Source organism: Lichenihabitans sp. Uapishka_5 (assembly GCF_033947565.1).
Classification (GTDB): Bacteria; Pseudomonadota; Alphaproteobacteria; order Rhizobiales; family Beijerinckiaceae; genus Lichenihabitans.
In genome coordinates, this window is record NZ_JARPVX010000016.1 from 1 (window position 1) to 56393 (window position 56393).

Here is a 56393-nt window from a genome sequence, read left to right on the forward strand (position 1 = left end):
AACCGGGGCCGGACGGGGGCGGCGCGTAACTGCAGCGTTTCGAGGTGCGCAGGCCGGCGGCCACGAGCCCTTCGGCCATCTTGAGCCCGGCCAGCACGCCGTCGATCACCGGCACCCCGAGCGCCGCCTCGAGCGGGGCGACGAGTTCGGTCATCCCGGCGCAGCCCAGGATGAGAGCCTCGGCACCGTCCTCAACGAGCGCCAGCCGCGCTTCCGCCAAGACGGCCGGAAGTACGGCCACAGCTTCTTCGGCAAGGTCTTGAACCGCGACATCGATGGCGCGCACGGTGCAGCGATGCGTGAGGCCAGTCTCGTGCACGACACGAAGGGCGTGAACGCGGGTGCGTCGCGGCAGGGTGATAATCGCGAAGCTCGGCGCCAGCATGGCAGCAGTGTAGAGTGCCGCCTCCGTTATGCCGACCACAGGGCCGCGCGCCACTTCGCGCGCCGCATGGACGCCCGTGTCGCCGAAACAGGCTACCACATAGGCGTCGACATCCTCCCGCTCGCCTTCCGCTATCGCTTGGACCACCCCGACCGCCGCTCTGGCCTCCTCGCCGTGGCTCTCGACCGAGGCGGGTCCGATCCGGGGCTGCGTGGCCGTCACCCGCGTGCCCGGGGCCGCAACAGCCGCGCCGGCGGCCTGGAGCCGTGCGGTGAAGGCCGCGGTCGTGTTAGGATTGATGATGCGGATGTGCATGGCTTAAGCCGAGCCGTTCGAGAGAGGACGGGGCCGCTGCTTCGGCCCGTCGATGCAGCCAGCAAGCCGCCGTCTGACCCGCATCGACGTGAAGCAGCGCGGGATCATCCGTCCGACACACCGGCATGACGAGAGGGCAGCGCGGGTGGAAGCGGCAACCAGCAGGCGGCGCGGCGGGCGACGGCAGCTCTCCCGGTAAGCGTGCTACGACTCGAGCACGTTCCCGAGCGGGATCGGGCGTCGGCACGGCGCCGAGCAGGGCCTGCGTATAGGGATGCGCAGGCCGCATGAAGAGAGTCTCGGCCTCGGCCAGTTCGACGATGCGGCCGAGGTACATCACTGCGACCCGATCGGCCACGTGCCGCACCACGGCGAGATCATGGCTCACGAAAAGATAGGTGAGCGCAAAACGCGCCTTGAGGTCGGCAAAAAGGTCCAGGATCTGGGCCTGCACCGAGATGTCGAGCGCGGAAAGCGGCTCATCCGCCACGACGAAGCGCGGGCGACCGATGACGGCTCGCGCGATGGCAATGCGCTGGCGCTGCCCTCCTGAGAACTCGTGCGGATAGCGCGCCACCACCGCAGGGTCGAGCCCTACCACCTCCAGGATCTCGGCCACGGCATGACGCGCAGCGCGGCCAGTTGCGAGACCATGCACGCGAAGGGGCTCGGCCAAGGCCTCTCCGATCCGCATGCGCGGATTGAGGGAAGCATAGGGGTCCTGGAACACCATGCGCATGCCGGCGCGCTGCCGACGCAGCAATTCGGGCGAGAGCCCGGTCAGGTCGTGCCCTTCAAAGCGCACAACCCCTGCCGAGGGCTCTTCCAAGCGCAGCAGCGCGCGGCCGAGCGTGGACTTGCCGCAGCCCGACTCTCCCACGAGCGCCACCGTTTCGCCAGCCTCAATGGTGAGATCGATCCCGTCGACGGCGCGGATCACCGGCCCGGAACGGCGGTTCCAGCCGCCCTGGGAAAGCCGGAAGTGCACCTTGAGGCCGAGCGCTTCCGAAACCGTGCTCATGCGCCGGCCTCGACAAGCCAGCAGGCGGCGGCTGCATTCGCGCTGGTGGGAAGTAGCGGGGGCGCCTCGACGCATCGGGCGAACCGTCGGGAGCATCGCGGCGCGAAGGCGCAGCCGATGATCGGCTGGTCAAGGCGCGGCGGCCCGCCCGGGATCGCACGCGCCCGCTCACCGCGCGGCTGATCGAGGCGCGCCACCGAGGACAGGAGCCCGACAGTATAAGGGTGGCGCGGCGCAGCGTAGAGTTCCGCCGCCGGCGCCGCCTCGACGACCTGCCCGGCATACATGACGAGAACCCTGTCGGCCACACGGGCCAGGAGTGCGAGGTCATGCGTCACCCAGACGAGCCCAAGATCGTTGCGGGCCTGCACGTCGCGGATCAGTTCGACGATCTCGGCCTGAACGGTGACGTCGAGAGCGGTCGTAGGCTCGTCGGCGATGAGAAGGCGCGGCTCGCCCGCGAGCGCTGCCGCGATCATGACGCGCTGGCGCATGCCACCCGAGAACTGGTGCGGGTATTGGGTCGCGCGCCGCCTGGGGTCGGGCACGCCGACGTGGGACAGCATCTCGACAGCCGCCGTCGAGGCAGCGCGCCGTGACAGGCCACGGTGCCGACGCAGCACCTCGCCGATCTGGAACCCTGCCGTGTAGAGCGGGTTGAGCGCCGTCAAGGGATCTTGGAAGACCATGGCGACCGTGCCGCCGCGGAGGTCGCGCAGCCGCGTCTCGGGTGCGTGGCGGAGGTCCTCGCCCGCGAGGCTGACCGCAGCGGCCGAGACCTTGGCGGCCCGATGATCGTGGAGCCCTATGACGGCCAGCATGGTGGCGCTTTTGCCGGAGCCCGACTCGCCTACGACGCCGAGGCTGTCGCCCGCGCCGAGCTCGAACGACACGCCCCGGACCGCATGGGTGGCGCCGAAGCGCACGTGCAGGTCGCGAACTTCGAGAAGCGCCGTCACGCGACGCTCCGCGGATCGAGCCAATCGCGCAGCCAGTCGCCCAGCAGGTTGGCTCCCAGGACAGTCAACGCGATGGCGAGCCCGGGAAACACCGCGATCCACCAGGCGGATTGCAGGTAGGCGCGCCCTTCATTCAGCATGGCTCCCCAGGATGGGACGCTCGGGTCGATGCCGACGCCGAGGAAGCTCAGCGCCGCCTGGGTCAGGATCGCCTGAGCGGTCGAGAAGCTCGCGACTACCACGATGGGTCCTGCCACATTGGGCAGGATGTACCGAAGAAGCGTACGGCCCGTCGGCACCCCGACGGCGCGAGCCGCCAGCACGTAGTCTCGCGAGCGGATGGCCAGCACCTCGCCGCGCACAATGCGGGCGTAGTTGACCCAGGTCGCGAGCGCCAAGACTACCACAACCGCCCCGAAGCCACCGCCGACGGTGCCGAGCAGGAAGATAGCCAGCAGCGTGAACGGGAACGCGAGCTGCACATTGATGAGCCACGATATGACGGCATCGACCCACTGCCCGAAATAACCGGCCAGCAGACCCATCGTGCTGCCGATCAGCATGCCGAGCACGGCCGCGGCCGCCCCGACGCTCAGCGAAATGCGGCTGCCGTAGATGACCCGGCTCAGCACGTCGCGGCCGACGTTGTCGGTGCCGAGCAGGTGGCCGGGCTTGGCGCCCACGACCCAGGCGGGTGGCGACAGGCGAGCCCGGAGATCAAGCCGGGTCGGTGTCGTCGGTGCCACGACGGGGGCCAGCACCGCCGTCGCGACCGCCAGGGTGATGAGGCCGGCGCCGAGAAGGCCGAATGGAGGCATGCGCTTCATCGCAGCACCACCCGGGGATCAATGCGCGTGTAGAGCCAGTCGACCACGAGGTTGACGGTGATGAAGCACACCGCCGCAACCAGCACGCTTCCCTGCAACAGCGGGAAGTCGCGCTGCTCGACGGCGCCGATCGCGAGCCGGCCGATTCCCGGCCAAGCAAAGATCGCCTCGATGACGACCGCGCTTGAGATAAGGTCGCCAAGTTCCAGGCCCGCCATGGTGACGAGGGGAATAAGAGCATTGCGGAAGCCATGGACCCACAGCACGCGGGAGCGCAGGAGCCCCATGGCGCGCGCCGTGCGCATATAATCGGCCTGTAGCACCTCGATCATGGCCGAGCGCAGCAGGCGTGCAATCCGAGCGGTACTCTGCAGGCTCAAGGTCACGGCAGGCAGCACCACGGAAAGGGCGGTATCGGCGCCCGACACTGGGAAGAGTTGCAGTCGCACGGCGAACACGATGACGAGGATGAGGCCGAGCCAGAACGGCGGCACTGCGAGCCCCACCATGGTGAAAGCCGTGACGCAGGCGTCAACGGCGGTGCCGCGCTTCAGCGCCGCCAACATTCCGAGCCCAACGCCGAGCACGAGGGCGATCGCGAAGGCGACGAAAGCGAGCTCGAAGGTGGCTCCGAGCCGGTTCAGCACGAGGTCGAGCACGGGCTGCCGGTAGACGAAAGACGTGCCGAGGTCGCCGCCGAGCGCATGCAGGATGAAGAGGCCGTACTGCACCGGCCAGGACTGGTCGAGGCCGAAATGCGCCCGCAGCGCCGCGCGCGCCGCCTCGGTGGCGTTCGCGGGCACCAGCAGCGTCACCGGGTCGCCCGTGGTATGGGCCACGAGAAAGGTCGCGAGGCTGACGCCGAGAAGCACAAGTGCGGCGCCAGCCAGACGTCGGACCAGGAATATGACAAGCGTCATGCCTCGGATCGGTCGCGATCAGCCGGTCAGCTTGGCCCGGTAGATCTCGATATAGTCATCCGGGCGAACCTGATAGTCGAGCCGGTTGCTGAGGCCGAAGATGGCCGGCAGGTACCATAGATAGATCCAGGGACACTCGTCCCAGATGAAGTCCTCGGCCTGCTTCAGCAGCGCAGCACGCTTCGGCTCGTCGAGCGTCACTGATGCCGTCTTCACCAGCTTGTCATAGTCCGGGTTGTTGTAGCCGGCCGAGTTGTCGACCGCGTCGCTGGTCAAGATGACGAGTTCGACCGACGGATTGATGAGTGACGCCCAGCCATAATAGTAGATACCCTTGAAGGCTTTCTGCTTCAGCATCTCCTCGAAGCGCCCCGTCTCGTAGGCTTCGAGCTTCGGCTTGAGGCCTACGGCTTCGAGATAGGATGCGACGGCTTCGGACACCTCCTTGGCACCGGGATAGCGGCCGTAGGCGACGGGCAGCTCAAAGCCTTCGTGGCCAGCCTCCTTCAGCAAGGCTTTGGCCTTGTCGGGATCGTAGACGAAGGGCTTCAGCCCGGGATCATTGTTGGGCGGGTTGACGAGCGAGGCGAGCGGCTTCGTCATGCCGCCCTGCAGCGTCTCGATCATGGTCGGCACGTCGACCGCATGATTTAGCGCTTGGCGGACGCGCTTGTCCTTGAGCACATCGAGGCCCGTAAAGGAGATGCCCATGTGCATCTTCCTGAGCCCGTTGGTACTCACCACCCGCGAGTTGTTCGATTTGGCCTCGGCGGCCGTATCGGGCGTGACCCCGACCACGATATCGACGCTGCCGGCTTTCAGCTCATTCAACCGCGACGAGAGTTCTGGAATGTCACGGAACACCACATCCTTGATGGGCGGCGCGCCGTTCCAATAATTCGGGTTGGCCGTCAGGGTAACGCGATCGCCTTGCTTCCAGGACACGAACCCGTAGGGACCCGAACCGATCGGATGAGCGCCCACGACGTCCGGCGCCGTGTCGGCCATGTATTTCGGCGCGCCAATGAAAGCTTCTTCGAGCCAATACAGCATGTTGATGGTCGGCTCGCTCGTCACGAGGTCGACCGTCATCGGATCGACCGCGACCACCTTGGTCAGGTTTGTGCCGGGCCAGAGCTGGCTCTCGGCATTGTAGGGCGACACATTCATACGGTTGAAGTTGAACACGACCGCGTCGGCGTTGAACGCTTCGCCGTTCTGGAATTTGACGTTGGGGCGGAGCTTGAAGCGCCAGCGGGTCGGCTCGGCCTGTTCCCAACTCAGTGCTAACCGCGGCTCATGCGTGCCGTCTGGATTCCGGCGCACGAGGCTGTCGAACACCGACCAGATCACCGAGCCGATCGGGTGATTGTTTCGGATCAGATGAGGATCGAGGGTCGAAACGTCCTCCTCCGACGCGATCACGACCGGTTTGCCATCGGCAGCCGCGGCGCCGCGCGGCAGGGCCATGAGGGCGGCCAGCGCCGCTGCGCCCTGGCTGAATCGGCGGCGGTCGAGCCTGGGAGCTTCAATCATATCGCGCAATCCTCAAAGGAGCGGTGGTATCGGCGAAAGCGATGCTGGCGCGCTTTCTCAGCTTGAACAATAGAAATTCTTCGAAAGGGAGCGGACCCGACATGCACGCGTCATGCGCAGTGCCGTTCACGCCAGCACGATGCGCGGTCCCCGCTCCTCCAGGGCCCGCACCGCCTCGGCGCTGAGGCCCGAATCGCTGACCAGCATGTCGACGCGCGCGATTGGCGCGATGCGTGCGGTGCCGACATGGCCGAACTTGCCGTGATCGGCCAGGACGACGCTCCGGCCAGCGGCCGCCAGCATAGCGTGCTTCACCTCGGCTTCTTCCCAGTTGCTTTGCGTAAACCCCTTCTCGGGATGAAAGCCGGCGCAGGACAAGAAGGCCACGTCAGCGTTGATCTGCGACAGAAGCTGCGTCGCGAAGGGCGCCACGAGAGAGCGCTGGCGCCCCCGCATTGTGCCCCCCGTTACCGCAACCCGCACACCCGGGTGTTCCTCAAGTTCCAAGGCGACATCGAGGGCATTGGTGACGACCGCCACGTCGTTCAGCGTGCGTGGCAGGGCGCGTGCCAGCGCCACCATGGTGCTGCCAGCATCGATGATGACGGTCTCGCCATCACGGATGAGGCTTGCCGCCACGGCGGAAATCCGCGCTTTCTCGGCCGAGAAGCTTTCGGCCGCGAGGTGGCTCGGCCGCTCGAAGCGCGCCGTACGAACCATCACGGCACCGCCACGGATACGGCGCAGCACGCCTTGGCGCTCCAGCGCCTCAAGGTCGTTGCGCACCGTCACCACCGACACCCGGAGGGTTGCCGCCAGATCGCTCACGGAGATCCGCCCTTCCTTCCGCAGGACGGCCGAGATGTGCTCGTGTCGACCGCTCGCCCCGAAGCCACTCATCGGGACGGCGATCCTGCATCTGAATCGTCCATGACGATTACAGGGCCTGCCCTTAATTTCATCGTGGCTTTCCCGATTACGTCTTCCAGAAGACTTTCGAAAAAATTCCTTGCCGGTGCAAGCCGCAAACTCCAGGCTTCGACGCCATGAACTCGCAAGCCTCCACCACCCCGCAACCCGCCATGCTGGCCGACATCCGTCGGCAGGCAGATGTACTCCAACATGTCATGGCTCGTGCGCCCGAGTTCCGGCGCCTCGGCGCCGAACGGCTCCGTCCTGATGACGGCGGACGCCTGTTCGCCTTTGGGTGCGGTGACGGGTGGTTCGCGGCTCGCGCCGTTGCGGGCGTGGCGTTCGATGCCTTCGGGCTCGACCTCGCGGCTGAGACGAGCCTCGCCATGTTGCTCCGCGAGGCACCGCGCGCCTCGGCGGCGGACCGCGCCGTCGCGATCTCGATGTCGGGCACAGTGGACCGCACCAATGCAGCCGGAGGCGCGCTTACGGCGGCCGGCCCGGGCTATGTCGCGCTCAGCAACACGGACGGCGCCGCACTCGGGGCCGGTGCGACGGCCATAGCCTCCTTGCAGGTTCCGGATGTTGCCGCCTTCCTGACAGGAACGGCGCGCTACAGCGCTACCGTGCTCGGGCTGATGATGTTGGTTGAAGGTGCGGCGGGCCGGACGGAGGCTTCGCTCACGACGGGGCCGGAGGCGCGGGCCCTCGTGACACGCCTGCCCGAGGTGCTGGACGCGGCGGATGCGGTCTTCGGACCCATGGCGCACGCGTTGGTGGATCAGGGCTTCGGCGGCATCCGGGTGCTGGGCGCAGGATCGGATTGGGCCGCAGCCGACTATGGCGCTGCCAAGCTCGTCAAGGTCGTGGCGTCGCCGGTGTGGTCGGGCGAGATCGAGGAATATGCGCACAGCCAGTTCTGGTCCAGTCGGGCCGATGAGCTTGTAGTACTGCTCGCCTCGACCCCGGCCGTAGCGAGACTGGCCGAGAACACGGCTGCGGCCCTGACGGCGGCGGGCCAGCGGGTGCTGGCGATCGAGACGGCCGGTGTGCCGGTGTCTTCGGCGAGCTGGAGGCTGAGCCTGCCCGCCACGCCCGCTTGGCTGTCGCCGTTGCTCATGCCGGCGCCCCTGCAGATGCTTGCCTATGCCATGGCGCTCGCGACCGGCCATGATCCGAACCGCTCTCAGGACGAGGCCGACCCGCAGCGCTTCCTTGCCGCCCAGCTTCTCAGCCGCCGCTGCGAGCTACCCGCCTGAGCGCAACCCCGTAGGACACCACCATGCCTTCCGACCTCACGCCACTGCTGGCGGTTGACTCGCCGCTCGACGACGCACGGCGCGCCCTCGTCAATGATCTCTTCGCTCGCGAGCAGCGCCTTATGGATGCGTTGCCGACAGATGACCCGCGCGACGCCAAGCGCCGCAAGCGGGTGGAACTGACCCGCACCGAGATCGCCGGCCAACCCCAGGCAGTGCGCGACACGCTTGCGGCGGGGCGGGAGCCGTCGCGCCGAGCCGCGAAGGAGCTTGCGACCGCGGGGCTGAAGCGCATCGTCATGACAGGCTGCGGCGACAGCCTGGCCGTGATGATCGCGGCGCGCCAGCTCTTTGAAGACCTAATCGGCATTCCGTGCGAGCCGATCCAGGCGCTCGACTTCGCTTATTACGCGAGCGCGACGCTTGGGCCCGACGCGCTCGTCATCACGCTTTCGTCGAGCGGCACCACGACCCGCACGGTCGAAGCGGCGCTGATTGCTAAAGCGCAGGGCGCCCGCACGCTTGCGCTATCAAACACGCCGGGGTCTGCCCTGATGGTCGAATCCGATCATGGCCTTCCGGTGCTGGCGGAGCGCAAGGGCTGGCCCACCCAGGCCAGCACCGCGGCCTTGGCGATGCTGCTCCAATTCGGGCTTGACCTCGCGGCAACGATGGGGCGGCACCCGGAGCGCGTGGAGCGGTTGCAGGCAGACCTCGATGCCATGCCGGACCGGATGGCTGCGTTGACGGAGGCGTGCGAGGGTACCGTCGCAGACCTTGCGCGCAGGGCCGCGTCCCGCTCCATCTTCCTGTTCGCAGGCGGTGGACCGAGCTTCGCGACGGCGCTGTTCGGCGCCGCTAAGGTGAAGGAATGCTCGCCCGACCACGCGATCGCAATCCCGCTCGAGGAATTCCATCACTACAATTCGCAGAAATCCGGCGACCCCCTTTGGCTCATCGCGCCGGACGGGCCCTCGGTCGCGCGTGCGCGTGACACGGCGTTCGAAGGCACTCGCTGGGGTGGCGAGGTGATTGCGGTCGTGACCGAGGGCGAGGTGGCGCTCGACGCCCATGCCGGGACGGTGCTGCGCCTGCCAGCCGTGCCCGAGCCCCTCAGCGTGCTTCTCACCAGCGTGCCGGTGCAACTTTTCGCTTACCATCTCGCGATGGCCAAATTCGCTGCGGCCGACGCTGCCGAGGCGTGATGGTGCCGTCTCCCCGCCTTGTCTGCCTCGGGAACTTGACGATCGACGATCTTGTGCTGCCGGACGGTCGCGAGGTGCCGGGCTGCATTGGCGGGGACGCACTCTATGCGGCACTCGCCGCACGGATGTGGGAGCCGACGACCGAGATGGTGGCGCCCGTCGGCCGGGATTTCCCACCCTCGATCCTGGCCGAGATGAGCGCGGCGGGGCTTTCTGACAGAGGTCTGCCGCGACGGGACCTCCCGACCCTTCACAACCGGGTTGCCTATTGTGATAACGGCGATCGCACCTGGACGCTGTTCTCCTCCGACGCGGATTTTGACGCACTGTCCCCCATACCGGAGGACATTCCCGAGGCATATCGGGCAGCCGAGGCCTTCCTGGTGCTGGCTATGACGCTGCCGGCGCAGGAACGCCTCGTCGCGCACCTCAAGGCGACCACGCGCGCTCTCGTGGCTCTCGATCCGCAGGAGGACTACATCGCCGGCAACGAGGCTGCGCTGCGCCGCCTCATTGCCAAAGTCGATCTCTTCATGCCTAGCGCCGAAGAGGTGCGTCGCCTCCTCGGTCATGAGGACTGGGCGGTTGCTGCCGCGACGTTCGCGGCGCTCGGGCCCGAAACCGTGGTGATCAAGCTCGGGGCGGAAGGCTGCCTGGTTCATCACAGGGGTAAGACGTTCCACGAACCGGCCACGCCTGCCGCGGTGCGTGATACGACCGGCGCCGGCGACTGTTTCTGCGGCGCGTTTGCAGCCTCGCTCGTGAGCAATGGCTTCGATCTTACACGAGCGGCCCGACACGGGACGCAGGGTGCCTCTCTCGCCATCACGGACTACGGTGTTGCCAACATGCTCCGGACCGCTGTCGCAATGAATCGCGGCGGGTGATTGATCCTGGCGACCACCATCGTGGTCGGAGGAGCGCTCTAATCCGAGCACCAAAGGCATGCTTGGTGCCGTTTCCGTAAGCCTCGCGATTACCTCGTCGCGCTAGACCGTGGATCCGAGGTCCGCTTCGGAGCACAACCACTTACCTTTGGAACAGCTCATCAGGGCGCAGAGCCGTCCGGCTGCTCTACGGCGCGTTCTGGCCGGAAGGAGAACGGCTGCTTTCGATGTGTCGACGGTGAATTGCCGACATATCAACGATAACAGCTGTCTAGAGCGGTTCTTGTTTATGCCCGCCTCTTGGCAGGATTGATCCTGGGGCGAAATCTGACAGGCGCACCGCAACATCAGAACACAAGCTCCAAACGGCTAGCCAATCTAACGTCGTTGCCGCATTCAGAGCGAGGATTGTTCTCTTAGTCATTTGAAGGGACATGTCCCTCGCCAGCCTGTCATGACGATAGTACGGTTGTAGGCGATTAAAGAGGAAGCTTGCTTTGGATCTCGCCATACGCGGCGGCCATGTCGGGACGGCTGAGGGGCTGACGAGGGCCGATCTCGGAATCGCGAACGGCACGATCGTGCAGATCGGCGAGGTCGGGGCCGCGGCCCGGGAGATCGACGCGCGGGGCCTGCTGGTCCTGCCCGGCGGGGTCGATACGCACTGCCACCTCGCCCAGGTCGAGCCCGGCATGGGATGCGGGCCGGACGACTTCTACACGGGCGGACGCTCGGCGCTCCTCGGCGGCACCACGACCGCAATCTCGTTCATCTCGCAGTTCAAGGGCGAGACGCTGGATTCTGTCGTGCGGGAGTCGTTCCGGCGCGGCGAACGCGCGGTGATCGACTATAGCTTCCACCAGATCATCACCGATCCGAGCGAGGCCGTCCTGGCTGAGATCCCCGGGCTGGTCGAACGCGGCGTGCGCAGCCTCAAGGTCTTTCTGACCTACGATGCGGCCCGGCTCGACGATGGGCAGTTCCTGAAGGTCCTGGCCGCCGCCCGGCGGTCCGGGGCTTTCGTGACGGTGCATTGCGAGAACTACGACGCCATCGGCTGGCTCACCGAGCGATTGCTCGCCGCGGGCTTGCGCGCCCCCAAGTACCATGCCTGGTCGCGCCCGAAGGTGGTCGAACGCGAGGCGACCTATCGGGCGATCGCGCTGGCCGAGCTCGTCGACCAGCCCCTGCAGATCTTCCATGTGTCCTGCGCCGAGGTGGCCGAGGAGATCGGCCGGGCGCAGCGGCGCGGCTTAAAGGTCTGGGCCGAGACCTGCCCACAATATCTTACGCTTACGGCCGCCGACATGGACCGGCCGGGGTTCGAGGGCGCCAAGTACATGTGCTCGCCGTCTCCGCGCGACGAAGCCGACCACGCCGGGATGTGGGAGATGATCCGCCAGGGCGTGATCGGCATCGTCTCGTCCGACCACAGCGCCTTCAACATCACCGGCAGCGCCGACGCGAAAGACCGGCACGGCCGCGACGCGCCGTTCCGCGACATCCCGAACGGCGTGCCGGGCGTCGGCTCGCGGTTGCCCGTGCTGTTTTCCGAAGGCGTCTCGGCCGGCCGCCTCGACCTCGAAACCTTCGTGGCCATCACGGCCACCAACCCGGCCAAGCTGTTTGGCCTGTTCCCCAAAAAGGGGACGATCGCAGTTGGGTCGGATGCCGACCTCTCGCTGTGGGACCCGAAGAAGCGCGTGACCATCACGAACGCGCTGCTGCAGCACAACGTCGACCACACGCCCTGGGAGGGCCGTGAGGTCATTGGCTGGCCCGTGATGACGCTGCTACGCGGCGAGGTGGCGGCCCGGGACGGCGCCATGCTGCTGCAGGAAGGCGCCGGCCGCTACCTGCCGCGCGCGCCCTATGGTCTCATCCAGCCGCGCGGCGTTCTGGCCAACGGCTTCGACGCGGCTCGGATCGCCTGAGCCGCCGCTCCACCTTCAACTCTGCCGAGACGATCCCATGGCCCTGCCGGACATCAGACGCACCCCCAACCCGGACATGCCGACAAAATCCAGCGTGGCGATCTACCGCCTTCCGGGCGGGGGCGGCTTTCTGTGGGGCGTCGCCACTTCGCGCGACCTCAGCCTCGATCTGCCGGGCCAGACCACCGACGCGCTGGCGGTGATCGACGGCTATCTGACCGCGCACGGGCTCGACCGGACCCGCATCGTCAAGGCCGAGGTAGTGGTGACCGACCACAACCGGAAGCCGGAGTTCGACGCCGTCTGGGCGCAATGGATGCCTGACGGCTGCGGCCCGGTGCGCTCCTTCGTGCAATCCATCATGCCGGACGGCGACCTCGTCGAGATCATTGTCACGGCGGCGCTGCCGACCGGCCCGCAGGGCTGACTCGATGCATCCGCAGCACCTGACCATGCCGCCGGGCCATATCAGGCCCGGCGCCTTCGGCCACAACCGCGGCGTGGTGAAAGGCAACTACGCGATCATGCCACCGGAAGGTGTCATGGACAGCTACCTGCCGACCTACGAGCGGACGGTCGTGCGATTCCTCGCCGCGCCTGCCCTTGGGGCGAAGTTCGCCCAAGCCATCTTGGAGATGGCGGCTGGTGGAGGTACCCGGAACGCCTTCGCGGATGCGGTGCAGCGCGTGTTCTACGTGCTCGAAGGGCGCGTCACCCTTCAGATCGAGGATCAAGCGCCCGTCGAGCTCGGACCGGACGGCTATTGCTACCTGCCGCCACAGACGCGCTTCGCCTTGCGCACCCTGGGCGAGGCTCCAGCCCGCGTACTGGGGCTCAAGAAGCCCTATCGAGCGGTCGAGGGCTACGACGTTCCGGAGGCCATCGTGTCGTCGCGCTCCGCCCTGGAGAAGGTCAATCACAATGGCACGGAAGGCCGCACCTGGGAGCACCTGCTGCCCTACGGCGACTTCCGATTCGACATTGAGATGAACATCCTGAGCTTCGCGCCCGGCTCCCATTTCCCGGACGTCGAGACCCACATCATGGAGCATGGGCTCTACATGCTGGAGGGCCAGGGCATGTACCTGCTCGGCAGCGACTGGCACGAGACCTGGGCTGGCGACTTCATCTGGATGGGGCCTTATTGCCCGCAGTTGTTCTATCCGACCGGCTGGTCGCGCTCGGCCTACCTGCTCTACAAGGACGTCAACCGTGACGTGGAGTTCTGAGCGGGGTGACAACGGCTCGGAGATCGCCGGTATTATCGAACGCCTGGACCGGCTCGCGGGCTACACCGACGAGCCGGGCCGCATCACACGGTTACCCCTGACGCCGGCCCACCGGGATGCAATTCTGGCTACCCTGGGCTGGATGGAAGAGGCCGGGATGATTGCCGGGGTCGACGCCGCCGCCAACGTGGTGGGCCGCTACGAGGGCCGAGTGCCCGGCGCGCCTGCGCTGGTGCTCGGCTCCCACCTCGACACGGTGCGGGACGGCGGTCGCTTCGACGGCGCGCTCGGCGTCGTCCTGGCGGTGGCGACCGTCGAGCGCCTGCACCGGCGGGGCCTGCGGCTCCCGTTCGCGATCGAGGTCGTCGGCTTCGGCGACGAGGAAGGCGTGCGTTTCGGCACGGGCCTGCTCGGCAGCCGCTTCACGGCCGGGCTGACGCGGCCAGGCGACCTCGAACGGCGCGACCAGGACGGGATCACGGTCGGCGCGGCGCTCGACGGTTTCGCTTTGCACGATCTGCCGGGCGGCGGGGCGGCACGCCTCTCGCCCGCGCCCCTGGCCTATGTCGAGGTTCATATCGAGCAGGGGCCGGTGCTGGAACGGCTCGGCGCCCCGCTCGGCTGCGTGACGGCCATCAGCGGGCAGACGCGGCTGGCCGTTCGCCTCGACGGGGCTGCGGGCCATGCCGGAACCGTGCCGATGGCCGGACGTCGCGATGCGCTGGCGGGCGCGGCCGAATGCGTCCTGGCCGTGGAGCGGATCTGCGCCGGCGACAACGTGGTCGGGACCGTCGGGTCCATCCGGGTCGAGCCGGATGCCGGCAACGTCATTCCGGGCGCGGCAAGGGTCTCGCTCGATGTCCGGGCGGCCGAGAACGCCTACCGCGAGGCGGCCGTGGCCGAGATCGAGGCCGCCTTCATTGAAACTACCGCGCGGCGCGGCCTCGGTCTCACGATCACAAAACTCAGCGACGTCGCGGCGACTCCCTGCGCGCCATGGCTGGTTGAAGCGCTGGCGCGCGCCGCCGAGACAGCGATGGGCGGTCCCGCGCCTTTGTTGCCGAGCGGGGCCGGTCATGACGGCATCGCCATGAGCGCCATCGCGCCGGTCGGCATGCTTTTCGTCCGCTGCCGCGCGGGCCTCAGCCATCATCCCGACGAGTTCGCCGAGACGTCGGACATCGCGGCTGCGCTGGCGGCGCTCGAAGCCTTCGTTCTGACGTTCGATCCCTCCGCGGCGCGGTCCGGGACGACCCCGCGACGGGCGGCGTCACCGCAGTCGAGCTTCTAAAAGCTCGACGCCTTCGCCTGCCGTGTCGTGACCCAACCCGCGGATCTCAGGCCGGCGTTTGAGACAGGTCGAGGCGGAAGCGGTAGCGGTCGGCGCGGTAGACCACGACGACGTGCTCGACCGGCGCCAAGCCGGCCCCGCGCGACAGCCGGGTGGCGACAAGTGTCGCCGATCCCGGCTCGACCCCGAGATGGCCGGCGAGCGCGGGCGTCACAATCCGGGCCTCGATGGTCTCGTGCCCACCCGCGAGGCGCAGTCCGCACCGCAGTTCAAGCCACTGGTAGAGCGAGCCCTGGTCGAGGTCGCGCCGGCTCGGCGGCGGCTGGCCGTTGAAGGCCGCGGGCGCGATCCAGGAGGTGGACAGGCCCATTGGGGTGCCGTCGGCCAGGAGCAAGCGGACCACCTGGAACGCCGGAACGGCAGTCATCTCCAAGGCGTCGCGTACTTCGGCCGGCGCCATTGCATATTTCGCCGCAAGGGTTTTGTAGGACGGCGCGAGGCCGCGGCGTTTCATATCTTCCGCGAAGCCGCCGAGCAGGTTGACCGGCTGCTCGACGCGTCGGTCGAGCACCGTCGAGCCACGGCCCGAGGCGCGCGCGATCAATCCTTCCTGTTCGAGCTTGTCGAGGGCGGCCCGCGCGGTTGTACGGCTGATCGCAAAAGCGCGGTTGAGCTCGGCTTCGGACGGCAGCCGCTCGCCTGGCTTGAACTCGCCGGACGCGATAGAGCTCCTGAGAAGGTTCGCGATCTGGAACCAGAGCGGGACGGGCCCGGGGTCCAGGGAGGTGTCGTGCCACGCCATGCCGTTCCGGTAGCAACGACATGGCGGTCCGTCCAGCGGCGGGAGGCTACATGCAGTCGGCCTTGTACTCGTATTTCTCGGCATCGGCCGTGTTGCCGGCCTCGATGGCTTTCAGTTCCGTCAAAGTCGTCTTCGGCAGTGTCTTGCCGGCGATCAGGTCGGCCGCGGCCTGCATGGCGGCCTCGCCCTCCTGCTTCGGGTTCTGGGCGATCAGCGCCTGGATGGCACCGTTCTTGAAGGCGTTCACCTCAGCGGTCGCGGCGTCATAGGCCACAACCTTCACGCGGCCGATCGCGCCCGCTTGGCGCAGGCCCGTGATGGCCCCGATGGCGCCCTGGTCGTTGCTGGAGAAGATGGCCGCGAGGTCGGGATGGGCCGACAAGCTCGAAGTCACGATCTCGGCCGCCTTCTGCGGGTCATCGCTCTGGTATTGCGGCCCAAGGTAAGTGAGTCCAGGATATGCCTTGATGGCCTTTTCGAAACCGGTGACGCGGGCGTCCTGGGCGGCCGAGCCGGGCGGCTGGGTGATGACCAGCACCTTGCCCTTGCCGCCCGTCAATGTATTCACCGCTTCCGCCGCGAGCTTGCCGCCGGCCTCGTTATCGGTGAGCACCTCGGTCTTAACGAAGGACGGGTCGTTGATGGTCTGGTCGACCGTGATGACCTGCGTACCCATTTGGCTCAACTGCTTCATCGGCGCGACCAGCGCCTGAGTGTCGGTCGGCACGATGGCCGCGACCGCAGGCTTCGTCGCCGCGACGGCATTCACGACCGGGATCTGGCTGTCGGCCGCGAACTGGTCGGGGGCCGAGACCGTGAGGCTGAGGCCGAGATCCTTGGCCTTGGCCTGCGCGCCGCATTGAAGCGCCTGGTAGAAGGGACTGCCTTTGACGCCGAGCACGAGCGCCACTGTCTTGTCGGCCGCGGCGGCCGGCAAGGCCGACGCCCCGGAGAGGAGGACGGTGAGAAGAACGGTGGCACGCATGGTCATCAGCTTCCCCTTGGACTTGGTTTGAACGTCAGCGCTGTTCGCGGGCTTTCCGCTTCAGCTGGTCGATCCACACCGCCAGGATCAGCACGGCGCCCATGGCGACCGTCTGCCAGAACGGTGGGATTCCGAGGATCACGAAGCCGTTCAGCAGCACGATCGGGATGAACACCCCGACCACCGTGCCGACGACGCTGCCGAGGCCGCCGAACAGGCTCGTGCCGCCCAGCACCACGGCCGAGATGGTGGACAGGTTGTCCATGGCGTGGCCGCCGATGGTCGTGGTGGAGAAGCGCGCGTTCGACATCACGGCCGCGAGGCCCGCGAGCGCGCCCGACAGCATGTAGATCGTCGTCAGCCGGCGCGGCACGTCGATGCCCGAGCGGCGCGCGGCCTCGGCGTTGGAGCCGACCGCGAAGACGTGCAGGCCGAAGCGCGTCCCGTGCAGGGCGAGCGAGGCCACGACCGTGGCAGCGACCGCAATCACGACGAGGCTCGGCACGCCGAAGAGCGTGCCGCTGCCGATCGTGTCGACCAGCCGCTCCGGCAGGGCGCGGACGTCGACGCCGCCGGTGAGGATCTGCGCGAAGCCGAGCGCCATCCCGAAGGTGCCGAGCGTGACGATGAGGGCCGGGATGCGGGCGCGGGCGATGAGGAGGCCGTTGAGCGCGCCCCAGGCGGCCCCGCAGCCGATCGCCACGAGCGTGCCGAGCGCGATCACGCCCCATCCCGCATCCGTGGTGCCGAAGGTGGTCCCCGCGGCGCCGGTCAGCTTCAGCATGGTCTGGGCGGAGGCGACGGAACAGAACACCAGCACGGCGCCGACCGAGAGGTCGATGCCGGCCGCGATAATCACGAAGGTCTGGCCGATCGACAGCACCAGCAGGATGGCGGCGTTGATGGCGAGTTGCGACAGGTTGTAGGCCGAGCCGAACTGCGCCGGCCGCAGCGTGGCGAAGACCGCCACGAGCGCGATCAGCAGGATGACGATCCAGCCGCCGCCGAGCGCGGCGCCGAGCCGTTCGCGCAGGGTCTGCGCCTCGGGCGCGACGGCGCCGCTGCCTGCCGCTTCGGCGCTCATCAGGCGGCCTCCTTCCGGGTGCCGCTCGTCATGGCGGCCACGAGGCCGTCGACGCTGGTGTCGGCCGGCCGGAGCTCGGCGACGTTGCGGCCGAGGCGCAGCACCACGATGCGGTCGGCGACTTCGAGTACCTGGGGGATGTTGTGGCTGATGAGCACGACCGAGATGCCGGCATCGCGCACCTGGCGCACGAGTTCGAGCACCCGCGCTGTCTGCACCACGCCGAGCGCGGCGGTCGGCTCGTCCATGAAGATCACCTTGTCGGCCCATAGGGCGGCGCGGGCGATGGCGACCGACTGGCGCTGGCCGCCCGAGAGCGAGGAGATTGGCACCCGCGCCGAGCGCAGCCGCACGCCGAGCCGGGCGAACTGCTCGGCGGCGCGCCGGCGCATGGCCGGCCGGTCGATGAAGCCGAGCCGGCCGAGGAGGCCGGGGCGCATGAGTTCCCGGCCGAGAAACAAGTTCTCGGCCGGGGGGAGCTCAGGGGCCAGCGCGAGGTCCTGGTAGACGGTCGCGATGCCGTGCCCCTGAGCCTCCGCGGGCGACCCCAATGCGATGGGCACTCCCCCGACCCGGAGCGTTCCGGAGGTCGGCTTATCGGCACCGGACAGGATCTTGACCAGTGTCGACTTGCCGGCCCCGTTGTCTCCGATGAGGGCGCAGATCTCGTTGGGGTGAACCGCGAAGTCCACGCCGTCCAGCGCCTGGACATGTCCGAAGCGCCGGGTGATGCCGCGCGCTTCGAGAAGAGGCGCGGTCACGGCAGGGGGGTGTCGAGCGAGAGCCCGACGTTGTTGGAGAAGGCATACCACTCGTTGTAGGCAGCGGCCGTCAGCCGCGCCCAATGGTCAAAGGCCGCCTCGGGACTGGCGAAGCGCCAGATCTCCACCGTTTCGAAGTCGTGCTGGCCGCGGATGTGGTAGCGGCCGAGGCAGGTGGCGCCCGCCTGCTTGGAAGCCTCGGCCACGGCGGCCCAGTCCTTCGTCTTGGCGGCCTTCGCGGCCTTGTCGAGGCGATACCAATGGGGCCGCGGGCGGGCGTAGTGAATCCAGATCGAGTCGGCCATGGCGGGTCAGGAAGGCTGGAGAAGGTCGCGGAGCGGGCGCACCGGCCCGATCAGGTGGCGGGAGGTGGTGAACATGAAGTCGGCGGCGTGCTCGTGCCCCGTGATGGCGGCGTCGATGGCTTCGGCCGAGGGCGCCTCCCAGGCGCCGAGATGGTGCCAGCCGTGCGCCCAGTCGAAGCGGTGCCGTCCCGCGATGTTGACGCGATGTGCGAGGTCGCCCTTGAAGGCGACATCACATTCGGCGTCGTATTCGACGCGGGTGGCGGCATCGGCCTCCGCCCAGGCGTCGTTCCACTCCCAGAGGGCCAGGAAGGCCCAAGGGCGCGGGATGTCGCCGCCGGCGCCCTTCACGGTCGCGAATTCACGTGGGCCAATCAGCCATTCGGTGGTGAAGAGCCGCGCCCAGCCCGCCTTCTCCAGCCGAATCGTGCCGGCGAGCGCGGCCGAGAGGCTCGGCGCCTCGAACACGCCCGCGATATCGACCGTGTGGGCGAAGCCGGTGTCGAGCGCCATCGGCTCGTTCGGGCCGTCCGGCTCGAACATGGCCCGAATGGATAGGAGCCAGCCTTCCGCCTTTAAGGCGCCGAGCACGGCCGCGATGGCGTCGCGCTCGGCGCCGCGGGCGGCCTTGTCCTCGGCCTGCCACTTCGCCATGAACATCACGGCGCAGGTGTCGGCCTTCGAGGCGGCCGAGAAGACGTCCGTCTCGCCGGTGAGGAGCGTCATCGGCCCCTCGTCTTGGCGACGGCGGTCATCAGCTGCTCGACGCGGCGCGGGTCGACCGGGTTCCACCAGCGCCCGTCCACCTTCAACCATTGGCCGATGATGGCGCCATCGGCGACGTCGAACAGGGCCGGCACCTGCTCAGGCGCGAGGCCCGAGCCGACGATCACCGGAAGGTTCGTGCCGCGCCGCACCTCGTCGACCTCGCGCGGCTCGGTCGGCGAGCCGGTGCGGGTGCCGGTGGCGATGAGCACGTCGGCGTCGAACCACTCGGCATCGGTCGCCTGCTCGGTGATGCTGCGGTCGGCCGTGATGGCATGGGCGCCGAACTTGACGTGCACGTCGGCGAAGATGGCAACGTCCTTGGCTCCGATCGCGGCGCGGTAGCGCATGGCCTTCGGCGCAGGGCCGTCGAGGAAGCCTTCGTTGGCCACATAGGCGTTGACCCACTGGTTGACCCGCACCCAGCGTGCGCCGACGGCCTTGGCGACCGCGAGGGCTGGGATGGCGCCGTTGGCCACGCAGGTAATGCCGATCGGGGTGTCGACCGCGGCCCGCACGGCAAGGCAGGCCGCCGTGAGGCCGGCCACGGTCTCGGGCCCGATGTCGTCGGGGCGGCAGAACGGCAGGTCGCTCGCGTTCTCAACGATGATGCCGTCGATTCCACCCGCAGCCAGCGTCCGCGCATCCGCGACCGCGGCCTCGTAGACGTCGTTGAGCGACCCGCCCTCATAGCGCGGCGCGCCGGGCAGCGGTTTCAGGTGAATGACCCCGATAACGGGCTTGTCGACGGGGAAGAACGTCTTCAGCGCGTTCGTTTTCTGCGGCAGGACTTGGGGGGCGCTCATGGGGTCTCGCGACTGAATGAAGGAGCGGCGTCGGCCAGGAGGCGGTCGACATCCGACAGGGTGGGATAGGAGCTCTGGGCTCCGGACGCCTGGCAGCTCAGCGTGGCTGCCGTGACGGCGGCGCGAAGGGCCGTGGCCATCGGCTGGCCCGCCACATGGGCACCGATGAACCAGCCTGCGAGGCAATCGCCCGCACCGGTGGTGTCCACCACGGGGCCGAGCCGCGGCGCCGCGAGGGTGGTCGTACCCGATGTCGTCACCAGATCCGCACCCGCGGAGCCGCGGGTGCGGATCACGGCGGCAGCTCCGAGGGCCAACAGGCGCATCTCGCTCTCGGAACCGATCGCGGCGGCAGCCCGGTCGTTGCAGAAGACCACGGCGCCCGGGATGAGGGCTGCCAGCGTATCGATGCCGTCCGGAAAGGTCGCGGGTTCAAGGTCGAGCGACCATGGGATGCCGGCGACGCGGCAGCGCTCGATGAGGGAAAATGCCGAGCTCCCATAGACCGCCGTGTGCACCCAGGCTGCCCCTGACAGGTCAAGGCCGGCCATGGTGGCCTCGCCGGGATAAAGCGACACGCCCGGATGGAGCAGCAGGCGCTTCTCCCCATGAGGCTCGATCAGGATCACGACCCTGGCGGTGCGCCCTTCGACGACGGCGGTTTCGACGGCGACGCCCTGCTGCTGCAGACCATCGACGGCTGGCCCCGCGCCGCCGTCATTGCCGACCTGGACCATGAGCCGCGCTGCGCCGCCGCTTCGGGAACACGCCACGGCGGCATTGGCAATCACGCCGCCCAAAGCCTCGCGGGCGTCCGTGACATGCACCTTCTCGTCCGGCGCCGGCACGTGATCGATCAGCAGAGTCAGATCGAGCGTCAGATCCCCGACGAACAGCGCGTGAGGCATCGCCGTGTTCATGGATCGCGCCTCCTCCGGCCTTCTGAAGGCCGTGGACCGCAGAACGAAGGAGCACTGGGAAACATTGCATCCATCATCGCATCTGATACAACGTCATGACGTTTTGCAAGCGGGAGTTTCGCATTCGACGCGTCCTGCAAAAAATTGAAGCATCTGTGATTATTCTATGGCCTTGCAGCCAAGCAAAAGGTTCGATTACGCTTCTACTCAAGTAAATCGGTTTACTAAAGAAGGCGGCTGCAAAATCTGTCGCCGGCGGGAAGCCTGGATCGAGCCGTTCGTCGTCGCCGTGTGGCTCGGATCTTCAGATGCGGATGCAGCAGGGAAAACACGTGATGGCAGGTCAGAAGAACGTCCTCCTGCTCGGGGAAAGTTGGGTCAGCGCGGCGACGCACTACAAGGGCTTCGACCAGTTCGGCAGCGTGACGTTCCACACCGGCGCCGATCCTTTCGTGGCCGCGCTGAAGGATAGCCCCTTCAACGTGACCTGGCTGACCGCGCATGCCGCGGTCAGCGAGATGCCGTTCACGGCCGAGGAACTCGACCGCTACGACGCCATCGTGCTGTCGGACATCGGCGCGAACTCGCTCCTACTGCATCCGGACGTCTGGCTCCTCGGCAAGCCAGTACCGAACCGGCTCAAGCTCATCCGCGAATGGACGCGGCGCGGCGGCGGTCTCGTGATGATGGGCGGCTATCTGACCTTCCAGGGCATCGACGGCCGCGGCCGCTGGGCCCGGACGCCGGTCGAGGAGGCCATGCCGGTCACCTGCCTGCCCTACGACGACCGCATCGAGGTGCCGGAAGGGTTCCGGGCCGAGGTGGTGGCGGGCGCCGAAAGCCATCCCGTCCTCGCGGGCCTTCCAGGGGAGTGGCCGCTGCTTCTTGGGGCCAACGAGGTGGTGCCGCGCCCCGGGGCCGAGGTGCTGGCACGCCTCCCGGCCGAGGACGGCGGCCATCCGCTGATCGTCGCGGGCACCTTCGGCCAAGGGCGCAGCGCTGTCTGGACGTCGGACATCGGCCCGCACTGGTGCCCCACCCCGTTCGTCGAATGGGCGGGTTACGCTACCTTGTGGAAGAACCTGCTGGGCTGGGTCACCAAGGCCGATTGAGCGCGGGGAGCCGAGTGTCCGACCACCCCTTCCTTGTAGCCCAATGCATCGGCAAGACCTTCGGGGCCGTCATGGCGCTCGACGGCGTCGACGTCGAGATCCGCCGCGGCGAGGTGCTGGCGCTGCTCGGCGACAACGGAGCCGGCAAGTCGACCTTCGTCAAGGTCCTGGCCGGCGCGCACCGGCAAAGCGCGGGCGAGCTGCGGATCGAGGGGGTGCCGACGAGCTTCGCCTCGCCGCAGGACGCCGCGGCGGCCGGCATCGCGACGATCTACCAAGAACTCGCCTTGTCCGAGAACCTGTCGGTCGCGGAGAACGTCTACCTCGGGCGCGAGGAGGTGCGCCGCGTCGCCGGCATTCCGTTCCTGCGCCGGGGCGCCATGCGGAAGCGGGTGATCGGGCTCCTCGACGAGCTCGATGCCCACATCCCCGATCCCGACCTCCCGGTCGGCGGCATGTCGGGCGGGCAGCGGCAGGCAGTGGCGATCTGCCGGGCCCTCAACCTCGACGCCAAGCTCGTCATCATGGACGAACCGACGGCCGCGCTCGCGGTCGCCGAAACCCGCAAGGTGCTGTCGCTGGTGCGGCGTCTCGCCGACCGCGGCTGCGCGGTCGTGCTGGTCAGCCACAACATCTCCGACGTCTTCGCGGTGGCGGACCGCATGGTGGTGTTCCGCCGCGGCCGCAAGATCGCAGAGCGCCGCCGCGACGAGACCGATCCGGAAGAGATCGTCAGCTTCATCACCGGCGCGCACCCGAGCCTGCGCACGGATGAGCGCAAATCCGCTGCCTATGCCTGAGGGCGCGATGTTTCGAAGGGAGAACAGCATGTTGTCGAAATACGCCTTTGCTACTGCCGCTCTGGCCACGTCGCTCCTGTCCGGCACGGCAGGCGCCGCCGACAAGCCGAAGGTCGCCTTTGTGCCGCAGATCACCGGCATTCCCTATTTCAACGCCATGGAGGAGGGCGGGAGGCGCGCCGCCAAGGACCTCGGCGTCGAGTTCATCTACACGGGCCCGGTCGACGCCAGCCCGATCGACCAGTTGCAGATCGTGCAGAACCTGATCAACCAGGGGGTCAACGCCATTTCGGTCTCGATCCTCGACGCCTCCGGTCTGAGCCCGCTCGTGGAGAGCGCCAAGGCAGCGAATCTGAAGCTCTTCACCAGCGACAGCGACGCGCCGCAAAGCGGCCGCGCGCTCTACGTCGCCCAGGCCACCGATGAGGGCCTCGGCGACACGCTGATCGACGAGCTCGTCAAGCGCACCGGCGAGGACGCAACGATCGGCATCGTCTCGGGGGACGCAACGGCCTCAAACCTCAATACCTGGATCGGCGTCATCCAGGCCCGCGCGAAAGCTAAATATCCCAAGCTGAAGCTGCTCGATCCGCAGTTCTCGGGCTCGTCCTCGGACAAGGCCGCCCAGATCGCGGGTGACCTGATGACCGCGCATCCCGACCTTAAAGGCCTGATCGCGGTCGCGTCCTCGACCTGCCCGGGCGTCGGCCAGGCCATCGAGTCCGCCAACAACGTCGGCAAGGTGTTCGGCACCGGCTATTGCAGCCCCAACACGGCCCGCTCCTACATCAAGAGCGGGGCAATGCCGTTCACGGTGCTGTGGGACCCGGCCGCGCTCGGCTACCTGACCGTCTGGGCCGGCAAGCAGCTCATTGATAACACGCCGCTGAAGGCCAGCAACACGGTTCCTGGCCTCGACAAGCCGGTCAGCTACGATGCGAAGACCGGCATCCTGCTGCTCGGCGATCCTTCGGTGTTCACCGCCGCCAACGTCGACCAGTTCAAGTTCTGACAGGTCGATGCCGAGCGCGTTCCGCATCGTCGGGCAGCGGGAACTGGCCCTGCTGCTCCTCTGCCTCGCTGCGGGCGTGGTCTTCGTAGCGCTGTCGCCCGCCTATTTGTCGGCAGGCAACGTCGCGGCTGTGCTGCGCAACTGCGTCGAACTGATGCTCGTTGGGCTCGGTATCACGCTGCTGCTCGCCATGGGCGGCATCGATGTGACGGTCGGCCTCGTGCTGGGCCTCGCGGCGATCGCGATCGGCCGCCTCCTGCTCGCGGGTTTCGATCCGTGGGTCGCCGCCGCCGCAGGTCCCCTGGTCGGACTGGCGATCGGGCTCATCACCGGCGCCGTGGTGGTGTTTGGCCGCATCCCGGCGATCGTGGCCACCATCGGGCTGCTCGGCGTTTACCGCACCGCTGTCTTCGTGGCGCTCGGCGGCCAATGGCTGTCGGGCCTGCCGCCGACGCTCAGCGCCATCTTCGCCGGGCAGATCTTCGGCATCGTGCCCGTGTCCTACCTCGTGATCGGCGCCATCTACGCAGTGGCCTGGGCTGCCCTGCGCAAAACGCCCTTCGGCCTACACCTGCTCGCCATCGGCAATAACGAGGAGCGGGCCCGGCTCGCCGGGATTGCGGTGAAGCAGGTGCGGCTCGGGGTCTATGCCGTGTCCGGGGCGCTCTGCGGCATCGCCGCGATTTTCTACATCTCCACCTACCGCAACGTCGAGATGACGGTCGGCAGCACGCTCGCGCTTGACGCCATCGCGGCCGTGGTGCTCGGAGGGACCAACATCCTGGGCGGCCGCGCGAGCCTTCTCGGCACCGTCTTCGGCGTGCTGCTCATCCGCATGCTGCAGAACGGCTTCACGCTCATCGGCCTGCCTTCGCTCTGGCAGCCGGTCGTCACCGGCGCGCTGCTGATCGGCGCGCTGCTGATCGAGCGCGGTCTCGGACGCGACGTCCTGCGCCGCGTCACGCTGCGGGCCGCCTGATGCCGCAGACCACCGCCACCCACCGCAAGCTGATCCTGCTCGCGCTGCTGTTCGCTGCCATCGTGGCCGGCTTCAGCCTTTACGCTCCGCGCTTCGCCCAAGCCAACATCGCAACCAGCATCCTGCAGTTCTCGACGCTACTGGCCCTGGTGTCTCTGGGCCAGGGGCTCGTGGTGCTGTCGGGAGGCGCGGGCATCGACCTCTCGGTCGGCGGCACCGTGTCGCTCTCGGCCGTACTGGCCATGATGGCGGTGCGGGCCGGCGCGCCGCCCGCGCTGTTGCCGGTCCTGGCCATCGGCTGCGGGCTGCTGCTCGGGCTCGTCAACGGGGTCGTGGTGACCCGCTTCGGCATCCTGCCGCTGATCGCGACGCTCAGCACCTATTTCATCTACGCCGGAACCGCCATGGCGCTGACAAACGGTGCCCCGATCCCCGGTGTTCCGGCCTGGCTGCTGCCCTTCGGACGCGGCACTGTCGGCGGCATTCCTGTCCACTTCCTTACGGTAGTGGTGCCCATGTTCCTTCTCGCGGCCGGGCTGCTGGCCTTCACGGCCTGGGGTCGCTGGGTGTACGCGCTCGGTTTCAACGAACGCTCGGCCCGCCTCGTCGGCATTCCGGTCGACCGCATGCGGCTGCTCGCCTACGCGCTGGCGGGCGCCCTCGCCGGCGCCGCCGCCCTTGTATCGCTCGCATGGCTCGGCAGCGCCCGCCCCAACATCGGGGTTAACCTCGAGCTCGAATCGCTCGCCGCCGTGCTGCTCGGCGGCATTGCGATCACAGGGGGCGTCGGCGGCGTGCTCGGCGTCCTGCTCGCGGTGGTGATGATCGTGACGCTGAAGTCCGGCCTGCAGTTCGTCAACGTGGCGACGATTTGGCAGGTCGGCGTCGTCGGCCTGCTGCTGATCCTGAGCCTTCTGCTCGACCTCCTCCCCGCCCGAACGAGATTGCGATGACCGACCAGGACGCCCGCATCATCGCCGCCGTCGAGGGAGCAACCGACCGCATCGTCACGACTTTGGCGGATCTGATCCGCTTTCCCTCAATCGTGATGACCGACCCCACGCAGGCCGGTCCCGGCGAACGGCAGTGCCAGGAATACCTGAAGGAACGGCTCGAACGGATCGGCTTCACGACCGACCTGTGGGACCCGGACGGCCCGGCCCTGCTGGCCGCCTACCGGGGTCGACCCGGCGCCCATCCCGGCCGCACCTTCGAGGGGCGGCCGAACCTCGCGGGCACGCTGCGCGGGCAAGGCGGCGGCCGTTCTCTGCTGCTGACGGGCCACGTCGACGTCGTGCCGCCGGGCCCGCCCGAGCACTGGCACACCGACCCGTTCGAGCCCGCGGTCGGCAACGGCGCGGTGCAGGGACGCGGCGCCGTCGACATGAAAGGCGGCCTCGCCTGCATGCTGATGGCCATCGAGGTGCTGCGGGAGCTCGACATCCCGCTCCGCGGCGACGTGGTCTGGGGCACGGTGGTGGACGAGGAGATCGGCGGCATGGGGGCGCTCGCCCTGGCGGACCGCGGCATCCGGGCCGACGCCGGCATCCTGGCCGAGCCGACCGGCAACGCCATCGCGCCCATCTGCCACGGCATCCTCTGGGCCCGCGTCATCCTCGACGGCATCGGCGGCCATGCCGAACTGAAACCCAACAGTTGGGACGCGACCGGACCGGTCGATGCGATCGGGCTCTGCCGGCAGATGCTCGACGGCTTCGACATCCTGAACCGCCGCTGGCTTTTCGATCCGCGGAAGGCCCATCCGCTGATGGAGCTGCCCTGCCAAATCATTCCGACGCAGATCAAGGCCGGCGAGCACCCAGCCTCCATGGCGGGCCGGGCCGAGATCGTCATCGACGTGCAGTACCTGCCGTCCGAGAAGGACGAGTTCGGTCTTGGCGGCCATGTGAAGCGCGAGGTCGAGGCCCATATTGCGGCCGTCTGCCAGGCCGATCCTTATCTCCGTCAGCATCCGGCGCGGGTGGAATGGATCCTCGACGCGGATTGCGCCGAGGTGCCGGCCGACCACGCCTTCGTGGCCGCGATGCAGGACGCGACCCTTCGCGCCGGGCTGCCGCCGCGGCTGATCGGAATGGGAGCTCACACAGACATGGGCCTTCCCAACGGGCTCGGCCGCACCCCCACAGTCAATTTCGGGCCGGGCGACATGGCGCTGGCTCATCAGCCGAACGAGCGCGTGCCCGTGGACGACCTCGTGGCCTGCACGCGCGCCATCGCGCTCACGATCGCACAGTGGTGCGCTTGAGCGCTACGCCGTGACCCACGGGCGGGCGCGCTCGATCGCACCGGCCAAGCCGAACAAAAGATCTTCGCGGCCGAGCGCGGCGGCGAATTGTACGCCGACCGGCGTCCTCCCTTGCGCGAAGGGCACGCTCATGGCCGGCACCCCTGCGCGATTGTAGACGGTCGTGAACGGCGCATGGGCGGCCGCTCGACGGTCGCGCTCCGCCGGATCGGCACTCGAGAGCCAGCCGAGCGGCAAGGACGGGGTGGCGATGACCGGCGACAGGATGAGGTCCGCGCGCGTGAAGAAGGCGGCCACGCGGCGCTCCACGGCCCGCATCGTCGCGAGTGCCGCGACGAGGTCGGGCGCCGAGCGGACCATGGCGGCGCGCACATGCGCCGCGTGCAGCGGCTCCAGTTGCGCCAGGGGATCGGCGATGCCGTTCTGGGCCGCGAAAGCGCTGATGCGCTCGGCCGTGAAAGCGCCGGACAGCAGGCCGGCAGCGTCTCCCACATCGAGACCGGACAGGTCCGGCGCGCCGTCTTCGACATGGTGCCCGAGGTCCTCGCACAATCGAGCCGCCTCTTCGACTGCCGCGAGGCAGAGGGGATCGACGGACGCGCCGTTGAACGGGCGGCGCTGCAGCGCAATGCGGAGACGCGGCGGGTCGCGGCCTGCGCAGCTCTCGTAGGAGCGCTCCGGCTCCGGCAGCCAGTGCAGCGCGCCGGGCTCAAAACCGGCCGTTGCATCGAGCAGCGCGGCGCTATCGCGGACGCTCCGCGTCAACGCATGGGACATCGCGAGCCCGAAGAACGTCTCGCTCGCATCGGGGCCGGCCGGGGTACGCCCGCGGCTCGGCTTGAGGCCGAAGAGGCCGCACAATGCCGCCGGTTGGCGGATGGAGCCGCCGCCGTCGGTGCCATGCGCCATCGGCACCATCCCGGCCGCCACGGCCGCAGCCGCTCCGCCGCTCGATCCTCCAGGCGAAAGGGTCGGGTCCTGCGGATGTCGGGTCGGCCCATAGGCCAGTGGCTCGGTCGTGAAGCTGAGACCGAGCTCCGCCGAATTGGTGCGGCCGAGGATCACAAGGCCGGCCGCCTTGTAACGGGCGACCAGTGTCGAGTCCCGGTCCGGCACGAACCCCTGGAACAACCGGCTTCCATGCGTCAGCGGCTGACCCGCGAGCGCGAGGTCCAGATCTTTGAGCAGGAACGGCACGCCGTGGAAGCGGCCGCGCGGCAAGCCTCGCGCGACCGCGCCACGCGCCGCGTCCTCGAAGCGGATGACGACGGCGTTCAAGGCCGGGTTGCGCGCGTCGATCGTCGCGACGGCGGCCTCCAGCACCTCGGACGGCGTGACTTCTCCGCCCGCGACAAGTTCCACCAGCGCGACGGCATCATGGCGCCGATACTCGTCCGCCCTCATGGGCCGCCTCCCATGCGGCGCGCGAGTTCAAGCAGGGCGCGGTCGCCGCCGCGCCAGCCGATCAGCGACAAGCCAACCGGCAGGCCTCTGACCTCAGCAAGCGGCAGGCTGACCTGGGGCAGGCCCGTCATCCCGGCGATGCAGGTAAGGTCGACGAGGCGCTGGCCCACAGTCGCCGTCTGAGCCAGCGTGAGGTCGCGCCGCGGTGGTAGAATCGGCGTAGTGGGCAGGCACAGGATGCGTCGCCCGTTCAATAGGGCATCGACGCGCGCCCGCACTTCCGTCCGGAATAGCTGGGCGGCTCGGCGTGGCGCTTCGGGCAAGAGGCGCGCCGTCGCGATGGCGGCCGCAACATCGAACGACAGGCGCGGATCGACGGCATCGACCCAGGGCGCGAAGGTGGCCGCGAATTCGGGATGCTGGAGATGGACATGGTGCCGGTTCCAGACGTCCAGCCCCTCGTCTGCGAGCCCGATGGAGCGGCTGCCGCCGACGACAGCCGCGACGCGGTCCACCGCAGGCCGTAACGTTTCCCGGACGACGGCGTCCGCGCGGGCGAAGGCGTCGTCGGCGACAAGAACTTCGTCGACGGTGCCCGGCTCTCCTCTTGGCAGCAGCACGTCGCCGACACGGGCGAACGCTTCGGGAGCGGCCGCGAAGAACCCGGCCGTATCGAAGGACGGCGCCTGCACCATGAGCCCGTCGACCGAGATCGCCCCGTGGGTGGGGCGCAGGCCGTAGATGCCGCAGAAGCTCGCCGGCACCCGCATCGAGCCGCCGCTGTCGCTCCCGAGCGCGATCGGCACGAGGCCAGCAGCGACCGCGGCGGCGGAGCCGCTCGAGGACCCGCCGGTGTAGCGGTCGGGCGCGCGCGGGTTCACGGGCGCGCCGACATGGCGGTTGCGCCCGAGCAGCCCCAGCGAGATTTCGTCCGTCACGGTCTTGCCGACCAGCCGTGCGCCCGCAGCGAGCAGGCACCGCACTGCTGCTGCAGTTGTGGCGGCGGCGGCGTGGCTCGCAGCCCAGTCAGGGTTGCCGCAACCCGTCACGTGACCTGCGACATCGAATAGGTCCTTGGCCGCGAAGGACAGGCCGGCGAGCGGGCCGTCCGGGGCTCCGTCGACGATAAGGCGTGGTCCCGGCACGAAGGCGCCCAAACCTGCCCCAGCGGGTGGGCCGTCCGGCAGCACCGGGATCATTGGCCGATCTCGTTCGGCCTATCGATGACGCTGACATGCGCGGCCACCACGCGCCAGCCGTCGGCCATCCTGGCCCAGCTCTGCATCTGCCGCCCGATCATGCCCTCCGGCACGTCGGCGAACAGGGTTGAGACGGTGGCGAAATTATCGCCGTAAGTCGTCAGCACGGTCTTGACGAGCCGCCGTTCCGGATTGAGCCGTCGACGCTTGTTGAAGGCTGCGATCGCGTCGTGGCCATACAGGATCTCGTCCGCGCCGTAGCGGATGGTCCGCGCGTCGGCCCAGAACAATTCGTCGAGGGTGGTGGCATCGGCCTGTAGCAGCGCCGTCTCGTAGCGATGGTAGGCGGCGCTCACCTCGGCCACCACCTCAGCCCGATTGATCTCCACGGCTCACGCTCCTTCAACGCGCCAGGACGCTTGTCCGTAAACTGTTTTACCAGAGGGGCTGAACGCTGAGCAATGACGTCAAAGCCGCACTTGAACTGCTGCTGCGCAAATAAAAGGCATGATGACCTAATCGAAGCAGCGTACTGCAGAACAGATCAAAATAACGGCTTGATCGTTTTTCTAATACGAATAGTCTATCGCACCATCGGTAAATCGGTTACATCATGGCGCAGAAGGTTGCACGGTTGACGGATGTGGCGCGTTCGGCGAACTTATCGGTCGCCACCGTGTCCCGTCACCTGAACAACCACATCCAGCTGCCCGAAGCGACGGTGGCCCGGATCCGCAGAGCCATCGACGAGCTCGGCTACCATCCCAACCCGCATGCGCGCAGCCTGAGCCGTGGGCGTTCCGAAACTTTGGGCCTCGTGGTGCCGGACATCACCAACCCGTATTTCGCGCGGCTCGCGGCGGCTGTGGAACGGGAAGCAGCACGGCGGGGCTATGGCCTCACGCTATGTGCCTCCCTCAACACCCAGGACCGCGAGCGCGAGTATCTGGCGCGGCTGAGCCGCACCGGCGTCGACGGCATCATCTTCGTCAGCAACCATGCAGACGACGGCTCGCTCCGGGAGCCCATCCAGGTCAGCGGCCGCCGCATCGTGATCCTCGACGAGGACATCGCGGGCGTGACCGCCTCCAAGGTCTTCATCGACAATCAGCAGGGTGGCTTCCTGGCTGGCCGTCATCTGATCGACATGGGTCATCGGCGCATCGCCTTCTTCGGTGGCCCCGAGGCGATGCGTTCCACCCAGGAGCGTCTCGCCGGCGTGCGTCGTGCGATCGCGGATTCCGGCGTCGAGGCCGTCGTGGGCGACATCTACTGCGGGGATTATTCGCCCGAGCACGGCCGCGCCTGTGCGGAACGGCTGCTCGCGACGCGGAGCGCCGCGACGGCCCTTCTCGTGTCCAGCGATCAGATCATGATCGGCGCGCTCGAGATCTTTCGCCGGGCGGGCCTGCGGATTCCGGCGCAGCTGTCCGTCATCGGCTTCGACGACATCGCGCCTTTCATCCTGTTCGATCCGCCCCTCACCTCGATCCGCCAGCCCGTTGACGCCCTGGGCCGACGTGCGGTGGATCTCCTGATCCGTGGACTCGAGGGCGAGCCCGTCGAGGACGTCGTCGAACATCTCCCGGTCGAACTCGTATTGCGCGAGTCGGTTGGCCGGCCGCCGCAGGAGAGCGGCCCGGCCAAAGCAAGGAAGCCACGTCGAACCACAACCAAGGGGTCCATCACGCCATGACGCACGCATTGCTCAAGCTCGCGACCGCCACGATCCTCGCAGCAGGACTCACCACCGCCGCGGAGGCGAAGGACAAGACCTTCGCGCTCGTCCAGTATAACCAGCAGGTCTCGTTCTTCACCGACATCACGCGGGGCGCCCAGGAAGCCGCCAAGGCGGCCGGCGACAAGCTCCTGGTGTTCGATGCCAACAACTCGGCCCAGGCCCAAGACAGCGCCTTCGAAACCTACATTCAGCAGAAGGTCGACGGCATTGTGATCGTCTCGGTCGACCAGAACGGTATTATGCCGGCGGTGCGGTCCGCGGCGGCCGCCAAGATCCCCGTGGTCGCGGTCGACGGCGTACTGCCCGACGGTCCGCAGGCGTCCCAGATCTCGGTCGATAATTACCAGGCCGGCAAGCTGATCGGCCAGTTCTACATCGACTACATCAAGAAGAACATGGGCGGTAAGGCGACGCTTGGCGACATCGGCGCGCTGAACTCCGACCTGCAGAACTTGCGCCAGAAGGGTTTCGACGAGGTCGTAAAGGCTGCCGGCGGCGTCACCACGGTCGGCGTGGTGGATGGCCGGAATATCCAGGACCAAGCATTGGCCGCCGGCGAGAACCTACTGACCGGCAACCCGGACCTGCAGACCCTCTATGCCACCGGTGAGCCGGCGCTCGTCGGCGCTATCGCGGCGGCGCAGAGCCAGGGACGCACCGACAAGCTCAAGATCTTCGGCTGGGACCTCAGCGCGCAAGCAGTGGCGGCAATCGACGCCGGCTTCGTGGTTGGCGTCGTCCAGCAGGACCCGTTCCTCGAAGGCAAGAAGGCCGTCGAGGCGCTCGCGACCCTGGCCGGCGGCGGCACGGTTGAGAAGTCGATCAAGGTGCCGGTGACCATCGTGACCAAAGCCAACGTCGGAGACTTCCGGGCGGCCTTCAAATGATGATGGCCAAGCAGGCGCCGGCGGCTTCGGCCTCCGCCGCCGGGTTTGCAGACCCGGCACGCACACCGCGCATGCGCGTGCGCGGCATCCGCAAGACCTTCGGCGCGATCCAAGCTCTGCGCGGCGTCGACCTCGACCTCTGGCCGGGCGAGTGCCTTGGCCTTGTCGGTGACAACGCGGCCGGCAAGTCGACCTTCACCAAGGTCCTGGCCGGCACCTACATCGCCGACGAAGGCACGATCGAGATCGACGGCAAGCCGGTGCGCTACAGCGGACCGGCCGAGGCGCGCGAGCGCGGGGTCGAGATGGTGTACCAGGACCTGAGCCTCTGCGACACGATCGACGTCGCAGGGAACCTTTATCTCGGCCGGGAAATGCGGCGCGGACCGTTCCTCGACAAGCCCGGCATGCAGCGCGGCGCTCGCGACATGCTGAAGCGTCTTGAGATCCGCATCCCGAACGTCGGCGCCAAAGTGGCGCAACTCTCGGGCGGGCAGCGGCAGGCGGTCGCCATCGCGCGCTCCGCCGCCTTCAACCCGCACGTGCTGATCCTCGACGAGCCGACCTCGGCGCTCGCGGTGGCGGAGGTCGAGGCCGTGCTGGCGCTCATCAACCGGCTGAAGGCCAAGGGCGTCGCGGTGGTGCTCATCACTCACCGGCTGCAGGACCTGTTCCGCGTCTGCGACCGCATCGCGGTCATGTACGAGGGCACCAAGGTGGCCGAGCGCTCGATCGGCGACACAAGCCTCGAGGACATCGTCCGCCTCATCGTGGGAGAAGGGCACCGCGCATGACCGCCTCGACCTACACGGAGCGACAGCAGGGCTCTCCCCTGCGCGACTTCTTCGAGACCCACGCGCACGTGCTGTCGATTGCGCTGTTCTTCCTGCTCTGCTGCGCGTTCTTCTTCGCGCTTAATCCGGTGTTTCTGTCCACCGGCAACCTGCTCAACCTGCTGCGGCAGGCGGCCCCGACCCTGATCGTCGCAGTCGCTATGACCTTCGTGATCACGACGGGCGGCATCGACCTGTCGGTCGGGTCGATCATCGGGCTCGTCAACGCCGCGGCAGCGCTGCTGCTGCGTGGCGGCTGGGACTGGCCGGTCGTGGCAGTCCTGATGCTCCTGTTCGGCGCGGCCATCGGGTTGTTCCAGGGCTATTTCATCGCCGTCCAGAAAATCCCGGCTTTTATCGTTACCCTGGCGGGCCTTTCGGCGATCCGCGGCGTGGCGCTGGTGCTGACGGGCGGCTTCTCCATCCTGATACCGCAGAGCCTGTTCCTCGATATCGGTCGGGGCACGCTCGCCGGCATCCCTTACCCGGCGATCCTGGGGCTCGCGGTGGCGCTCGCGGGCTACGTGGTGCTCAACGCCACGCTCTACGGCCGCCGGGTCTGCGCTGTCGGGGCCAATGCGGAAGCCGCGCGCCGGGTCGGCATGCCGGCCCAGCGCGTGATCGCCTCGGTCTACGTGTGGAGCGGCGTCGCCTCGGCGCTTGCGGCCCTCGTGGTCGCGGCGCGGTTGGGATCGGGCTCGTCCAATGCCGCAGTCGGCACCGAACTCGACGTCATCGCGGCCGTGGTGCTGGGCGGCACGTCGCTTGCGGGCGGGCGCGGCACGATCGTCGGCACCGTCCTCGGCGCCCTGACGATCTCGGCGATCAGCAACGGCCTGATCCTGGCCCATATCGACGCCTTCTTCACCCAAATCGTGACCGGCGCCATCATCCTCATCGCCATCTGGCTCAACACGCGCATCTTCGACCGCGTCGGCACCGTCAAGCGCCGGAGCTGAAGGACAGTCCCATGAGCGAGCTTTCCCAAACCCACGTCGGATCCGGCAAGGTGATGACCGTGCGCGGCCCCATCGCGGCCACCGCTCTCGGCGTCACGCTGATGCACGAGCACATCCTCAACGACGTCACCTGCTGGTGGAACAAGCCGGCCGAGCCCGAGCGCGCCTATCTCGGCACGGCCCCTGTGTCGATCGAGATCCTGGGCGAGCTGCGCATGGACCCGTTCGCCAACCTGCACAATTGCGCGCTCGACGACGAGGCCCTGGCCATCGACGAATTGAGGCCTGTCGCGGCGCTCGGCGGCCGCACCGTGGTGGACCCGAGCTGCCGCGGCATCGGGCGCAACCCCGAAGCGCTCGTCCGCATTGCGGAAGCGACCGGGCTGCAGATCGTCATGGGCGCGGGCTACTATCTGCAGAGCTCGCATCCGCCCTGCGTGGCCAGCATGAGCAAAGCCGACATCGCCGACGAAATCGTGGCCGAGTCGCTCGAGGGCGTCGATAGGACCGGCGTCAAGATCGGCCTTATCGGCGAGATCGGGGTTTCAGGGGACTTCACGGCGGACGAGGAGAAGTCGTTGCGCGGCGCCGCAGCGGCGCAACGGCGGACCCGGCTGCCGTTGATGGTGCACCTGCCGGGCTGGTACCGCCACGCCAACCGGGTGCTCGACATCGTGGCTGAGGAGGGCGGCGACATCCGGCACACCGTGCTGTGCCACATGAACCCGTCCTTCTTCGACACCGCCTACCAGTTCGGCCTCGCCGAACGCGGTGCCATCCTCGAATACGACATGGTGGGCATGGACTTCTGGTACGCCGACCAGGGCGTGCAATGCCCGTCGGAGGACGAGAACGCCCGCGCCATCAAGGGACTGGTCGAGGCCGGCTTCGGCCGCCAGATCGTGCTCTCGCAGGACGTGTTCCTGAAGATGATGCTCACTCGCTACGGCGGCTTCGGCTACGCCTATATTCAGCGGCATTTCCTGCCGCGCCTGCGCCGACTCGGCCTGTCCGAGGCCGCTCTGACGGCCCTGATGGTCGATAATCCTCGCCGCGTCTTCTCCACGGCCGGTTGAGGCGAGCCGCGCGGCATCACCATGGGTCCTCATTTATCGGCGCCAGATCGCCGCGACCTCATCGGCGCTCGGAAAGGCCGCCAGCGTGCCCGGCCGCTGCACCGTGAGGGTCGCCGCCTCGGTGGCGGCGCGGATCGCGGCGGCGAGCGACAGGTCACGCTGGTAGAATGCAGCCGTCAGCACGCCCGCGAACGTATCGCCCGCACCGGTCGTATCCACGACCTTGACGGCGCGGGCCGGCACATGGCCGTGGCCGGCCTCGCTGACGAAAACCGCGCCCCGGCCGCCGAGCGTCAGCACCACGGCACCAGCCCCCGCAGACCGGAGCGCTGCGGCGGCCTCGTCGCCCGCCGCGCCCCCGCTCAGGGCTGCGGCCTCAGGCTCGTTCAGCACCAGCAGGTCGACGAGGCCGAGCAACTCGCCGAAGCCTGCCTGGATCGGGGACGGATTGAAGACGGTGCGGACTCGCCTCGACCGCGCCGCCTCGAGCGCCGAGCAGGTCGTGGCCAGCGTGAGGTTGCCCTGCAACACCAGCACATCGCCCGGCTCCAGCCCCTGCACCAGCGCGGCCGCCGCCACGGCATCGATGGATCGCGCCGCCTCGGTGGTCGACGCGATGGCGTTTTCGCCCTCGCGGCTGACGAAGATCAGCGAACGGTCGGTCGCGCCTCCGGTGCGCCACAGCTCCGCCTGCGGCAGCCCGGCATGCCGCAGCGTGTCGGCGATCCAGTCCCCGTCGGGGTCGCGACCGACCGGGGCCACGAAGCGCACCGGCGCGCCGGCGCGGGCCAGCATGAGGGCTTGGTTGGCTCCCTTGCCGCCGAGGTCCCGCCGGGGCGCGCCCACCACCACGGTCTGCCCCGGCGCTGGCCACGCATCGGCCGTCATCGCCTCGTCGACAACTGCGTTTCCAAGAACAAGAAACATAAATCAGCTCAAAGAGAGGTAATTATGAGTGTATCGCATAACAGAGAGAGCAAAATCAACGGTATATTTCGGCGTAATCAAGTCATAATCGGCGTTGTTCACTGCCCACCCATGCCAGGAACGCCACGCTGGCGCGACAAGGACTTTCGCAAGACGATCGACATCGCGGTAGCGGATGCCGAGTCTTACGTCAGGGGCGGGGTTGACGGTCTCATAATCGAGAATCACGGCGATATCCCGTTCCTGAAGCCGGAGCGGATCGGCCATGAAGTGACGACGGGGCTGGCCGTGATCACCGACCGTATCCGCCAGCGATTCGACGTGCCGCTCGGCATCAACGTGCTGGCCAACGGGGCGGTGCCGGCGCTGGCCGTCGCCAAGACCGCGGGCGCCCAGTTCGTGCGCGTCAACCAGTGGGCCAACGCCTATGTGGCGAACGAAGGCATCGTCGAGGGCGAGGCCGCCGTGGCGCTGCGCTATCGCGCCGCCATCGGGGCCGATGACGTTGCGGTCTTCGCCGATGCCCATGTGAAGCACGGTGCCCACGCCATCGTGGCCGACCGCTCGGTGTCCGAGATGGTGCGCGACGTCGAGTTCTTCGATGCCGACGCGGTGATCTGCACCGGGCAGCGCACCGGCGACGCGGCCGCGGTCGACGAGATCGCGACCATGCGCAACGCCACCGGCCTGCCGCTCCTCGTCGGCAGCGGCATCACGCCCGGCAACATCGCCGCCATGCTGCCGCTGCTCGACGGCGTCATCATCGCGAGCTCGCTGAAACAGGGCGGCGTCTGGTGGAACCCGGTCGAGGAGGCCCGGGTCGCGGCCTTCATGGAAAAGGTCCACGCTGTCCGCTCCGGGGAGGCGCGCGCGTGAGCCCGCAAAGCCTAACCCTGTCGGAACGCATCCGCGCCGCGAACCAGGATGTCTGGGACGCCATGCAAGCGCACCGCTTCGTGGCCGCCATCGAGGCAGACCGGCTTAGCCCGGAGGCCTTCAAGGCCTATCTGATCTACGAATGCGACTTCGTCGAAACCGCGATGCTGATCTTCGGCCACATGCTCGTGAAGGCGCCGGGCCTCGCCGAGCGGCGCTGGCTCGCCGGCGTGCTGCAAGCTCTGGCGGTCGAGCAGATCGGCTACTTCGAACGGACCTACGCGGCGCTCGGCATTACGCCCGCCGACCGGGCCAGAGCCCTGCCGCCCTCCGTCCCGGCGTTCCGGGACGGCATGCTGGCCATCGCGCGCGATGGCAGCTACCTCGATGGCGTCGCGATCATGCTCGCCGCCGAATGGATGTACGCGACCTGGTGTTCCCGCGCGGCCAAGCGCCTGATCAGCGACCCTGTCCTGCGCCGCTGGGTCGACCTCCACGCCGAGCCCGAGTTCCTGGCCCAGGCCGACTGGCTCCGCCAACAGATCGACGACGCGGACCCGGGACTGGAAGCCAGCCTTGGCACAAACTTCCGCCACGCCCTGGAGCTGGAGATCGCCTTCCATGAAGCGCCATTCGACATCGGTTAAAGCCTCCTACGATTTTTTGGCGCTTTCAGTTCGACAGTCACGATGCAGACTATGCGGCACCGGCACCGCTTGGAGCCCTGACCGAAGAGCATATCGACGGCCTGCTCGGCACCAACGTCAAGGGCGTTATCTGGACGGTGCAGAAGGCACTGCCTTTGATGGGGCCGGGAAGCTCGATCATCCTCAGCGCCTCGATCGTCGCGAGCAAGGGGTTCGAAAACTGGAGACTTTACAGTGCCAGCAAGGCCGCGGTCCGCTCTTTCGCGCGCACCTAGTCGTCGGACCTGAAGGGCAAGACCATCCGGGTAAATGCCGTAAGCCCAGGCGCCATCGTCACGCCGGCCTGGAGTGAATCCGGACTGCCGAAGGAGCAGGTCGATAGCTTCTTAAGCTTGGCCGCCTCGATCACGCCCCTCCAGCGAATCGGGCGCGACGAGGAGGTCGCGAAGGTCGTGGCCTTCCTGGCGTCCGACGAGAGCACCTTCATCAACGGCAGCGAGGTTTTCGTTGACGGTGGCATCGCGCAGATCTGAGTAAGTCGCCCTGGCTGAACGCGGCCGATTGCACCGGAACGCAGCAATCGCGACCGCCCGCGACCTTTCTGGACAGACAAGCAAACGGCAGCTTTCCAGAAAGCCGCTGACGCCAACGCACGACCGCTATGGGCGCAGAGCCGTCCGGCTGCTGTACGGCGCGTCTTGGCCGAAAGCTGAATGTCAGCTTTGGAGCTATGAGCTAGGTGAACCGGACGGCGGCCCGCTCCCATGGGGCAACTCAGACTAACGAGCCACCGCCGTCGACCACAATCACCTGCCCTGTCCCGTAGCTTTGGCCCATAAGGTAGAGATAGGCGTCGGCGATCTCCGAGGCCTCGCCCACATGGCCGACCGGAAGCGCCTTTGCGGCGTTTCGGTACAGGGTGTCGCGATCGGCCTCGGCCATCCCGGCCCAGAGCGGCGTCCTGACCAGTCCAGGCACAACGATATTGACCCGGATCGGCGCGAGTTCGACCGCGAGGGCTCGGGTCAGGCCCTCCATGGCGGAGCAGATGCTTGCACCGAGTGACCACCCCGCCCGGGGGCGCCGACCCGCGGTGCCGGAGGTGAAGACGATGGAGCCACCCGGCCTGATGTTGCCGCTGCCGCATTTGGCAGCCGTAAACGCGCCCCAGTAGCGTAGCTCAAAGAAACGTTTGGCGGTCTCGAGGTCCGTGCTTGCCAGGGAGCCCAGCTCCAACGTTTCACCGGCTGTGAAGACGAGGTGATCGAATGGCCCCAAGTCCTTGAACAACGCCTCAACGGCTTCGGCTTGGGTCAGATCGAGGGCGTGACCCTCGGCACCCGTTGGCAAGGTGGCCAAGGCCTCGTCCACCTTGTTTCGGTTGCTGGATGCGACAACCAGCGAGGCGCCTTTCTCTGCTGCGGCTTGCGCTACCGCCAATCCGATGCCGGAACTGCCGCCGAGCACCACGATACGTTTGCCTACCAATGACCTGGGATCTCCTCCACCACTGTTCTTGATCGCCGGTTCAGCGGTTGAGCGCCTGCATCTGAGGCGCGGCGTAGCGCGTGCCGGTGGCGGCGCCGACCGGCAACGCCTTGTCGATCCGTTCGACATCTGCGGGAGTGAGGGTCACGTTGATCGCGCCGACATTCTCCTCAAGGTATTTTCGGCGCTTCGTGCCGGGGATCGGAACGATGTCGTTGCCCTGCGCCAGCACCCAAGCGAGGGCGAGTTGCGACGCCGAGCAACCCTTGTCGCGGGCCACGGTCTCGATCTCGGCCACGAGGTCCAGGTTCTTCACGAAGTTCTCGCCTTGAAAGCGGGGGTGATGGCGCCGGCTATCGTCCGCGGACAGGTCTTCGACCTTGCGGAATTGACCAGTGAGGAAGCCGCGCCCGAGCGGGCTGTATGGCACGAAGCCGATCCCGAGGGCCCGCACGGTGGGTAGGATCTCGTCCTCCGGGTCGCGGCTCCATAACGAATATTCGGTCTGGAGCGCGCTGATCGGATGCACCGCCTGGGCGCGTCGGACGGTTGCGGGCGCGGCTTCGGAAAGGCCGAGATACTTGACCTTGCCGTCGCGGACGAGGTCCGCCATGGCGCCCACCGTGTCCTCGATCGGAACCTGGGGGTCGACCCGGTGCTGATAGTAAAGATCGATCACATCGAGGCCCATGCGCTTTAGGCTAGCGTCGCAAGCCTGGCGCACATAATATGGTCGGCCGTTGACCCCTTGAAAGCTACCGTCCTCGCCACGGACGTTGCCGAACTTGGTCGCAACAACCACCCACTCGGATCGCTCCCGCACGACCCGTCCGACGAGTTCCTCGTTGAGGCCCAAGCCATACATGTCGGCGGTGTCTAGGAAATCGATGCCGAGGTCGAGCGCGCGGTGGATCGTGGCGATGGACTCGGCTTCGTCTCGTCCGGCGTAGAACTCCGACATGCCCATGCAGCCGAGGCCGATGGCCGACACTTCGAGCCCAGCCGTCCCGAGCTTGCGCTTGTTCATTTTCGCCTCCAAGTCACTGGATGGTGGTCTGCATAACCGCTGGAACGGCCGGACTTCGCGTGATCAACCAGTTACCGGTACGCGATGCTCACCGATCGGACCGGCTGTCGTAAGCTTGTAACCGCTGCTCAAGCCCTACGTTCCTGCTTGGAAAGGGCCGCAACGGGCGATCGCCCATCGGCTTCTGCGACAAGGACCATCAACCGTGCAGCAGTTTCAGCTCAGCCGTCCCGGGAGCACAGACGGTCTCGCCCTTGTAAAGAGGCCGACCCCAACTCCAGGGCCGGGTCAGGCGCTCGTCCGGATCCGCGCGGCGTCCCTCAACTATCGTGACCTGATGACGGTCACCGGCACATACGGCCCCGCTGTCCGGGCCGGGCTTGTGCCGCTTTCAGACGGTTCCGGAGAGGTCGAGGCCGTCGGGCCAGGGACGACGCGGGTCAAGGCGGGCGATCGGGTCTGCCCCATCTTCAGCCCACATTGGATCGGAGGTGCCCTGCGAGGACGTGGTGGCCCAGGCACTCGGGGGTGCGCTCGACGGCGTGCTGTCGGAATACGTCGTGCTTCCCGAGACCGCTCTGGTGCACATCCCCGCACACCTGTCTTTCGAGGAGGCCGCGACACTGCCGTGCGCGGCGGTGACGGCGTGGCACTCGCTAATTGCCTTCGGCCATGTGACGGCGGGCGACACCGTCCTGGTCCAGGGCACGGGCGGCGTGTCTATTTTCGCCCTGCAATTTGCCAAGCTGCTTGGAGCGCGGGTGATCGGCACGTCGTCATCCGACGATAAGCTGGCGCGCGCGCGGGGCTTCGGGCTAGACGAGACAATCAATTACCGGAGCACGCCCGAGTGGCAGGAAGCGGTGCTCGCGCTCACCGATGGAGTCGGTGTGGACCATGTGGTGGAGGTCGGCGGCGCCGGCACCCTCGCGCGTTCGATCCAGTCGACGCGTATGGGCGGCACGATCGGGATCATCGGCGTGCTCACGGGGCACAACGAAATCGACCCCACCGCGATCCTGCGTCGCCGCGTGGGGCTGCAGGGTATTTCCGTCGGATCGCGGGACATGTTCGAGGCGATGAACCGCGCTATCGCGTTGCACGCCTTGCGGCCTGTAATCGACCGCGTGTTCGCCTTCGATCAGGCCCTGGAAGCCTGGCGCCACCTCGAAGGCGCAACCCACTTTGGTAAGATCGTCATCCGGCTCTGAGCATGGCGTGACGATGCAGCATCCCAACGGCGATTGCCCGTTCGGTGGCAAGCCTCGGCCGCCCGCACACTGACTGGAGACGCACCACGATGAAGCTGGTGGGTTGCACCTTCCGGACAGCGGTGCGCCCGCTGCTAGGCCGCATCCTGATGACGAGTGGGGCCATGACGTCGCCGAGCCAGACGCCGATGCAGCAGTCCGGATCACCGTGATCACGGAACTCGACGGCGATACGGTCCTGGGCCGTCCCGTCGCGGTCAGACAGCCGCAATGACCACAACAAGCCGGACCGAGGCCCTTGATGAGAAGGCGGCGCTGCACCCGCGCGTCATCGGTGCTTTCACCGCGGGCGCCGACGCGGTCGCAAGGTGGCGGCCGTGACCGCGCCCGGCGTGAAGGCCCCTGTCACGACGGCGCTGCTCCTTCTCAGTGATGTCGACCGGGTGAAGCATGGCTATGCTGGCGTTCGGGGAAACGGTGCCTTGGACCTCGACCCTCGACGCGGCCGCCCGGGCCTGGGCGGACCGCTTTGCACTTGCGCATGGTGGCTACTGCGGCGTAGGCGGCCGATCATTTCGCGAGGGAACCGTGGCCGCAGGCCATCAAGGCGGTAGGGTCCGCGCTTGCCGAGCCACACGGATGACTCCTGCGGGGTCGACACCATCCCGGCGGGCCAAGCGTTCGCTACCGACTACCGCGGATCGCTCGCCAAGTGGGCTTCCCAGGAAAGGCTTCGATTGCGGATGGCGGGCCCCAAGGTCGCTCACCGGCTTGACGGCCGATCAGGGGGCAACCTGCAGCACGGGCCGTAGCAGGATTTCCTCAACCAGGACGTTCGCGGGTTGCGCGAAGGCATAGACCAGGGCCTGTGCCACGTCCTCGGACGTTAGCGCCTCGAGCTGTGTGCGCCGGGCGTCGAGGGCCTCGCTCACATTGTGGCCGAACTCGCTCCACACCGCCCCCGGCTCGATCACCGAAACGCGGATGCGATCGGGGCCCAGTTCCTTGCGCAAGGCGTCGTGAAAGCCGACCACGGCAAATTTGGTGGCACTGTAGACCGACCAGTTCTCGACGCCGTAGCGTCCCCCGACGCTGGACACGGACGCGATCATCGCTCCAGGGCGGCCGCGCAGGAGCGGAATCGCGGCCTGCGTGCAGTGAAGGACGCCGTAAAGATTGGCATCGATCATCTGCTTCCAGTCAGCCGGCGCGCTGGCCTCGAACTTGGCATTGATGCCAAGGCCCGCATTATTGAACAGTAGGTCGAGACCTCTGAACCGCTCGCCTACGTGATCGAACACGGCCTTGACCTGCGCGGCATCGCCCACATCGGCCTCCATCACCGAGGCCTGTCCGCCCAACGCTTCAGCGAGCTTCTCGAGCCGGTCGCGCCGGCGGGCAACCAGCACGACATGGACGCCCTCGTCCGCAAGGAGCCGGGCGGCGGCTTCGCCGATGCCGCTCGAGGCTCCCGTGATCACGGCCACCTTTCCGGTGAGATCCTGCATCTTCATTGACATGGTCCTTCTGGGACAAGGTGGGATGCCGGTCAGGCCGCCGCGTCCGCCTGCTTCAGGGACGCCATGTCGATCACGAACCGGTATTTCACCCGGCCCTTCTTCAGGCGATCATAGGCCGCGTTGATGTCCTGCATCGCGATCGTTTCACAATCGGCCAGCACGTCGTGTTCGGCACAAAAATCGAGCATTTCCTGGGTTTCCGCAATGCCGCCGATGATCGACCCGGCGAGGGTCTTGCGGCGGTAAGCCAGCGCACTGCCCGACAAGGGTTCGAGCGGGTCCAGCGCGCCGACCAGTACCTGTGCGCCGTCGAGCCTGACGAGCGCCATATAAGGGCCGACATCGTGGCTGACCGGGATGGTGTTGAGAACGAAATCGAAATGCTCGGCGTGAGCTGCCATGGCGGCTTTGTCGGTTGAGAGCAGGAACCCATGCGCTCCTAGCGCCCTGGCGTCCTTCTCCTTGTCCGGCGACGTCGTGATCATGGTGACTTCGGCCCCCAGGGCGCGCGCAAGCTTGACGCCCATATGCCCGAGGCCACCCAAGCCGACAACGCCAACGTTTTGACCCGGACCAACCTTCCAGTGTCGCAGCGGCGAGTAGGTGGTGATGCCAGCACAAAGGAGCGGAGCCACACGCGCCAGATCGAGCCCTTCCGGGATCCGCAGCACGAAGTCCTCGGTCACCACGATGCGGTCCGAATAGCCGCCGAGGGTCGGCTCGCCCGTCTGCCGGTCCTTGCCGTTATAGGTCGCCGTGAGCCGGTTGTTGCAATACTGCTCGAGCCCGGCCGCGCAGGACGAGCAGTCCCGGCAGCTGTCCACCATGCAGCCGACAGCCGCATGGTCGCCGCGCTTGAACCGGGTCACCTCCGGGCCGACCTCGGTCACCCTGCCGACGATCTCGTGACCCGGCACGCATGGATAGGCCGTCCGGCCCCAGTCGTCGCGGGCGTAGTGCAGGTCCGAATGACAAACCCCGCAATAGACGATCTCGATCGCGACATCGCGAGGTCGGAGCGCCCGCCGCGTAAAGGAGAACGGCGCCAGGGGCGATTGGGCGTCGTGAGCCGCATAGCCGATGCATTGAAACATTTTGGAGAACTCCCGGGAGGTTCGCTTGCAGCTCACATCATGTCGGGCCGAACCGCGGCGTGCGTTCCCGCCGTGGCTTCGATCGCGGCAATGATCTGATGGATGGCGACGGCGTCTTCGAAGCGCGGCGCTTCGCGCGTGCCGAAGCGCAGATCCCTTGCCAAGGCGGCATAAAGGCGGCGCACATTGCCGATCACCGGTCCATCGCCGGCATCTGCCGCGTAGGCGGCGGTCAAGGGCAGCGGCTCCAGGGTCTTGTCGTCGCCACGGCCGCCGCTCAGGCTGAGTGGCACCATCTGGGTGTGGCCGCTGGGTCCGCTGATCCGAATATCGCCCTCGGTGCCGTTGATCTCCCACAGCAGCCCCGGTCCGCGGGACGACCCGCCACGATAATGGATCGAGAGCGGCGCGCCGCCGACGAGTTCGCCATAGGCCAGGACCTGATCGGCCGCCGTCATGGCCACGATCTGGCCCGTGTCGACATTGAGGGCGGTCGTCCGGCGATGCCCCAGGGTCGCGGAAACACTGGCGACCGGGCCGAGCGCCTGGGTCAGAGCTGCGAGCGTATGACCGAGCGGGATCGTCAGCAGGGTCGCGCCATTGGCGTCTTCGAGCGTATAGGCGTTGGCCGTCTGAATGACCGGACCCCAATTGCCACCCGTGCCGACCAGCGTGGTGGACAGCACCTCCCCGACATAACCTTCGGCCACCAAGTCACAGAGCTGTCGGATCTCCGGCGCCATGCGGGCCTGCGTTCCGACGACCCCGAGGACGCCCTTGTCACGGGCCAGATCAGCCATGCGTCGCGCTTCCGCAAGGCCGTTGCCAAGCGGCCATTCGCATTAAACATGCTTGCCGGCCCCGATGGCGGCGGACACGAGGTCGAGATGATGCGGTACCTTCACGGTCACCGCGACGAGATCGACCTCAGGGCTTGCGACCAGATCCGCGACGGTATCAAAGGCGCGCGGGATGCCGAGCGCCTCGGCTGCGGCAGCACCGCTTTCCCGGCTGGAATTGGCCACACCGACGATCTCGTAATCTTCGGAGAGCGCCCGCAATGCGGGCACATGCGCCCGCGCGGCCCAACTCCGATCGGGTTGAAGACCGACGATGCCGACGCGAAAACGAGGCTGAGCCATGGCGGGCGTCCTTGGTTGAAGTCAGAAGGGCTGTCGAGGGCCGCGGCTCGGTCGTATGGTTCCGAACTCGGATCACACGACCAGGGCTGTCCGGCTCAAGCCGAACTCGTCGTGGCTGCGGCCTCTGCAAGTAGATCGTGTCCGTCCGATGTGAGCTCGTAGAGAACGACAATCTTTCCGCCCCCTGTGCCGGCCTGCGTTTCCATTCGCACGGCACACCACCCGCGCTTGACGCAGCGTCCGATCGGGCCCTCCCTGATCGGCTTCGGCCCGTCCAGAAGCGCCGTCAAGATCGCCAATTCGGATCTTCGGGGCGGTCGCATCGGTCAATGTGCCTCGATCGGCCCAGTTGCTTTCTGCGGCTTCTTGAGCAGGCCGATCGCGCCCAGGCTGATGATCAGCCCTACGCCGATGATCCAGAAGGCGTCGCTGTAGGCCATCACATAGGCTTCGCGCCGGGCCTGCGTGGCAAGCAGACCGATCGCCTGCGCCTTGGCGGCGGCAAGGTCCAAGACGTGGGCGTGCAGGCCGGCAGCGAGGGCGGCCAGTCGCGATTGGGTCAGCGTGGCGTTCTGCGTCATCGCCTCGGCCAACACCGAGAAGTGGAAGTGCTCGCGACGGTCGATCATCGTCGACAACATGGCGATGCCGATGGAGCCACCGAGATTGCGCATCATGTTGGACAGGGCCGAGGCGTCCGCCGTGTCGCGCGGCGCCAGTCCCGCCGTCGACATCTGGGAAAGCGGCACGGTGAACAGCGGCTGCCCGGCCGCGCGAAGGAGCTGAGGCAAGATCAGCTGGTTCATGCCGACGTCGTGGGTCAGGCCGACATTGATGAAGCAGCTCGCCGCGAACAACAGCGTACCGGCCACGACCAGCACGCGGGGATCGAACCGCTTCATCAGGAACGGCATGGCCGGGAACAGCACGAGCTGCGGCAGGCCGCTCCACATCACTACGTAGCCAATCTGCTCGGCGTTGTAGCCCTGGATCTGCGCGCAATAGACTGGGATGACGTAGATCGAGCCGAACGACACGGCGCCGAGCACGGTCATCAACAGGCAGCCGCCGCCCACGGACCTGTTCTTCAGCACCCTCAGATTGATGAACGGCTTGGCCGCGGTCAGCTCCCGGACGACGAAGCCGACAATACCGAACACCGCCAGAGCGGTGCCCTCCAAGATGATGGGCGAGCCGAACCAATCCTTGCGCTGCCCCTCTTCGAGCACAAAGGTCAAGGCCGGCAGGCCTGTCGCCATCAGGCCGATGCCAAGCCAGTCACCCTTCGCCAGCTCGACGAGGCGCAGCGGGGCCTTGTCGAGCGCATAAAGCTGCAACGCCATCGCGATCGGCCCCGGAAGCAGATTGAGGTAGAAGATATAGTGCCAGGAAAGGTTGTCGGTGAGCCAGCCCCCGACCGTTGGGCCGATGGCCGGCGCAAAGGTGGCGGTCAGCCCGAATAAGGCGATGCCGACAGCCTGCTGCGATTTCGGCAGCTTGGTACGCACGATGGTGATGGCGGTTGGAATCAGCACACCGCCCGTAAAACCCTGGCCGGCGCGAAAGAAGATCATCTCGGTCAGGCTGGTCGACAGCGCGCAGGCGATGGAGAAGCCGATGAAAACGGCCGTGTTGAAGGCGAGATAGCGGCGCAGGCCGAAGATCGAACCGAGCCACCCCGTTAATGGGATCACGATGATCTCAGCCATCAGATACGCCGTGGACACCCAGCTTCCCTCGTCGGACGAGGCGCCGAGCGCACCCTCGATGTCGCTCAGAGAGGAGTTCGTGATTTGGATGTCGAGAATGGCTGTGAAGGCGCCGAGGATGGCAGCCGTGACGGCGAGCCAATCGCGCAGAGAAGCTTTTTCTGGTGTGGAGGACATGGGGCCGCCGAGTTTGGGCGAGGATCCCACTCATGTCCGACGCGGATAAACGCACCGGGCAGAAGCGGGTCGATTCCCGTGGTGGGGTCACGGAAAAGCTTGGGTCAGCGCACCTCGGCCAGGCCGACCCGTGTCGGCTTGTCGGACGAACCGCTGCGGGTCTCGACCGTGGCCTCGACCGAAAGGCCCGGCCGCAGGCGCGACAGATCGGTGTCGTCGCCGGCGATGGTAATCTTCACAGGAACGCGCTGCACCACCTTGGTGAAGTTGCCGGTCGCGTTTTCCGGCGGCAGCAGGGCGAACTGCGCGCCCGTGCCGGGCGAGAAGCTGTCGACGCGGCCGCGGAAGACGCGATCGCCGAAGGCGTCCACGGTGAACTCAACCGGCTGCCCCGGGACCATGTCGCCGAGCTGCGTTTCCTTGAAGTTGGCCACGAGGTAGATGTCGCGCCCGGCCGGCACGACCGTGAGCAGCCCCATGCCGGCCTGGACGAGCTGCCCGGAACGTAGCGATCGGTCCCCGACGACGCCATCGATCGGCGCGCGGACGATCGTGTAGCTCAGGTTGAGCTGGGCCTGTTCCAGCTTGGCCTGCGCGCCGGCGATCGCCGCGTTCGCGCTTTTGGCCAAGGCGCCGTAGGTCACAACCTGCTTCTCGGCGGCATCGAGAGCCGCACGGGTCTTGGCGAGGGTGGCGGTACGCTGAAGCAGGTCGGATTGCGTCTGCTGCGCCCGCTGCGACGTGCCGGCTCCGGAGGACAACAGGTCCTGATAACGTTTGGCCTCCTGGCCCGCGAACGTCAGTCCCGCATCGGCGTTGCTGACGTCGGCCTTTGCGGATTCGACCTGGGCCTGCTGCTGCACCACCGCCGCCTTGTAGCCGTCGAGCTGCGCCTCGGCCTTGTCGAGGTCAGCCTGCGCCTCGGCGATGGCGATCTTGTAGTCCCGGTCGTCGATGGTCGCGAGGACGTCGCCCGTCTTCACGGCTTGGTTATCGCCGACGAAGACCGCCGATACGAAACCGGCGACCTTGGGCGCCACCGTCACTTTGTCGGCCTGCAAGAAGGCGTTGTCGGTGGTTTCCTGGAAGCGGCCCACGGTCCACCAGTGCCAGCCGTAGTGGCCGCCGCCGGCAATGCCCGCCAGAAGCACGGCTGCAAAGAAGAGCTTTGCCTTCCCCCGCTTAGGCCGCTTCGTGGCCGGTGTGGACACCACCGGTGCCGCCGCAAGTTGTGGCGACGTTGCCGCGGGCGGCGGCGCCGGAAGAGCTGCTGGGATGGGTTCAGGCGACAATTGCCGCGCCGTCCTGCCGCTCAATGGCACCACCCCGGCTTCCGCCGGCTCTTCCGGACGCGCGGCGTCGTCGAAAGCGCGTCGGTCCGCGGTCGTGCTGTCCATATTATTGAACTCTGTTGAACTAAACGGCTCTGTTCTGTTATGCCCAGCCAATGCTGAATGCAAGCTTGCGGTATGGGGAAAAAGCGTGATCGAGTCGGAGAAGCTGCGGCCAGACAAGGCCTCCGGGCCGGTGCGTGGCCCAACCGCGATGGGAACGATGACCGGCGAGGCGGAACTTAAGCCCAAGCGCTACACCGGCGGACGTCCCTCGCAGGAGGCAGCGCTGCGTCGTGACGAGCGCCTGATCGAGATCGCCGCCCGCATGTTCATGGAGCGCGGCTTCGACGCAACCACGATCGATGCGGTCGCGGAGGCCGCCAGTGTCGGCAAGGCGACGCTCTACGCCCGCTACAAGGACAAGGGCGCCCTGTTCGCCGCTGTGGTCCAGAGGCAAATCGACCGTTGGCTCGTCCCCTTGGGGGAAGCTGCCGAGTCGCCCCTGTCGGGTCGGATCGATGATGTGCTCCTGTCGATTTCGCGCATCATGATGGCAGCCGCGCTCGCGCCCGAAGCGCTGGCGATCCAGCGCATCCTGATCGCGCAGGCGCTCCGCTTTCCCGAGTTGGCCCGGCTCGCGCATCAGGAAGGCTGGCAGCGCAGCACCGCGGCTCTGGCCACCGTGCTCGCGCATCATCGTCGCGACGGGCAGATCGTCATCGAGAATGCCGATCTGGCAGCCGACCTCTTCCTGAGCCTCGTTATTGGACGGCAGACACGCTTGGCCATGCTGGGCATCCACACCGATCCGGTGCAGGTCGACCATCGCATCCGGGCGGCCGTCGGCCTCTTTCTCGATGGTGTCAGGGCACGCTGACTCGGGATCAGGCCGGCACCTGTGCGGCCGCGCGGGACACCCATCGACCGGACACCCACGACGGACTGATGCCCATGCCCTGATCCTTGCCAAAGGACGGCCGATTCTGGGCCATGGCTCTGCCTGGCTGTGCCGTTGGGGGCGGCGCACCGCACCTGCTGCAGACCGGTTACCAGATCACCGACGCGTACTGGGCTGGGCGGCTTTCCCCCCGACCGTCGCAGCCGGCGATCCCACAGCCGGCGCCGAAGGCGAGCGCTTCATCCAGACAATGTCGTGCGCCTGGAGCTTTAGCGCTCTGCAACTCGCCGTGGTGTCGATGTTCCGCGCGGCGGGCAACATGCTCGCCGCCAGGGGGATGGCCCTCGTCTCGCTGTGGGTGCTTCTATTCCTGTTGACCTTGGGCTGTCGCGATCGCCGTGGTCTGCCCCCACTGAAGTGATCCGCCCTGAAGTATGGCTTTAAGCCAACGCGAGGACGGACAGATGCCGAAGAAGATCCACAAGCCTGAAGAGGTCGTGGCCAAGCTGCGCCAAGTCGACGTGCTGGTGTCACAAGGGCAGACGACAGCGGATGCGATCCGCTCGATCGGCGTGACGGAGGTCACGTACTACCGCTGGCGCAAGGAGTTCGGCGGGTTGAAGGCCGACCAGGTGAAGCGCCTGAGAGAGCTGGAAACCGAGAACTCGAGACTGCGTAAGGCGGTCGCGGATCTCACGCTGGACAAGCTGATCCTGAAGGAAGCCGCCTCGGGAAACTTCTGAGCCCCGCGCGTCGGCGCGTTTGCATCGAGCATGTGCAACGGCATCTGGCCGTGTCCGAGCGCCGCGTGTGCGTGGCGCTTGGACAGCACCGCTCGACGCAGCGCAAGACGCCGCGGGGCCGAGATGACGAAGACCTGCTCATGGCCGACATTATCGAGTTGGCCCGTCAGTACGGCCGCTATGGCTATCGGCGGATCACGGCCTTGTTGCGCGATGCCGGCTGGATCGTGAACGCCAAGGGGGTTGAGCGGATCTGGCGACGCGAGGGCCTAAAAATGCCGGCCAAGCAACCGAAGCGCGGTCGCCTATGGCTCAACGACGGCTCCTGCATCCGGCTCCGGCCCGAGCACCGCGATCACGTATGGTCGTACGATTTTGTCGAGGACCGGACGCACGACGGCCGTAAGTTCCGGACCCTCAACGTGGTCGACGAGTTCACCCGCGAATGCCTCGCCGTCCGGGTCGCCCGCAAGCTGAAGGCCGTCGACGTCATCGACGTGCTCTCCGACCTGTTCATCCTGCGCGGTGTGCCGGGCCATGTTCGTTCCGACAACGGTCCCGAGTTCGTCGCGCAAGCCGTGCAGGACTGGATCAAGGCCGTCGGCGCCAAGACTGCCTATATCGCCCCGGGCAGTCCTTGGGAGAACGGCTACGTCGAGTCCTTCAATGCCCGGCTCCGGGATGAACTCCTCGATGGCGAGATCTTCTACTCGCTGCGGGAGGCGCAGGTCATTATCGAGAGCTGGCGACGGCACTACAACACCGTCCGGCCGCACAGCTCGATCGGTTACAGGCCACCCGCTCCGGAGGTGTTTGTGCCCGCCTTCGCCGCATGGCCGGCTGCGCAACCCCGACCAGCTCCGCCGGCCATGCTCACGCTAGCACCCAGACCGACCCTGAACTAACATTCGAACCGGATCACCCAACGGGGGCAGACCAACTACGAGAAAACCGCAAACAGTTTCCTCGGCGTCCTAAGCATCGCCGCTGCACTCGATTGGCTCAGGCACTAACAGGCCCTAGGTGGCCCGGCTGACACAGCGGAGTTTGGCGAGAGGTCCATTCGATGTCTCAATCATCTTCGCCAGACGGAAATATCGTCCGCAGCGCGGGTCGTGAATGACCTCGCCGATGCGGTAGGCTTGGCTCCTGCGTGGCAACATCTGATGGACAACGAAGTCCCGATCTTCGTACCCGTCGCATGTTTTAGGAGCCACGGCTCCGACGATCAGGGTGCAGAAACTTCTCCGATCAAGCATTCAGGTCCTTTAACCTCCATCCAAGCACATTCGGCTGCAAGCCAAGCCATGAGACTGATATGGCCTTTCCTGGTGCAACGGCCAGCGCTCAGTGGGCGTGCACAGCGAAGGCATCGCAGCTTAACGCCTGAAGATACTACATTTTTTCGCAGTCTTGGAAAGCGTCGCGCAGCGATACATACCGGTCTCCGCGATCATCGTCATCAAGGGCATGGTGTTTCGGTCGGGAGGACCGGCATCCCGCTCATGTTGGCCGGCGGCCGGCTTACGGCGTCGAACGCGGATCGTCGGGTCTCAAGAATTGGAGCCTCTGGGAAATCCGGCGCGGTCCAGAGCCCGGCTACCCGGTCAATCCATCTTCGTCGACCTATCGGCTGCCAGGGGCCCACTCCAGTCGGAGGACGAAAGGTGACCCTGGCGCCACGCTTGGTCCGGCCCCCTTCCTCATGCGCATGATCTCACCCATGATCGGCAGGGTCCACGCCCGAGCCATCACCGTTAGTCTCGACATGTCCGACCTCCCGTCGATTGAGGGCGCGTGCGAACATGTCTATCCGACGATACTGCTCACGCGCGATCTCGTCATTGGCCACTTGTTCTCTGGCCTCGTGCTCGTAGGTCGCCGACAAGGGGGCGGCGACCGCGTTCTGAACCACTTGATGCCACATGTCCGATTGCGCCAAACCGACGATCATGCAGGCGCGTCCTACCGCGTCGTCGATGGTGAGACAGGCGCGTCCCGCATGGACATGCGCCGTGTAGATCGCCTGCGCCAAGCCGATCACGGCTGCTGTCACTTCGCTCGGGCTTAGGATCGCGTCGGGCATGTCAGGGCTTCCATGGGGCATTGTGTCCGTGTGGCCGCAGGCATCGCCGCGGACCACACGGGGTTGCGGCACGTCAGCGACCCCCGGATTTCTTCCACGCCTCGAAGCGCAGCTGCTCAGCCGCCTCTTCGGCCTCTTTCACCTCCGCATCCGCCTTCTTGCGCGCGCGTTCGGCGCGACCGGCTTCGGCCTTGGCCTTCCGGCGCTCGCGCTCCGCGATCAGCAGCACTTGCTCGTCGCGATGGCAGGGCTCGATCTCGATCGGGTGATCGTACGCCACGATCAGCAAGGCCTCGCGGCTCCTGCCCGGGGGCAGCACCGCGAGCACCGTCGATACGACGGCGGCCCGCTGCTCGGGCGGCGTGTCCAGAACCGCGAATCCGATCGTCCCGGCGCGTTTGGCCTGACGCCTCAGCCGCGCAAATCGATCCAGAAGCAAATCCATGGCAAATTCCTCCTGCTCTACGGCGCGATGCGCCTCGCCCTCGAATCCAGGATGGCATCCAGGGCGTGCTGCGATTGTAACAGGCACCCAGCTCGTCAGGCCGTGAAAAGTTGTCACTTTCGCCATAAACATAGGCGCAAGCATCATCGATATTGACATGCAACGCGTCCTGTGGCGACCACCGAATCGACATGGCGATGCAGACCGACCAGCCCAGGTCTTCCGTGTCGCCCATCGCCACACCTGATCTCTACGTCGACGTCCTGTCCGTACGAGGTCGGTCGAAAAGTAGTGTACTATCCCGCTATGGCGAATCTAGCAGGCCCGCTTAAGCAATTCTCCAAGGGAAAATTGCCATGACGCGCACGGCGCATTCGAGGGCGGCCGCCCGCGACGATCCGCAGAGCGGACCCTCGCGGCTGCCGAGTTCACCAGGCTTCTTCCACGTCTCGCTCAAGAAGATCCTCGCCGAACCGGGGCGCCTCGCCGGTGTGCGAAAGTCGCGATACATCAACCGGCAAGATCGCGTCGTGGAGCGGGACGATGTGGCGGCCGACGAGCCTAGCTTGGACGAGGGTCGATCCGTGGTCCGGGCAGCGCGGTACATCGCCCGATCCGGCAAGAGCCAGGTCGACGTCGTCGATGATGAGCTCGGCGCCCATGTGCTGATCACGCGGGGCCTGCGGGCCGAAAACGGGACCGAGCTGGCGCGGCGCCTCGATACCGCCGAACGCAAGCCGGACGGCTCCTACCGTTGTTATGGCGGGCGCCTGCCCCGCGTCGGGGTCCACCTGATCGCGTCCTTCTCGCGCGGCATACCGCCTGCCGCGGCGGGCGCGATCCTGGAGGATTACGCCAGGGCACTTTCCGATAGACTGAAGGTGCCGCTCGAGGGGCAGATCCACAACGACGATCACGGACAGCCCGATCACGCTCATTTGCTACTCGGAACGCGGGTGGTCGAGGCGGGCGTGATCGGCAGGAAGGTTCGCGCCCTCGACGCCGTCAGCGAGAAAGCCGACGGCAACGCCACCGAGGTCGACGGGCGTCTGATCGGCAACACGATAGAGTGGATCCGCTCCGACTGGGCGGCACGGATGCAGGCGGCGATTGGGGAGCACGTCGATCATCGCAGTTTCGCGCGACGCGGCCTCGCCGTCACCCCGGTCACCTACGTGCCGCGAACGGAACTCGAGTACCAGCATCGACGCGGGTCGACGGCCTGGAGGGAGCGCCGGCGGCGTGAGCTGGCAGAGCGGGTGAGGGCACCTGAGCGTCGCGGTCACGCCGAAGGGCAAGCGGCCGGTCTCCCGCTCACGCACACCTTGACCGAAAACGCTGGCATCGTCGCAGACGGGCGCGACGCCACGGCCTCGCAGAGTGCGATCCAACGCCGAGCGTCAGCCACCTTTGAGGATCCTGACGCACCCACACGCCACGAATACGCGTGCGACCCAAAACGGACCACGCCGGTGCGTGTCGGTTCCGACGACGTCGTCCCCGAGCCTGCGCAGGTCGCTCCGGCCCTGGCGGCACGACGCCTCGATAAAGCGACGGTCCTCGAGCGCATCGGGCTGCTCACGCAGCGCCATGGACCTGCGGTCGCCTCGCCGACCGTATCGGTCGACGGCGCGAACCCGGTCGCGGCGTTCCTGCACGACCTGGGTCTCGATCTGCCGGCCGAGATCGTGACCGCCGCACTTCACCGGCGTCGGGCGCGCCAACCTAAGACGACGATCGGCGCCGACGGTCCCGAACGCATGTCGTCGAGCGTGACGTCACCGGCGCACGCGAAAGCACCGCCCCGTGAGGCACCGCCGATGGCGACCACTGGAAGCGAGAAACCACTTAGGACGAACGCGATCGAGGTCGAATGGGCCCTCAGGCTGGCACGCATATTGGACCACAAGCGGCGCCTCAAACGCTCGCGCCTCGAACAGCTAGCGAGCCGGGCCGGGCTGACGGTCGCGGCCCTCGAAGCGCATCTCCGTCCGATTGACGGAGGCGAACGAGGGCCAACATCCTTCGACTTTATGCAACGTGAGTGCCCGGCCGACCTGCAGCGGATGTGGGATGGCTGGGCCGCCGAGGACAACGCCGCCCGCCAGGCGCGGCGGGGTGGCGGGACGGATCAGCCGGCACAGGAGCCCCCTCCGGCTCATTCGGACACATCGGATGCGGTTATACCGGACGCCGGCCGCCCCCTCGCGGCCGCGGCTACGGCGATCGGGCCCTCATTCCCGCCAGCCGCGTCGCGCCACGGCGAGGCCAGTCGGCCGCAGGTGTCCATTGCGCCGGTGCTTGCGCGCGAGGACCGCGTCCGAGCACGACCCGAAACGGCGACGCCCATCACCTTGCCCGAGGCACCTCCGGAAGGGGCAGATGCGCTCTCGGACACCGCCGCGGATGCGCGCGACCGCATGGTCGTCGATGCTTTCGAGGCCGACATCGAACGGCGTGCGGCAAAGCTCGGCAAGGGAGCGGTCGACGGGGCGCAACGCGATCGCGGCCTCGCGTTGCGGTTGCGCGTGACGGGACGGAGCAGGACCGAGGTCGCGGCCGCCCTCGCGGCGAAATGGACCGTCACGGACGAGGCGTCCAAGGCCCGGGTCAGGACAGCGGTCACTCACGCCTTCTCGGACAGGACCACACGGTTCATCGAACAGCAGGCGAAGTGGGTGGCGCGCGTCAACAGCCTGTCGTCGACCGTCGAAACGAGGGTCTACCGGACGCTGCGAAAGCAGACGCTCGACGCGCTGAAGCAGGATCTCGACGCGGTATGGCACAACCGCGCCTTGCGGGCCGACGAGGCGAGACGCCGTCACGCCGCACGCCTAGCCGTGCTGCATGGCATGCGGTGGTCCACGCGCCGCCTGAAACGATGCGGGCTTGTGGTGTCGATCCTCTCGAACATGGTGGAACTCGCGGTTGTCGGGCCTCTTCTGGCACGGGCGAAGGCCGCCGCCTCGGCCGAACAGGACGCCATCGCCGATGCCGCCCGCAGCCTTTCCCTCGCCCTGAAACGCCGCCGTGCGGAATGGTGCGGCTTCCGGCCGGACGACGTCCATCATCGGGCCCCATCGGCGGAACGGCTCCACGCCGCCGCTGCTCAGGCCGAAGGTCGGCCGGGCGCGCGCGATCGCGGCGGGCCGGAACCGGCAGGATCGCGGTCGGATCGGGTCGGGCGGGCGGCGTGGTTCGACGACGAGGAACGGCGGCTCGCCGCACAGGCCGCTCTGATCCTGATGGTCGACGGGCGATGGACCCCCACCTCGGCCCGGCATCTCGCGCGATTGTCGGAATGGAGCGAAGACGATCTGCACCTTCATGCCCTGCGGCTTTGCGGCGAGCTGTTCGGGCAGTCCGACCCGGAGTCGGTGTTGGCCGACCAGGCGAGGCGCCTGGCGACATCGGGCGTGATGGCAGCCCGGCGGCACGGTTGGGGCAACCTCGCCGCGATGATGGTCCGCCGCAACCCGCAGGGTCGGCGCCGGGGCACGGCTGAGATCACCTGATCCGCGACGGCCACCCCGCGCGTCGGCCTGCGCTGGCCACCCGAATACGTACGCAGCTTCGCCACATGGCACGACCGCTTCATCGTCTCGTCTCGGACCTCGAACGCATCCTCGCCTGAGGCGCCCCTTCCCCTTCGCTCGCGGGCGTTTACCCGCACTCGATCCTTCTTCTCCCGTC

Annotated in this window: 52 protein-coding genes and 2 pseudogenes; 25 read left to right on the top strand and 29 right to left on the bottom strand. The window is 67.3% G+C overall.

Translation table 11 applies throughout. The features are described 5' to 3' along the window. The 7 genes from P7D22_RS08825 to P7D22_RS08855 all read right to left on the bottom strand — a co-directional run. Positions 1-700: aspartate/glutamate racemase family protein (locus P7D22_RS08825; RefSeq protein WP_319933859.1), on the bottom strand; the 700-nt coding region annotated here is incomplete at its 3' end. Next, positions 675-1721 carry an ABC transporter ATP-binding protein gene (locus P7D22_RS08830; RefSeq protein ID WP_319933860.1) on the bottom strand — a complete coding sequence of 349 codons (1047 nt, stop codon included), beginning with the start codon at positions 1719-1721 and terminating at the stop codon, positions 675-677. The genes P7D22_RS08830 and P7D22_RS08825, both read right to left, overlap by 26 nt. Beyond that, entirely contained in the window at positions 1718-2680 is a 963-nt protein-coding gene (locus tag P7D22_RS08835; protein WP_319933861.1) for an ABC transporter ATP-binding protein, read from the bottom strand. Before P7D22_RS08835 ends, P7D22_RS08830 begins: the two co-directional genes overlap by 4 nt. After that, the gene (locus P7D22_RS08840; RefSeq protein WP_319933862.1) at positions 2677-3498 is read right to left on the bottom strand and encodes an ABC transporter permease; all 822 of its coding nucleotides are present in this window, start codon (positions 3496-3498) and stop codon (positions 2677-2679) included. The genes P7D22_RS08835 and P7D22_RS08840 overlap by 4 nt, the downstream gene beginning before the upstream one ends. A gap of 5 nt (positions 3499-3503) precedes the next feature. Then, a complete protein-coding gene (locus P7D22_RS08845; RefSeq protein ID WP_319933863.1) occupies positions 3504-4427 on the bottom strand; it encodes an ABC transporter permease in 924 nt (307 codons plus the stop codon). Between the two features lie 18 nt (positions 4428-4445). Next, a complete protein-coding gene (locus tag P7D22_RS08850; protein WP_319933864.1) occupies positions 4446-5963 on the bottom strand; it encodes an ABC transporter substrate-binding protein in 1518 nt (505 codons plus the stop codon). A gap of 126 nt (positions 5964-6089) precedes the next feature. Beyond that, positions 6090-6863, bottom strand: coding sequence for a DeoR/GlpR family DNA-binding transcription regulator (locus tag P7D22_RS08855; protein WP_319933865.1), 774 nt, complete (start codon positions 6861-6863; stop codon positions 6090-6092). Positions 6864-7009: 146 nt separating this feature from the next. Here P7D22_RS08855 and P7D22_RS08860 point away from each other — a divergent pair, with 146 nt between their 5' ends. From P7D22_RS08860 to P7D22_RS08890, 7 genes are all read left to right on the top strand, one after another. Next, positions 7010-8134 carry a hypothetical protein gene (locus P7D22_RS08860; protein WP_319933866.1) on the top strand — a complete coding sequence of 375 codons (1125 nt, stop codon included), beginning with the start codon at positions 7010-7012 and terminating at the stop codon, positions 8132-8134. Between the two features lie 23 nt (positions 8135-8157). Then, a complete protein-coding gene (locus tag P7D22_RS08865) occupies positions 8158-9339 on the top strand; it encodes an SIS domain-containing protein (protein ID WP_319933867.1) in 1182 nt (393 codons plus the stop codon). 35 nt (positions 9340-9374) lie between these two features. Then, positions 9375-10226 (top strand): carbohydrate kinase family protein, encoded by an 852-nt coding sequence (locus P7D22_RS08870; protein ID WP_319933868.1) that lies wholly within the window; start codon positions 9375-9377, stop codon positions 10224-10226. A gap of 497 nt (positions 10227-10723) precedes the next feature. Next, complete coding sequence (gene hydA, locus P7D22_RS08875) at positions 10724-12160, top strand: dihydropyrimidinase (protein ID WP_319933869.1); 1437 nt, start codon at positions 10724-10726, stop codon at positions 12158-12160. Between the two features lie 37 nt (positions 12161-12197). Then, a complete protein-coding gene (locus tag P7D22_RS08880; RefSeq protein ID WP_319933870.1) occupies positions 12198-12587 on the top strand; it encodes a RidA family protein in 390 nt (129 codons plus the stop codon). Positions 12588-12591: 4 nt separating this feature from the next. Beyond that, complete coding sequence (allE, locus tag P7D22_RS08885; protein ID WP_319933871.1) at positions 12592-13389, top strand: (S)-ureidoglycine aminohydrolase; 798 nt, start codon at positions 12592-12594, stop codon at positions 13387-13389. Further along, complete coding sequence (locus P7D22_RS08890) at positions 13373-14680, top strand: allantoate amidohydrolase (protein WP_319933872.1); 1308 nt, start codon at positions 13373-13375, stop codon at positions 14678-14680. Before allE ends, P7D22_RS08890 begins: the two co-directional genes overlap by 17 nt. A gap of 46 nt (positions 14681-14726) precedes the next feature. On the opposite strand, the gene P7D22_RS08895 is transcribed toward P7D22_RS08890, so the two are convergent. Genes P7D22_RS08895 through P7D22_RS08930 form a run of 8 tightly spaced genes read right to left on the bottom strand, consistent with a single transcriptional unit; the run spans position 14727 to position 21108 of the window. After that, positions 14727-15482, bottom strand: coding sequence for a GntR family transcriptional regulator (locus tag P7D22_RS08895; protein ID WP_319933873.1), 756 nt, complete (start codon positions 15480-15482; stop codon positions 14727-14729). 46 nt (positions 15483-15528) lie between these two features. After that, positions 15529-16473 carry an ABC transporter substrate-binding protein gene (locus tag P7D22_RS08900; RefSeq protein WP_319933874.1) on the bottom strand — a complete coding sequence of 315 codons (945 nt, stop codon included), beginning with the start codon at positions 16471-16473 and terminating at the stop codon, positions 15529-15531. Positions 16474-16501: 28 nt separating this feature from the next. Further along, positions 16502-17551 carry an ABC transporter permease gene (locus P7D22_RS08905; protein WP_319933875.1) on the bottom strand — a complete coding sequence of 350 codons (1050 nt, stop codon included), beginning with the start codon at positions 17549-17551 and terminating at the stop codon, positions 16502-16504. After that, entirely contained in the window at positions 17551-18312 is a 762-nt protein-coding gene (locus P7D22_RS08910; RefSeq protein ID WP_319933876.1) for an ATP-binding cassette domain-containing protein, read from the bottom strand. The genes P7D22_RS08905 and P7D22_RS08910 overlap by 1 nt, the downstream gene beginning before the upstream one ends. Continuing rightward, positions 18309-18617 carry a hypothetical protein gene (locus P7D22_RS08915; RefSeq protein ID WP_319933877.1) on the bottom strand — a complete coding sequence of 103 codons (309 nt, stop codon included), beginning with the start codon at positions 18615-18617 and terminating at the stop codon, positions 18309-18311. Before P7D22_RS08915 ends, P7D22_RS08910 begins: the two co-directional genes overlap by 4 nt. Positions 18618-18623: 6 nt before the next feature. Then, on the bottom strand, positions 18624-19343 hold the full coding sequence (locus P7D22_RS08920) for a hypothetical protein (RefSeq protein WP_319933878.1): 720 nt from the start codon (positions 19341-19343) through the stop codon (positions 18624-18626). Then, positions 19340-20188, bottom strand: a complete 849-nt coding sequence (locus P7D22_RS08925; protein ID WP_319933879.1) for a BtpA/SgcQ family protein — start codon at positions 20186-20188, stop codon at positions 19340-19342. Before P7D22_RS08925 ends, P7D22_RS08920 begins: the two co-directional genes overlap by 4 nt. Further along, positions 20185-21108: a carbohydrate kinase family protein gene (locus P7D22_RS08930; protein ID WP_319933880.1), complete on the bottom strand. Its 924-nt coding sequence runs from the start codon at positions 21106-21108 to the stop codon at positions 20185-20187. Before P7D22_RS08930 ends, P7D22_RS08925 begins: the two co-directional genes overlap by 4 nt. A 335-nt stretch (positions 21109-21443) precedes the next feature. On the opposite strand from P7D22_RS08930, the gene P7D22_RS08935 reads away from it, so the two are divergent. Genes P7D22_RS08935 through P7D22_RS08960 form a run of 6 tightly spaced genes read left to right on the top strand, consistent with a single transcriptional unit; the run spans position 21444 to position 27277 of the window. Continuing rightward, positions 21444-22220: a glutamine amidotransferase gene (locus P7D22_RS08935; RefSeq protein WP_319933881.1), complete on the top strand. Its 777-nt coding sequence runs from the start codon at positions 21444-21446 to the stop codon at positions 22218-22220. A gap of 14 nt (positions 22221-22234) precedes the next feature. Next, positions 22235-23020: an ATP-binding cassette domain-containing protein gene (locus P7D22_RS08940; protein ID WP_319933882.1), complete on the top strand. Its 786-nt coding sequence runs from the start codon at positions 22235-22237 to the stop codon at positions 23018-23020. A 28-nt stretch (positions 23021-23048) separates the two neighbouring features. Continuing rightward, a complete protein-coding gene (locus P7D22_RS08945; RefSeq protein WP_319933883.1) occupies positions 23049-24032 on the top strand; it encodes an autoinducer 2 ABC transporter substrate-binding protein in 984 nt (327 codons plus the stop codon). Positions 24033-24039: 7 nt separating this feature from the next. Beyond that, positions 24040-25011, top strand: coding sequence for an ABC transporter permease (locus P7D22_RS08950; RefSeq protein WP_319933884.1), 972 nt, complete (start codon positions 24040-24042; stop codon positions 25009-25011). Continuing rightward, positions 25011-25964 (top strand): ABC transporter permease, encoded by a 954-nt coding sequence (locus P7D22_RS08955; protein WP_319933885.1) that lies wholly within the window; start codon positions 25011-25013, stop codon positions 25962-25964. The genes P7D22_RS08950 and P7D22_RS08955 overlap by 1 nt, the downstream gene beginning before the upstream one ends. Next, the gene (locus tag P7D22_RS08960; RefSeq protein ID WP_319933886.1) at positions 25961-27277 is read left to right on the top strand and encodes a M20 family metallopeptidase; all 1317 of its coding nucleotides are present in this window, start codon (positions 25961-25963) and stop codon (positions 27275-27277) included. Before P7D22_RS08955 ends, P7D22_RS08960 begins: the two co-directional genes overlap by 4 nt. A 3-nt stretch (positions 27278-27280) precedes the next feature. Here P7D22_RS08960 and P7D22_RS08965 read toward each other — a convergent pair whose 3' ends face one another. Genes P7D22_RS08965 through hpxZ form a run of 3 tightly spaced genes read right to left on the bottom strand, consistent with a single transcriptional unit; the run spans position 27281 to position 30269 of the window. Beyond that, a complete protein-coding gene (locus tag P7D22_RS08965; RefSeq protein ID WP_319933887.1) occupies positions 27281-28681 on the bottom strand; it encodes an amidase in 1401 nt (466 codons plus the stop codon). Continuing rightward, positions 28678-29880, bottom strand: coding sequence for an amidase (locus P7D22_RS08970; protein ID WP_319933888.1), 1203 nt, complete (start codon positions 29878-29880; stop codon positions 28678-28680). Before P7D22_RS08970 ends, P7D22_RS08965 begins: the two co-directional genes overlap by 4 nt. Beyond that, positions 29877-30269, bottom strand: coding sequence for an oxalurate catabolism protein HpxZ (gene hpxZ / locus P7D22_RS08975; protein WP_319933889.1), 393 nt, complete (start codon positions 30267-30269; stop codon positions 29877-29879). Before hpxZ ends, P7D22_RS08970 begins: the two co-directional genes overlap by 4 nt. Positions 30270-30493: 224 nt before the next feature. Between hpxZ and P7D22_RS08980 the strand changes: the two genes are divergently transcribed. From P7D22_RS08980 to P7D22_RS09000, 5 genes are read left to right on the top strand one after another with little or no spacing between them, the layout of a single operon-like run. Then, positions 30494-31576: a LacI family DNA-binding transcriptional regulator gene (locus P7D22_RS08980; RefSeq protein WP_319933890.1), complete on the top strand. Its 1083-nt coding sequence runs from the start codon at positions 30494-30496 to the stop codon at positions 31574-31576. Beyond that, positions 31573-32508, top strand: a complete 936-nt coding sequence (locus P7D22_RS08985; protein WP_319933891.1) for a substrate-binding domain-containing protein — start codon at positions 31573-31575, stop codon at positions 32506-32508. Before P7D22_RS08980 ends, P7D22_RS08985 begins: the two co-directional genes overlap by 4 nt. Beyond that, the gene (locus P7D22_RS08990; protein WP_442916066.1) at positions 32505-33302 is read left to right on the top strand and encodes an ATP-binding cassette domain-containing protein; all 798 of its coding nucleotides are present in this window, start codon (positions 32505-32507) and stop codon (positions 33300-33302) included. The genes P7D22_RS08985 and P7D22_RS08990 overlap by 4 nt, the downstream gene beginning before the upstream one ends. Continuing rightward, positions 33299-34300 (top strand): ABC transporter permease, encoded by a 1002-nt coding sequence (locus P7D22_RS08995; RefSeq protein ID WP_319933892.1) that lies wholly within the window; start codon positions 33299-33301, stop codon positions 34298-34300. The genes P7D22_RS08990 and P7D22_RS08995 overlap by 4 nt, the downstream gene beginning before the upstream one ends. An 11-nt stretch (positions 34301-34311) precedes the next feature. Then, positions 34312-35376, top strand: coding sequence for a phosphotriesterase family protein (locus tag P7D22_RS09000; RefSeq protein WP_319933893.1), 1065 nt, complete (start codon positions 34312-34314; stop codon positions 35374-35376). Between the two features lie 33 nt (positions 35377-35409). On the opposite strand, the gene P7D22_RS09005 is transcribed toward P7D22_RS09000, so the two are convergent. Further along, positions 35410-36303: a PfkB family carbohydrate kinase gene (locus tag P7D22_RS09005; RefSeq protein ID WP_319933894.1), complete on the bottom strand. Its 894-nt coding sequence runs from the start codon at positions 36301-36303 to the stop codon at positions 35410-35412. 21 nt (positions 36304-36324) lie between these two features. On the opposite strand from P7D22_RS09005, the gene P7D22_RS09010 reads away from it, so the two are divergent. From P7D22_RS09010 to P7D22_RS09020, 3 genes and pseudogenes are all read left to right on the top strand, one after another. After that, positions 36325-37179, top strand: a complete 855-nt coding sequence (locus P7D22_RS09010; protein ID WP_442916067.1) for a BtpA/SgcQ family protein — start codon at positions 36325-36327, stop codon at positions 37177-37179. Next, positions 37176-37826 carry a TenA family protein gene (locus P7D22_RS09015; RefSeq protein WP_319933896.1) on the top strand — a complete coding sequence of 217 codons (651 nt, stop codon included), beginning with the start codon at positions 37176-37178 and terminating at the stop codon, positions 37824-37826. Before P7D22_RS09010 ends, P7D22_RS09015 begins: the two co-directional genes overlap by 4 nt. Before the next feature lie 11 nt (positions 37827-37837). After that, a pseudogene (locus P7D22_RS09020) lies at positions 37838-38359 on the top strand (SDR family NAD(P)-dependent oxidoreductase). Between the two features lie 241 nt (positions 38360-38600). Here P7D22_RS09020 and P7D22_RS09025 read toward each other — a convergent pair. After that, positions 38601-39296 carry an SDR family oxidoreductase gene (locus tag P7D22_RS09025; RefSeq protein ID WP_319933897.1) on the bottom strand — a complete coding sequence of 232 codons (696 nt, stop codon included), beginning with the start codon at positions 39294-39296 and terminating at the stop codon, positions 38601-38603. A gap of 58 nt (positions 39297-39354) precedes the next feature. Beyond that, positions 39355-40341, bottom strand: a complete 987-nt coding sequence (locus P7D22_RS09030; protein WP_319933898.1) for an aldo/keto reductase — start codon at positions 40339-40341, stop codon at positions 39355-39357. Positions 40342-40546: 205 nt separating this feature from the next. On the opposite strand from P7D22_RS09030, the pseudogene P7D22_RS09035 reads away from it, so the two are divergent. After that, positions 40547-41552: pseudogene (locus P7D22_RS09035) on the top strand (zinc-dependent alcohol dehydrogenase family protein). A 782-nt stretch (positions 41553-42334) separates the two neighbouring features. Here the strand turns inward: P7D22_RS09035 and P7D22_RS09040 are convergent. The 6 genes from P7D22_RS09040 to P7D22_RS09065 form a co-directional block, all read right to left on the bottom strand. Continuing rightward, entirely contained in the window at positions 42335-43066 is a 732-nt protein-coding gene (locus P7D22_RS09040) for an SDR family oxidoreductase (protein ID WP_319933899.1), read from the bottom strand. Positions 43067-43101: 35 nt separating this feature from the next. Then, positions 43102-44166, bottom strand: a complete 1065-nt coding sequence (locus P7D22_RS09045) for an NAD(P)-dependent alcohol dehydrogenase (protein WP_319933900.1) — start codon at positions 44164-44166, stop codon at positions 43102-43104. A gap of 32 nt (positions 44167-44198) precedes the next feature. Then, positions 44199-44966: a Gfo/Idh/MocA family protein gene (locus P7D22_RS09050; RefSeq protein WP_319933901.1), complete on the bottom strand. Its 768-nt coding sequence runs from the start codon at positions 44964-44966 to the stop codon at positions 44199-44201. Positions 44967-45008: 42 nt separating this feature from the next. Then, on the bottom strand, positions 45009-45308 hold the full coding sequence (locus P7D22_RS09055; RefSeq protein WP_319933902.1) for a Gfo/Idh/MocA family oxidoreductase: 300 nt from the start codon (positions 45306-45308) through the stop codon (positions 45009-45011). A gap of 326 nt (positions 45309-45634) precedes the next feature. After that, positions 45635-47194, bottom strand: coding sequence for an MDR family MFS transporter (locus P7D22_RS09060; protein WP_319933903.1), 1560 nt, complete (start codon positions 47192-47194; stop codon positions 45635-45637). 104 nt (positions 47195-47298) lie between these two features. Then, positions 47299-48708: an HlyD family secretion protein gene (locus tag P7D22_RS09065; protein WP_319933904.1), complete on the bottom strand. Its 1410-nt coding sequence runs from the start codon at positions 48706-48708 to the stop codon at positions 47299-47301. A gap of 40 nt (positions 48709-48748) precedes the next feature. On the opposite strand from P7D22_RS09065, the gene P7D22_RS09070 reads away from it, so the two are divergent. Both P7D22_RS09070 and P7D22_RS09075 read left to right on the top strand, forming a co-directional pair. Next, a complete protein-coding gene (locus P7D22_RS09070; protein ID WP_319933905.1) occupies positions 48749-49405 on the top strand; it encodes a TetR/AcrR family transcriptional regulator in 657 nt (218 codons plus the stop codon). Positions 49406-49890: 485 nt separating this feature from the next. Further along, positions 49891-51074 (top strand): IS3 family transposase gene (locus tag P7D22_RS09075; RefSeq protein WP_319933906.1). Its coding sequence is split into 2 segments (ribosomal slippage): positions 49891-50155 and positions 50155-51074, totalling 1185 coding nucleotides; the frame shifts between segments, so codons are not numbered across the junction. Between the two features lie 812 nt (positions 51075-51886). On the opposite strand, the gene P7D22_RS09080 is transcribed toward P7D22_RS09075, so the two are convergent. Both P7D22_RS09080 and P7D22_RS09085 read right to left on the bottom strand, forming a co-directional pair. Further along, positions 51887-52255, bottom strand: coding sequence for a hypothetical protein (locus tag P7D22_RS09080; RefSeq protein WP_319933907.1), 369 nt, complete (start codon positions 52253-52255; stop codon positions 51887-51889). Between the two features lie 73 nt (positions 52256-52328). Beyond that, a complete protein-coding gene (locus tag P7D22_RS09085) occupies positions 52329-52859 on the bottom strand; it encodes a hypothetical protein (protein WP_319933908.1) in 531 nt (176 codons plus the stop codon). Positions 52860-53056: 197 nt separating this feature from the next. Between P7D22_RS09085 and P7D22_RS09090 the strand changes: the two genes are divergently transcribed. Further along, positions 53057-56215, top strand: coding sequence for a MobA/MobL family protein (locus tag P7D22_RS09090; RefSeq protein WP_319933909.1), 3159 nt, complete (start codon positions 53057-53059; stop codon positions 56213-56215). Positions 56216-56393 lie beyond the last annotated feature (178 nt).

What these genes read in the sequence shown, in the direction of transcription:
- P7D22_RS08925 (WP_319933879.1), bottom strand. Translation starts at nt 20,188, where the DNA reads ATGAGCGCCCCCCAAGTCCTGCCGCAGAAAACGAACGCGCTGAAGACG.
- P7D22_RS08985 (WP_319933891.1), top strand. Translation starts at nt 31,573, where the DNA reads ATGACGCACGCATTGCTCAAGCTCGCGACCGCCACGATCCTCGCAGCA.
- P7D22_RS09055 (WP_319933902.1), bottom strand. Translation starts at nt 45,308, where the DNA reads ATGGCTCAGCCTCGTTTTCGCGTCGGCATCGTCGGTCTTCAACCCGAT.
- P7D22_RS08980 (WP_319933890.1), top strand. Translation starts at nt 30,494, where the DNA reads ATGGCGCAGAAGGTTGCACGGTTGACGGATGTGGCGCGTTCGGCGAAC.
- P7D22_RS08965 (WP_319933887.1), bottom strand. Translation starts at nt 28,681, where the DNA reads ATGAGGGCGGACGAGTATCGGCGCCATGATGCCGTCGCGCTGGTGGAA.
- P7D22_RS09045 (WP_319933900.1), bottom strand. Translation starts at nt 44,166, where the DNA reads ATGTTTCAATGCATCGGCTATGCGGCTCACGACGCCCAATCGCCCCTG.
- P7D22_RS08880 (WP_319933870.1), top strand. Translation starts at nt 12,198, where the DNA reads ATGGCCCTGCCGGACATCAGACGCACCCCCAACCCGGACATGCCGACA.
- P7D22_RS08845 (WP_319933863.1), bottom strand. Translation starts at nt 4,427, where the DNA reads ATGACGCTTGTCATATTCCTGGTCCGACGTCTGGCTGGCGCCGCACTT.
- P7D22_RS09090 (WP_319933909.1), top strand. Translation starts at nt 53,057, where the DNA reads ATGACGCGCACGGCGCATTCGAGGGCGGCCGCCCGCGACGATCCGCAG.
- P7D22_RS08830 (WP_319933860.1), bottom strand. Translation starts at nt 1,721, where the DNA reads ATGAGCACGGTTTCGGAAGCGCTCGGCCTCAAGGTGCACTTCCGGCTT.
- P7D22_RS08855 (WP_319933865.1), bottom strand. Translation starts at nt 6,863, where the DNA reads ATGAGTGGCTTCGGGGCGAGCGGTCGACACGAGCACATCTCGGCCGTC.
- P7D22_RS09005 (WP_319933894.1), bottom strand. Translation starts at nt 36,303, where the DNA reads ATGTTTCTTGTTCTTGGAAACGCAGTTGTCGACGAGGCGATGACGGCC.
- P7D22_RS08955 (WP_319933885.1), top strand. Translation starts at nt 25,011, where the DNA reads ATGCCGCAGACCACCGCCACCCACCGCAAGCTGATCCTGCTCGCGCTG.
- P7D22_RS08920 (WP_319933878.1), bottom strand. Translation starts at nt 19,343, where the DNA reads ATGACGCTCCTCACCGGCGAGACGGACGTCTTCTCGGCCGCCTCGAAG.
- P7D22_RS09030 (WP_319933898.1), bottom strand. Translation starts at nt 40,341, where the DNA reads ATGAACAAGCGCAAGCTCGGGACGGCTGGGCTCGAAGTGTCGGCCATC.
- P7D22_RS09085 (WP_319933908.1), bottom strand. Translation starts at nt 52,859, where the DNA reads ATGTCAATATCGATGATGCTTGCGCCTATGTTTATGGCGAAAGTGACA.
- P7D22_RS08950 (WP_319933884.1), top strand. Translation starts at nt 24,040, where the DNA reads ATGCCGAGCGCGTTCCGCATCGTCGGGCAGCGGGAACTGGCCCTGCTG.
- allE (WP_319933871.1), top strand. Translation starts at nt 12,592, where the DNA reads ATGCATCCGCAGCACCTGACCATGCCGCCGGGCCATATCAGGCCCGGC.
- P7D22_RS08990 (WP_442916066.1), top strand. Translation starts at nt 32,505, where the DNA reads ATGATGATGGCCAAGCAGGCGCCGGCGGCTTCGGCCTCCGCCGCCGGG.
- P7D22_RS09050 (WP_319933901.1), bottom strand. Translation starts at nt 44,966, where the DNA reads ATGGCTGATCTGGCCCGTGACAAGGGCGTCCTCGGGGTCGTCGGAACG.
- P7D22_RS08935 (WP_319933881.1), top strand. Translation starts at nt 21,444, where the DNA reads ATGGCAGGTCAGAAGAACGTCCTCCTGCTCGGGGAAAGTTGGGTCAGC.
- P7D22_RS08865 (WP_319933867.1), top strand. Translation starts at nt 8,158, where the DNA reads ATGCCTTCCGACCTCACGCCACTGCTGGCGGTTGACTCGCCGCTCGAC.
- P7D22_RS09080 (WP_319933907.1), bottom strand. Translation starts at nt 52,255, where the DNA reads ATGCCCGACGCGATCCTAAGCCCGAGCGAAGTGACAGCAGCCGTGATC.
- P7D22_RS08915 (WP_319933877.1), bottom strand. Translation starts at nt 18,617, where the DNA reads ATGGCCGACTCGATCTGGATTCACTACGCCCGCCCGCGGCCCCATTGG.
- P7D22_RS08995 (WP_319933892.1), top strand. Translation starts at nt 33,299, where the DNA reads ATGACCGCCTCGACCTACACGGAGCGACAGCAGGGCTCTCCCCTGCGC.
- P7D22_RS09070 (WP_319933905.1), top strand. Translation starts at nt 48,749, where the DNA reads ATGACCGGCGAGGCGGAACTTAAGCCCAAGCGCTACACCGGCGGACGT.
- P7D22_RS09040 (WP_319933899.1), bottom strand. Translation starts at nt 43,066, where the DNA reads ATGAAGATGCAGGATCTCACCGGAAAGGTGGCCGTGATCACGGGAGCC.
- P7D22_RS09000 (WP_319933893.1), top strand. Translation starts at nt 34,312, where the DNA reads ATGAGCGAGCTTTCCCAAACCCACGTCGGATCCGGCAAGGTGATGACC.
- P7D22_RS08945 (WP_319933883.1), top strand. Translation starts at nt 23,049, where the DNA reads ATGTTGTCGAAATACGCCTTTGCTACTGCCGCTCTGGCCACGTCGCTC.
- P7D22_RS08840 (WP_319933862.1), bottom strand. Translation starts at nt 3,498, where the DNA reads ATGCCTCCATTCGGCCTTCTCGGCGCCGGCCTCATCACCCTGGCGGTC.
- P7D22_RS08970 (WP_319933888.1), bottom strand. Translation starts at nt 29,880, where the DNA reads ATGATCCCGGTGCTGCCGGACGGCCCACCCGCTGGGGCAGGTTTGGGC.
- P7D22_RS08895 (WP_319933873.1), bottom strand. Translation starts at nt 15,482, where the DNA reads ATGGCGTGGCACGACACCTCCCTGGACCCCGGGCCCGTCCCGCTCTGG.
- P7D22_RS08860 (WP_319933866.1), top strand. Translation starts at nt 7,010, where the DNA reads ATGAACTCGCAAGCCTCCACCACCCCGCAACCCGCCATGCTGGCCGAC.
- P7D22_RS08905 (WP_319933875.1), bottom strand. Translation starts at nt 17,551, where the DNA reads ATGAGCGCCGAAGCGGCAGGCAGCGGCGCCGTCGCGCCCGAGGCGCAG.
- P7D22_RS09060 (WP_319933903.1), bottom strand. Translation starts at nt 47,194, where the DNA reads ATGTCCTCCACACCAGAAAAAGCTTCTCTGCGCGATTGGCTCGCCGTC.
- P7D22_RS08960 (WP_319933886.1), top strand. Translation starts at nt 25,961, where the DNA reads ATGACCGACCAGGACGCCCGCATCATCGCCGCCGTCGAGGGAGCAACC.
- P7D22_RS08900 (WP_319933874.1), bottom strand. Translation starts at nt 16,473, where the DNA reads ATGACCATGCGTGCCACCGTTCTTCTCACCGTCCTCCTCTCCGGGGCG.
- P7D22_RS08930 (WP_319933880.1), bottom strand. Translation starts at nt 21,108, where the DNA reads ATGAACACGGCGATGCCTCACGCGCTGTTCGTCGGGGATCTGACGCTC.
- P7D22_RS08850 (WP_319933864.1), bottom strand. Translation starts at nt 5,963, where the DNA reads ATGATTGAAGCTCCCAGGCTCGACCGCCGCCGATTCAGCCAGGGCGCA.